Below are 57,671 nucleotides of genomic sequence, written 5' to 3'. Positions count from 1 at the left end.
CGCCTGGACGGCCGGCTCTGGCTCAAAGCCACCCTCCTCAACCCCGCCACCGGGCCCGACGACCTGGCCGCCCTGCTGCACCTCGCGGCAGCGAGCCGAGCCACCCTCGTGGAAGGACACACCCCCCGATGAACCCCGCCCCCGCCCCCGACGCCCCCCGCGACCTCGTCGGCATCGGCATCGGCCCCGCCAACCTCTCCCTCGCCGCGCTCGCTCACCCGCTCGACGGCCTCGACACCGTCTTCTACGACCAGAACCCCGCCTTCGCCTGGCACCCCGGCCTGCTCATCGACGGCGCCACCATCCAGGTCCCCTTCCTCGCCGACCTGGTGTCCCTCGCCGACCCCACCAGCCCCTGGACCTTCCTCAACCACCTCAGGTCCCGCGAGCGGCTCTTCCCCTTCTACTTCGCCGAGCGCTTCCACATCCAGCGCGCCGAGTACGACGCCTACTGCCGCTGGGTCAGCGAGAACCTCCCCGGGCTCCACTTCGGCCACCAGGTCGACGCCGTCCGCTGGAACCCCGAACGCGACCTCTTCGAAGTCGACTTCACCCAGCTCGACGCCGACGGGGAAGCGGAAGCCCTCGGCCGGACCTACACCCGCGACGTCGTCCTCGGCATCGGCACCGAGCCCTACGTCCCCGACCCCCTCAAGCCCCTCGTCGAAGCCCCCGGGGTGCCCGTCCTGCACGCCGCCGACTACCTCGACCACCGCGCCGCGCTCCTCGCCGCCGAACACGTCACCGTCGTGGGCATCGGGCAGTCCGGCGCCGAGATCTTCCTCGACCTGCTGCGCCACCGGCCCGCCGGGCGCGAGAAACTGCACTGGCTGGGCCGCACCGAGGCCTTCGCCCCCATGGAGTACTCCAAGCTCGGCCTGGAGCACTTCACCCCCGACCACACCCGCTACTTCCACGCCCTGCCCGAATCGACCCGCGACCGGCTCGTCGAGGGCCAGTGGCAGCTGCACAAGGGCATCGACGCCGCCACCATCGCCGCCGTCCACGACGAGCTGTACCGCCGCACCCTGCACGGCGGCTGGCCCGACGCCGTCCTCACCCCCGGAGTACGCGTCCGCACCGCCGGCCGGGTCGCGACGACCAAGGTGGAACTCCACGTGGAGCACGGCCCGCAGGACAGCCGCTCCCGTCTCACGACCGACGCCGTCGTCCTCGCCACCGGCTACCGCGAGCGTCCCCTCGACCGGATCCTCGCCGGCCTCGACCCCTATATGCGCCGCGACAACCGGGAACGGCCCCGCATCGACGAGGACCACCGGCTCGTCCTCGACCCGTCCGTCACCGGCACGGTGTACGTCCAGAACGCCGAGACCCACACCCATGGCGTAGGGGCCCCCGACCTCGGCCTCGCCGCCTGGCGCAGCGCGATCATCCTCAACTCCGTGACGGGCGGGGAGGCCTACGCACTCCCCGCCCGCACCGCCTTCACCACCTTCGGCCTCACCCGGCGGACCCACGTCCCGCCGCCCCGCGAGGCACCGGCTCTGACCCCGCTGGTCGACGACCGAAGGTGACGAAGCGCGCGGCTCAGAACACGGGCGTGCCGTTACGGGTGAGCTTCCAGTCCACCGCGGCGAACGCGGCCGGGTCGATCGACCCCTTCGCCTTCACCCAGGCGATCATGGTGTTGCGGATCTCTTCCGAGTTCGACCACAGCACCTGGGCCGCGGCGACGTGCGGGAAGTTGCCCCCGCCGTTGGCCCGGTAGTTGTTCACCGCGAACACGAACTTCGCGTCGTCCGCGAGCGGCTGCCCCTCGAAGCGCACGTTCGTCACCCGTGACCCGGCCGGCTTCGCGATGTCGATCTCGTACGCCAGACCGCTCACGACGTCGTAGTTGTAGTCCGGCGTGCCGTTCGCGTTCGTCAGCTTCGCCGGATCCACCGGGGCGTCCGCGGCGGTCTGCACGTAGTAGTTCGCCGAGAACTCCAGGTACGCCTTCATCTGCGCACCCGTCATCAGACGCGCCTCCAGCGTGTTCTCGAAGACGTACAGACCCGCCACGTCCCGGATCGTCACCTGGCCGGCCGGGATCCGGGCACTGCGCGAGAAGCACGCCGCCTGCGACAGCACCGGCAGCGCGGCGTGCTCCGTGCCCGCCAGCGCCTGCTTCACCGTGTCCGCCTGGATGTGGTTGATCAGGTCGATGATCGGCACGTCCTTGTACGGCGCCTCGGCCGACGTCATCTCCGCCGCGTTCGTGCCGATGACCTGGTTGACGTACGCCACGACCTTCTCGTGCTCGTCGGCCAGCAGCTTCGTGATCCTCGGGTCCTCCTCCACAGTGTTGGAGTTGAGGACCTTCGCACCGACCTTCTCGACCTTCCAGCAGCCCTTCTCCCAGACCAGTTCGAAGTCGAACAGCGTCAGCCGCTGGCCCCACTTCAGCGGCTCCGACAGCACGACCTGCTTGCCGGTCTCCTTGTTGGTGACGAAGTACTCGGGGATCTCCGTGTGCGCGTGCCCGACCAGGATCGCGTCGATGCCCGGCACCTGCTCGGCCACCAGAGCGGCCGCGTTCTCGATGTACGGCAGCTGGTCACCGTAGGACGACTTCCCCGACGAGCCGCTGTGCGCCGACACGATGACGACGTCCGCGCCCATCGAGCGGAGCTTCGGCACCCACTTCGCCGCCTGCTCCTCCAGACCCGGAAACGTCATCTTGCCCTGCACGTTCGCCTTGTCCCAGATCGCGATGCCCGGGTTGGTCAGCCCCAGCACCGCCACCTTCACGTCCCGCCCGTGCGGCGTGCGCAACCGGTGCATGCTGTACGGCGCGAACGCCGGCCGCAGCGTCTTCGCGTCCAGCGCGTTCGCACCCAGCAGCGGGAAATCGCACTGCTGCTCGAACTTCCGCAGCACCGGGATGCCGTAGTTGAACTCGTGGTTGCCGAGCGCCGCCGCGTCGTAGTCCATCGCGTTCATCGCCTGCGCCATCGGGTGCACCGGCCCGCCCTTGGCGGTGATCGGGTCCACCTTGGCGTAGTAGTACGACAGCTGCGTGCCCTGGATGGTGTCGCCCGCGTCGATCAGCAGCGTGTTGCGGCGGCCCTTCTCCGCACGGACCCGGTTCACCAGCGTCGAGACCTTCGCGAGGCCGACGTCGTTGTGGTCCTTGTCGTCGAACTCCTTGTCCGTGAAGTAGTCCCAGTTGAAGACGTTGCCATGCAGGTCCGTCGTACCGAGCACCGTGAACGCGTACCGCTTGGCGCCCCGCTTCGCCTCGGCCGCCTGCGCACCCGGCGCCGAGACCGCACCGGCCAGCGCCACCCCCGCCCCCGTCACGGCGGACTTCTCCAGGAACTTCCGGCGGTTCAACGGCATGTCTGGCTCCCCTTGCGGAATCTCTGAACGACGCGCGTAGATAACGCGCGTAGATTCTGACCCGTGCATGACCTGCCGCAACAGACCCGGCAGGTTGCGATCTGATGACTCGGCCCCCGCATCCCCGGCCGCCAACCAGCCCAGACATGACAGAGTGGGGCGTATGACCGCGGCCACCCCAGACGCCTCCCAGCCCGCCGTCCCCTACGGCACGCCCGAGGCCCCCCGCATCGCCGTCCGCGGCGAGGCCCGCCTCGAAGTCGACCCCGAGATCGCCCGCATCGGCATCACCGTCGCCGCCCGCGGCCGCGACCGCCGCTCCGCCCTCGACGACCTCACCCGCCGCAACGCCGGCATCCTCGACCTCGTCAAGTCCTACGGCGACGCCGTCGAACGCCTGGAGACCGGCGCCTTCTCCATCACCCCCGAACTCACCAAACACGGCCGGGGCGAACGCGTCCGCACCTACCACGGCAGCGTCCGCGTCACCGCCGAACTCACCGACTTCACCGCCCTCGGCGAACTCACCACCCGCCTCGCCGACCTCGAACTCACCCGCGTCGACGGCCCCTGGTGGACCCTGCGCCCCGACTCGCCCGCCCACCGCGAAGCCCGCAAGAAAGCCGTGCACGAAGCGGTCCAGCGTGCCCGCGAGTACGCCGAAGCTCTCGGCACCAGCCTCTCCGCCCTCGTCGAACTCGCCGACATCGGCGCCGAGAGCGCCCCGCCGGTCCACCCCCAGGCCCCCGGCCGCATGCGCTCGGCGGCCTTCGCCGGCGCCGCCGAGGACACCCCGGCCCCCCTCGACCTCGAACCCCAGCGCCAGCGCGTCCACGCCGCGATCAACGCCCGCTTCACGATGGTGCCGCCGCGCCTGTGACCCCCGGCGGAGCAATCCCCGAAAACGCGAACGAATTCCTTCGCGTGCTCATCGGAGCGCTCTGCCGCACAATTCAACACTTGTCAATAACGCTTCACGCAAAGTCTGTTGAGTAGTCATGCCCGGCCAATTCACTACCAGTCGGTAACTCATAGGCTCGTTTCATGCGCCGAGCAAAAATCGTCTGCACCCTGGGACCCGCCACCGACTCGTACGACCAGATCAAAGACCTGGTCGACGCCGGAATGGACGTAGCCCGATTCAACCTCAGCCACGGCGGCCACGCCGAACACGAGGAGCGCTACCACCGGGTGCGCAAAGCAGCCGACGAGACCGGACGCAGCGTCGGCCTCCTCGCCGACCTTCAAGGCCCGAAAATCAGGCTCGGCCACTTCACCGAAGGCCCCGTACTCCTTGACCGCGGCGACACCTTCACCATCACCGTCGAGGACGGCGCCGAAGGCGACGGACGCATGTGCGGCACCACCTACGCCGGCCTCGCCGCCGACGTCACCACCGGCGAACGCATCCTCGTCGACGACGGCAAGGTCTGCCTCAAAGTGACCGCCGTCGACGGCCCCCGCGTCCACACCACCGTCCTCGAAGGCGGCGTGATCAGCGACCACAAGGGTCTCAACCTCCCCGGCGTCGCCGTCTCGGTCCCCGCCCTCTCCAAGAAGGACGAGGACGACCTCCGCTGGGCCCTGCGCACCGGCTTCGACGTCATCGCCCTGTCCTTCGTCCGCTCCGGGCGCGACATCCAGGACGTCCACCGCATCATGGACGAGGAAGGCCGCCGCCTCCCCGTCATCGCCAAGATCGAAAAGCCCCAGGCCGTCGAGAGCATCGACGACATCGTCGCCGCCTTCGACGGCATCATGGTGGCCCGCGGAGACCTCGGCGTCGAAATGCCACTGGAACAGGTCCCGATCGTCCAGAAGCGCGCCATCAAACTCGCCAAGCGCAACGCCAAGCCGGTCATCGTCGCCACCCAGATGCTCGACTCGATGATCGACAACGCCCGCCCGACCCGGGCCGAGGCGTCCGACGTCGCCAACGCGGTCATCGACGGCACCGACGCGGTCATGCTCTCCGGCGAGACCAGCGTCGGCAAGCATGCCGTCGAGACGGTCCGCACGATGGCGCGCATCGTCGAGGCGGCGGAGGAGGACATCCTGGCGAAGGGCCTCCCGCCCCTGACCGAACGCAACAAGCCCCGCACCCAGGGCGGCGCGGTGGCCCGGGCGGCAGCCGAGACGGGCGACTTCCTGGGCGCTCGCTTCCTGGTCGCCTTCACCCAGTCCGGTGACACCGCCCGCCGCCTCTCCCGCTACCGCTCACCGATCCCCCTCCTGGCCTTCACCCCTGACCAGGCGACCCGCTCCCAGCTCAGCCTGACCTGGGGCGTCGAGACCTTCCTCGGCCCCTGCGTCGATTCCACGGACGCGATGGTCGACCAGGTCGACGAACTGCTCCTCCGCTACGGCCGCTGCCGCCGGGGCGACACGGTCGTCATCACCTCCGGCTCCCCGCCCGGCGTCTCCGGCTCGACGAACATGCTCCGCGTCCACCACATCGGCGAGGACGACATCGCGAAGTAGAACACCGTCAGTGCTTGGGCCCGACGTGGGCGTCCATGAGAGCTACTGAGGCTTTGCGGGCGACGGAGATGTTGAACGGGTTGCCGTGACGGGTGCAGTGCGTCCACTCGACGCCGAGTTTGTCCAGGGTGTCGGTGTAGAGCCGCCTGATGTCATCGGAGGCGTTGGTGAAGAAGTACCGCGGGTACTCGTACCGCTTCCGCTCACCGGCAACCGTGCGGATCGTCCAGTTGGTGATCCGACACCCGTCCGAGTGGGTGAGCCCACGAATGAATTCCCAGGGCCAAGCATCGACGATGACTTGCTGCCAGGGCTCGAGGGCGATCCGGCGGTCGTGTTTCCTGCCGGGGCCGTGCTGGGGGAAGAGGCAATACAGGTGCTTCGAATAGACCTTCACGTTGCGGCAGCCGGTCCTGCGGACACGGCAGGTCGCGTTCTCCGGGAAGACCGCCCGCATGGCCGCTTCACAGGCGTCCATGAGACCCGGCCATGACTCCGTGCATGTGATCATGAGATTGGGAACGCGGTGCGCGGAGTAGTGGCTGATGTGTCCGTCCCCGAGATAGAGACCGAGTAAATAGGAATAGGCCGGCTCGTCCAGATCCCGCCCGTCGCACCGGGGGGCACGTCGGATCGTGGCGGCCGGGACACTCGCCGCGTTTCGCGCGGTCCAGGTGTTTCCAGTAGCCGATCGTCCCCAGCGGTACGTTGAGGCTGCGGGCCACCTCCGCGTTTCGCGCGCCCCCGCGCAGAAGGCTGATGGCTTTCTGTCGCACGTCAGTGTCATGGAAGTTCATGCGACCACTGTGTGCGACAGCCGGTGACCGTGGGCAGCAAAAAGCGGAGAACCACGCGAACGTGATCCTCCGCTTCTGATGTTGTGGTGCCCGGTGTGGGATTCGAACCCACATGCCCAAAGGGCACGGCATTTTGAGTGCCGCGAGTCTGACCAGTTCCTCCAACCGGGCAAGTCTGGGGACCGATGAGCAGTGTACCGGTTCACTGTGGGGCCTTGCTGCTAGGTACGCTCTTGGGAGCAGTACCGGCCTGCCCCTACCAAGGAGCCCACGTGAGTGCCCCCGAGTCGCCCCAGCCTGTTGACGTGCCTGAAGAGGACAAGTCGCACGTGCCCCCGATGACGACGCGGGTCGTCATCGCCGAGGACGAGGCGCTGATCCGGCTCGATCTCAAAGAGATGCTGGAGGAGGAGGGGTACACCGTCGTCGGTGAGGCCGGGGACGGTGAGCAGGCGGTGGAGCTGGCGCGGGAGCACCGGCCCGATCTGGTGATCCTGGACGTGAAGATGCCCAAGATGGACGGCATCTCCGCGGCCGAGAAGATCGCGGAGGAGAGCATCGCGCCGGTGCTGATGCTGACCGCGTTCTCGCAGCGCGACCTCGTGGAGCGTGCCCGGGACGCGGGCGCCATGGCGTATCTCGTGAAGCCGTTCAGCAAGACCGACGTCGTGCCGGCGATCGAGATGGCCGTCTCGCGGTTCACGGAGCTGAAGGAGCTGGAGAAGGAGGTCGCCGACCTCACGCTCCGGCTGGAGACGCGCAAGCTGGTGGACCGGGCGAAGTCGATCCTGCAGACGGAGTACGGCCTGTCGGAGCCGGCCGCTTTCCGGTGGATCCAGAAGACGTCGATGGACCGGCGGATGTCGATGCAGCAGGTCGCGGAGGCGGTCATCCAGGACGCCGACGAGAAGAAGGCCAACAAGGGCTGAGGGCCCGGTGCGAGAGGCCCGTTCCCCTTCCGGATGAGAAGGGGAACGGGCCTCTCGGTGTAAACGGGCTCTCGGCGTACGGGCGGGGTCTCAGTCCTCGCCCAGGTACGCCTTGCGCACCGACTCGTCGTGCAGCAGGTCCTGGCCGGTCCCGCTCAGGACGATGTTGCCGACCTCCATGACGTGTCCCTGGTCGGCCAGGGACAGTGCCGCCTGGGCGTTCTGCTCGACGAGGAGGATCGTCGTGCCCTGGGACTTCAGCTCCGAGATCGTCGCCATGATCTTCTGCATCATGATCGGGGAGAGGCCCATGGAGGGCTCGTCGAGCATGAGCAGCTTCGGCTGGGACATCAGCGCGCGGCCCATGGCGAGCATCTGCTGCTCACCGCCCGAGAGGGTTCCGGCGGCCTGCTTGCGGCGTTCCCCGAGGATGGGGAAGAGGTCGTAGGCGCGCTGGATGTCCTTCTCGATGCCGTCCTTGTCCTTGCGGAGGAACGCTCCGAGCTGGAGGTTCTCGGCGATGGTGAGGCGGGGGAAGATGTGCCGGCCCTCGGGGGAGTGGGCGAGGCCGAGGGCGACGATCTTGTGGGCGGCGATGCCGTTGAGCGGCTTGCCGTCGAAGAGGATCTTCCCGGAGGTGGGCTTCAGCAGGCCCGACAGGGTGCGCAGGGTGGTCGTCTTGCCGGCGCCGTTGGTGCCGATGAGGGTGACGACCTGGCCGGCTTCGACGCTGAAGGAGATGCCTTTGACGGCTTCGATCTTGCCGTAGGAGACCCGGAGGTCCTCGACCTCGAGGAGTGCGGTCACTGGGCTTCTCCCTTGGTGCTGCTGGTGGTGCTGGTCGCGTCGGCGGCGGCTTCGGCGGCCTCGACCTCGGCGGCTTCGGCCTCGCCGGGGTCGCCTTCGAAGGGTTCGCCCAGGTAGGCGGCGACGACGCGCTCGTCGGCCTGGACGACTTCGGCGGTTCCCTCGACGAGCTTCTCGCCCTGGACCAGGACGGCGACGCGGTCGGAGAGGTTGAAGACGAAGCGCATGTCGTGCTCGATGAGGAGGACGGCGATGCCCTTGTCGCGGATGGCGAAGACGAGTTCCTCGGTGGCCCTGGTCTCCTGGGGGTTCATGCCGGCGGTGGGCTCGTCGAGGAGCAGCAGGCCGGGCTCGGAGGCCATGGCGCGGGCGATCTCGAGCTTGCGCTGTTCGCCGTAGGGGAGGTTGCGGGCGAGGTGGTCGCGCTTGTGGGCGAGGCCGATGAACTCCAGGAGTTCCATGGCGCGTTCCTCGCTGGCGCGTTCGGCCTTCTTGAAGCCGGGGCCGCGCAGGAGGGCGGACCAGAGGCCTTCCTTGGTGCGGGTGTGGCGGCCGACGAGGACGTTCTCCAGGACCGTCATGTTGGCGAACAGACGGATGTTCTGGAAGGTGCGGGCGATGCCGGCCTGGGTGACCAGGTGGGGCTTCGGGGGGAGGACGGTGCCCTTGTAGGAGACGGTGCCCTCGGTGGGGACGTACAGGCCGGTCAGGCAGTTGAAGAAGGTGGTCTTCCCGGCGCCGTTGGGGCCGATGAGACCGACGATCTCGCCGGCGTTGACCGTGAAGTCGACGGAGCGTACGGCGGTGAGGCCGCCGAAGCGCATCGTGACGTCGCGTGCTTCGAGTACAGGTGTCGTCATGTTCTTACGCCCCCGCCTTGGTGACGGCCGGTTCGTCGGTCAGCGTGGTCTGTTTGGGTACGTCGAGTTGGCCGGTCTCGTGGAATTCGAGCTGGCGCCGGCGGTTGGCGATGATGCCTTCGGGGCGGAAGCGCATCAGGAGGATGAGCGCGATGCCGAAGGCGAGGAGCGACTTGTCCTGGAGGAAGACCAGCTTCTCGGGGAGCAGGTAGAGCAGGGCCGCGCCGAGGAGCGGTCCGGCCACGGTGCCCATGCCGCCGAGGACGACCGCGGCCAGGAGGAACGCGGAGTTGGGCGGGGTGGAGCCGGCGAACTGGTACGGCGTGGGGACGACGCTGTAGGTGACGTGGGCGCTGACGGTGCCGGCGAGGCCGGCGAGCGAGGCGCCGAGGGCGAAGGCGACGAGCTTGACGCGGAAGCCGTTGATGCCCATGGCGGTGGCGGCGGTCTCGTCCTCGCGGATGGCGATCCAGGAGCGGCCGATGCGGGAGTCCGCGGCACGCGTGTAGACCAGGACCACGATGGCCATGATGAGGACCATCAGCAGGTAGTAGTTGGCGAAGCGGCCGAGGGTGAATCCGCCGATGTCGTGGGCCTGGCCGAGGTTGAACCCGAAGAGGTTCAGGTCGGGGATGGAGGGGATGCCGTTCGGGCCGTTGGTGACGTCGGGTCCGGAGTCGCCGTCCATGTTGTTGACGGCGATGCGGAAGATCTCTCCGAAGCCGAGGGTGACGATGGCGAGGTAGTCGCCGCGCAGTCGCAGCGTCGGGGCGCCGATGAGGACGCCGAAGACGAGGGAGGCGGCCGCGCCGGCGAGGGCGGAGGCCCAGAACGGCAGGTGGACGCCGGAGATCGTGGAGAACTCGGAGCCGGAGACGAGGGCGGCGGTGTAGGCGCCGACGCCGAGGAAGGCGACGTATCCGAGGTCGAGGAGTCCGGCGAGGCCGACGACGATGTTGAGGCCGAGGGCCACGGTCCCGAAGATCAGGATGTTGACGCCGATGTTGGCGTAGTGGTCGTCGGTCTGGGTGAAGGGGAAGGCGATGGCCGCGGCGAAGCCCATGGCGAGGGTGAAGCTGCGGTTGGCGGCGACGAGGGCGGAGAAGCGGTCCATGAGGCCGGCGGTGTGCAGTGCCCACATGGCGAAGGTGACGACGAAGAGGTAGCCGATGAAGAGTTCGCCGTACTCGGTGTCGATGCCGTAGGTGAAGACGCCGAGGCCGATGATGGTGACCACGGTGATGGCGGCCCGCTGGATCCAGGGCGCGATGGCCTGGGCGGCGGGGATGTGGTCGGGCTTGGCGATGTAGGCCTTGAGGACGTCCTTGGTGCCGTCGGTGCCGGTGCGCTCCTGGGGGAGGGCGAAGGCGCCGAGGACGGGCAGCAGGGAGGCGACGGCCGCGACCCAGCCACCGGGTTCGAGGTTGACGACACCGCCGAGCTTGGCGCTGATGGCGATGACGGTGAACCAGGTGACGGCGAAGCCGCCGAGCGCGGTGAGGACGAGGGGTGCGTTGTTGCGGGCGGGCAGCAGCCAGCCGAGGCCGCGGATGCCGTAGGAGGCGAGCGCGAACAGGGCGGTGAGGACGCCGGCGGTGAAGGTCAGCCACTGCAGGCCACCGGGGTAGCCGTTGATGGTGAGGTCGCCGGGGAACTCCGCGGTCCAGGTCCAGGCGAGGAACGCGGAGGCGGCGGTGGCGATGCCGCCGGCGAGCAGCAGGCCGCGGGCGGCGGCGGTGGGGAGCGGGATGAGGCCGCGCAGTGCGGGCGTCGGGGTGGGGACGGCGTCCGGCACTTCGGTCTTGGTCGTCTCGGTCATGTGATCACGCCCTGTCCGCGACGCGCTCGCCGAGCAGGCCCTGTGGCCTGAAGAGGAGCACGAGGATGAGGAGGCAGAAGGCCCAGACGTTCGCCCAGCTCTGGCCGCCGAGCTGCTGCATGCCGGGGATCTCGTCGATGTAGGCGGAGGCGAGGGTTTCGGCGATGCCGAGGACGACACCGCCGAGCATGGCGCCGTAGATGTTGCCGATGCCGCCGAGGACGGCCGCGGTGAAGGCCTTGAGGCCCATGAGGAAGCCCATGCGGTAGTCGACGTTGCCGTACTTGAGTCCGTAGGCGACGGCGGCGACGGCCGCGAAGAAACCGCCGATGGCGAAGGCGATGACGATGATGCGGTTGGTGTCGATGCCCATCAGCTGCGCGGTGTCGGGATCCTGCGCGGTGGCCTGCATGGCGCGGCCGGTGCGGCTGCGGCGCACGAAGAAGGCGAGGGCGGCCATGCAGATGACGGCGGCCAGGATGAGGAAGATGTCGGCGTCCTTGATGGTGACGGAGCCGATGTCGTGGGTGGCGTCGAGGCCGGGGAAGGCGCGGGCACGGTCGGCGCCGGGGTAGAAGTTGCGCACGACCTCCTGGAGGGCCAGGGAGAGGCCGATGGCGGTGATGAGCGGTGCCAGGCGTGGTGCTCCGCGCAGTGGCCGGTAGGCGAACCGTTCCGCCCCTACGGCGATGAGGATGGCCACGAGGGCGCCGCCGAGGAGCATGAGGGGTACGGCGAGAGCCATCGAGGTGCCGTCGGGCAGGATGTAGAAGTAGACCGTGAGGGCGCCGAAGGCCCCGGTCATGAAGATCTCGCCGTGCGCGAAGTTGATGAGCTGGACGATGCCGTACACCATCGTGTAACCGATGGCGATCAGCCCGTACATCGAGCCTAGAAGCAGCCCGTTGGCCAGCTGCTGCGGCAGGGTGTTCACCGCATGGCCTCCATGTCGCTGGTGGTCGTGTGCACTGGATGTGTGCGTGGTCGTGTGCTGTGTGGGGGTGTGGAAACGGGCCGCGCGGTCGGGGTCCCCTTCCGCGCGGCCCGTGGTGCGGCGTTGTGGCGGGCCGACTACTTCAGGTCGGCGGTACCGGTCTCCACGTCCTTCCAGGCACCCTTCTCGACCTGGTAGACCGTCAGCTGCTTGTTGGTGGTGTCGCCGTACTGGTCGAAGGAGATCTTGCCGGTGAGGCCTTCGAAGTCGGACTTCTGGACACCGTCGACGACCTTGGAGCGCAGGTCGTTGATGTCGCTGGGAACCTTGCCGCCGTTGGCGTCCGCCGCGGCCTTCACGGCCTTGATGATGGCGGTGGTGGCGTCGTAGGCGTAGGCACCGTACGCGCCGTAGTCGCCCTTGTAACCCTTGTCCTTGTACGTCTGGATGAACGTCTTGGCCGCGGGCAGGGTGTCGGCGGGGACACCGATGGCGGTGGCGAGGTCGCCCTCGGAGGACTTGCCGGCGGCCTCGATGTAGGTGGAGGCGAACATGCCGTCGCCGCCGAACAGCGGGACCTTGGCGCCGGTGTCCTTGAGCTGCTTGGTGATCAGCGCGGACTCGTCGTACTGGCCGCCGTAGTAGACCAGGTCGGCACCGGAGTTCTTGATCTTCGTGGCGAGCGAGCCGAAGTCCTTGTCGCCGGTGTTGACGTGGTCGGTGGCCACGACCTTGCCGCCGAGCTTCTTGAACTGCTCGGCGAAGATCTTCGCGAGGCCGGCGCCGTAGGTCTGCTTGTCGTCGACGACGAAGGCCTTCTTCTTCTTGAGGCCGTTGTACGCGTAGCCGGCGGCGAAGCTGCCCTGCAGTTCGTCGGTGGTGGCGGTGCGGAAGTACGTCTTGTAGGGACGCTTCTTGTCCGTCTGCCAGTTCTTGCCCTGGGTCAGCTCGGGGTTGGTGTTCGCCGGGGAGATCTGGACCATGTTGGCCGAGGCGAAGACCTGCTGCATCGTCTGGGCGACGCCGGAGTTCAGCGGGCCGACGGCGCCGACGGCGGTCTTGTCGCCGACGATGCTGGTGGCGTTGGACTGGCCGGTGGCGGGCTGCGCCTTGTCGTCCAGGGCCTTGAGCTTGAACTTGACGCCGGGGACCCAGTTGTTCTTGTTGGCGTCGTCGATGGCTATCTGGGCGCCGTACTGGATGCCGAGGCCGGTGGTGGAGTTCTCACCGGAGAGGGGGGCGTCCACACCGATGGTCAGTGTGGTGCCGCTCCCGCCGTCTCCGCCCTTGTCACCGCTGTCGTCTCGGGAACCGCAGGCGGTGAGAGTCAGAGCTCCGGTCGTGAGAACGGAGGTAAGAATCACCAAGGAACGCTGTCGCACAATCAGTCCTTTCACAGGCAGGCCCCGCCCTGGTCGGGGGGTGAGTGCCGCGCTGGTACCGAACTCCCGATGGAGCGGTGACTGGCCGTGACTCTAAGCCCGGGGTAAGGGCAGGGTCAGCGGCGCGGGCTCGCTTGTGACTTTCTTGTTATGACGGCGTGGAAGAGCGGTCCGGGCGGCGGGTCGTCTCGACGGGTTTGGTGGATTTTCGCCGAGGTCCGCATTCTGAGAACCCGCACTTCCGGTTGGCCCTGGGTGAGATCGTGTGCCGCTCTGGCCGCATGGGGCCCCGAAAGAGATCGAAAAGGCCGAGGGGCCGGGCGGGGCCGGAGTGGAAACCGTGGTGCTGTATTGCGCGCGCGTTACGGAGCGTTACGCCGAGGAAAGGGGCGGGCGGCGTCCGGGGAATGTCCGAGCAATCGAAAACGGTGATCTCCACGGCGTTGCGGCGGGGTGTTCCAACGCCGTGGCGGGGATGGGGCCGGACAGGGGGAGGGGGTGGGTGCAGGCGGGCGGCGCGGTGCCGGCCGGGCCCGTGGGACACGATGCGGTGGGGCCGAAGGGCGGCGGCAACTACGCTTTCGACCGGGTGAGTTGGCGGACCCGGTGTGTGACATTGCCCCGGTGGTCTGGCACGTTGATGCCGACTGGCACCGAACTCTGTTCTGAGAAAGCAGAGTTGACGTGCTGAGCAGGTGAAAGCGTGATGCCCCGCCGCCTCGCGGGGGAGCGCGGAGCGACGGGGCGGGGGCGCTGCCGTGCCGAGGGCTACGGCAGCTTCACGAACGGCGCGAGGAAGGCGCGGGCGCCGGGGGTGTCCAGGCGGTAGGTGACGTTGGTCGCGTAGCAGGGCGTGTCGCCGGTGATGGTGGTGGCGGCGAGGACGCTACGGCCGTCGATCACGGCGAAGTTTGGGCCGCCCGAGTCGCCGTAGCAGGCGCCACCGTTGCCCTGGGGCGCGGTCATGGCGAGCCGGGCCCAGGAGTCGTTGAGGGCGTTGAAGGTGACGGGTGCCTTCATCCGGACGCCGCCGCCGGGGTGGGTCTGGCCACCGGGGCCGTTGACGGCCTCCTGGGTGCCGTATCCGGCGACGACCCAGTCGGTGTCGTTCAGGCCCTGCGGGCCGAGCCTGCCGAGCTGGTTCGCGGTGGGCAGGGTGGCCGGGGTGAAGCTCCAGCGGGCCTTGACCTGGGCGGCGGGCAGCTGGATCACCGCGATGTCGCGGGTGTCGGAGGCGGGCCCCGGGTACGCGGGGTGCGTGTGCGCGGTGCCGGGGACGGCGACCGCGGCGGCCTGCGCGGCCGGGTCGCCCGGGTACTTCTTCGCCGCCGCGTCGAGGCCGGACTGCACGTCCTGGTCGAGGGAGACGTGGAACCGCACGTTGTCGGGCCAGTCCGAGGTGCAGTGCGCGGCGGTCAGAAAGGTGTCCGAGTCGACCATGGTGCCGGAGCAGACCCAGTCGACACGGTCGGGGGTCGTGGGGTCGCCGTCGTCGTCCCAGGTGGCCACGAGTGCGCCGACCTCGGTGCGCTCGGGGGCGGGCGTGGCGTTGTAGGAGTTGACGGCGGAGGACGGCAGCGCGGTGGCGAGCACGGCGGCGCACGCCGCCGCGGTCACGGTGAGGGCGCGTACGGAGGTCAAGAGAAACCCTTCTACGGGTGGGACGGGTCTTCTCCTGTGGGGGTGGAGCGCCAGTGAAAGGCCCCGGAGGCGGCCGCGGCAAGACCGCGCCCGGCCCTCCAGGGTTTTCCCTACGTCCGTCAGCCCACGGCGCGGATGTGCTCCTCGTCACCCGGCCGCACGTCGCGCAGCATGCAGGTCAGCCGGGCGGTGCACACCCGCTTGCCGCTCTCGTCCGTGATGACGATCTCGTAGGTGGCGGTGGAGCGGCCCCGGTGCACCGGCGTGGCCACACCGGTGACCAGCCCGCTGCGCACCCCGCGGTGGTGGGTGCAGTTCAGGTCGACGCCCACGGCGATCTTGGAGCTGCCGCCGTGCAGCATCGACCCGATCGAGCCCAGGGTCTCGGCCAGGACCGCCGAGGCCCCGCCGTGCAGCAGTCCGTAGGGCTGGGTGTTGCCCTCCACCGGCATGGTTCCGACGACCCGCTCCGCCGACGCCTCGGAGATCTGGACGCCCATCCGGTTCCCGAGGTGACCCGCGGAGAACAGGGCCAGCAGGTCCACGCCGAGCGCGGCGTACTCGTCGATGACCTCTTGCGGGAACTTCACATGCTGCTGCTCACCCATCGGGCCCGGCTCCGTTCGTCCTCGTCACTCGGCTGCTGTGGTACTGAGCAAACGCTCAGTCGGTCGCCGATTGTTCCAGACGCACCACCACGGACTTGCTGGCCGGGGTGTTGCTGGTGTCCGCGGTGGCGTCCAGCGGCACCAGCACGTTGGTCTCCGGGTAGTACGCGGCCGCGCAGCCCCGGGCCGTGGGGTAGTACACGACGCGGAAACCGGGGGCCCGGCGCTCCACGCCGTCCTTCCACTCGCCGACCAGATCGACGTAGGCACCGTCCGCCACCTCCAGGGCGCGGGCGTCCTCGGGGTGGACCAGCACCACCCGGCGGCCGTTGCGGATGCCCCGGTAACGGTCGTCGAGGCCGTAGATCGTGGTGTTGTACTGGTCGTGCGAGCGCAGCGTCTGCAGCAGCAGGCGGCCCTCCGGCAGCCGCGGGTACTCCACGGGCGCGGCCGTGAAGTTGGCCTTGCCGGTGGCCGTGGGGAAGCGGCGCTCGTCGCGCGGGGCGTGGGGCAGCGCGAATCCTCCGGGGCGGGCCACGCGGGCGTTGAAGTCCTCGAAGCCCGGGACCACGCGTGCGATGCGGTCCCGGATCGTCGCGTAGTCCTTCTCGAACTCCTCCCACGGCGTACGGCTGTTCTCGCCCAGCACCCGGCGGGCCAGGCGGCTGACGATGGCCGGCTCCGACAGCAGGTGCCGGCTCGCGGGCTCCAGGCGGCCCCGGGAGGCGTGCACCATGCCCATCGAGTCCTCGACCGTCACGAACTGCTCGCCGCTGCCCTGGAGGTCGCGCTCGGTGCGGCCGAGGGTCGGCAGGATCAGGGCACGCGCGCCCGTGACCGTGTGCGAGCGGTTCAGCTTCGTCGACACGTGCACCGTCAGCCGGGCCCGCCGCATGGCGGCCTCGGTGACGTCCGTGTCGGGGGACGCCGAGACGAAGTTGCCGCCCATCGCGAAGAAGACCTTCGCCTCACCGTCGCGCAGGGCGCGGATGGCGCGCACGACGTCATAGCCGTGCTCGCGCGGAGGCGCGAAGCCGAACTCCTTCTCCAAAGCGTCCAGGAACGCCGGCGCGGGCCGCTCGAAGATGCCCATGGTGCGGTCGCCCTGCACGTTCGAATGCCCGCGCACCGGGCACACGCCGGCGCCCGGGCGGCCGATGTTGCCGCGCAGCAGGAGGAAGTTGACGACCTCCCGGATCGTGGGGACGGAGTGCTTGTGCTGGGTGAGGCCCATCGCCCAGCACACGATGGTGCGTTCGGAGGCCAGGACCATCCGCAGGGCCTTGTCGACGTCCTCCCGGGTCAGGCCGGTCGCCGTGAGCGTCTCGTCCCAGTCGGCGGCGCGGGCGGCCTCGGTGAACTCCTCGTAGCCGTGCGTGTGCTCCCGCACGAACGCCTCGTCGACCGCGCCGTCCGTCTCCAGGATCAGCTTGTTCAGCAGGCGGAACAGGGCCTGGTCGCCGCCGATGCGGATCTGCAGGAACAGGTCCGTGAGCGCGGCGCCCTTGACCATGCCCTGCGGGGTCTGCGGGTTCTTGAAACGCTCCAGGCCCGCCTCCGGCAGCGGGTTGACGCTGATGATCTTCGCGCCGTTGTCCTTCGCCTTCTCCAGCGCGGACAGCATGCGCGGGTGGTTCGTCCCGGGGTTCTGCCCCGCGACGATGATCAGGTCGGCCTGGTGGAGGTCCTCCAGCAGGACGCTGCCCTTGCCGATGCCGATCGTCTCCGACAGGGCCGAACCGGACGACTCGTGGCACATGTTCGAGCAGTCGGGCAGGTTGTTCGTGCCGAGCTCGCGCGCGAACAGCTGGTAGAGGAACGCGGCCTCGTTGCTGGTGCGGCCGGAGGTGTAGAAGACGGCCTCGTCCGGGGAGGAGAGCGCGTCGATCTCCTCGCCGATGATGTCGAAGGCGCGCTCCCAGGTGACCGGCTCGTAGTGCGTGCCCCCCTCGGGGAGGTACATGGGGTGAGTGAGCCGGCCCTGCTGTCCCAGCCAGTAGCCGCTGCGGCCGGCCAGGTCGGCGACCGGGTGCGCGGCGAAGAACTCGGGCGTGACCCGGCGCAGGGTGGCCTCCTCGGCCACGGCCTTCGCGCCGTTCTCGCAGAACTCCGCCTTGTGCCGGTGCTCCGGCTCGGGCCAGGCGCAGCCGGGGCAGTCGAAGCCGTCCTTCTGGTTCACGCTCAGCAGCGTCAGCGCGGTGCGCTTCACGCCCATCTGCCGCTGTGCGATCCGCAGCGTGTGCCCGATCGCCGGGAGCCCCGCGGCCGCGTGCTTCGGCCCGGCGACCTGCGGCGCGTCCTGGACCGGATCGCTCTTGGGCGGCTTCGACGCCATCGCACACTCCCCTTCGACTGCGCTGTGAGGTAGGTCTCCGAATCCTCGCACGCGGGGGTGACGGCGGTGGCGGCCGGGCCGGTGGAGGGCGGGACGGCGCGGGGTGAGCCGGGTCCCGGTGCGGGGGTGTCCGGGGGCGTGGGACCGGCGGGGTGTGCGGTGGGGTCGGCCGGGTGTCCGCAGGGCGTGCGTGGGGCCGGTGGGGGCGTCGGCAGGGCACGCCCCGGGCCCGGCACCCGCCGGGGCCGGGGCCGAGTGTCAGTGGGGCGTGGCAGGATCGGGGGCGTGGCAGAGACAGCATCGAAGACGACCGACCAGACCTCCGGCGGCAGCCGGCCGCGACTGATGCTCATGGACGGGCACTCGCTGGCCTACCGCGCGTTCTTCGCGCTGCCCGCGGAGAACTTCACCACCGCGACGGGCCAGCCGACGAACGCGATCTACGGCTTCGCGTCGATGCTGGCCAACACGCTGCGCGACGAGGCGCCCACGCACTTCGCGGTCGCCTTCGACGTCTCCCGCAAGATTTGGCGGTCCCAGGAGTTCACGGAGTACAAGGCGAACCGCTCCAAGACCCCGGACGAGTTCAAGGGCCAGGTCGAGCTGATCGGCGAGCTCCTGGACGCGATGGGCGCCCAGCGCTTCGCGGTGGACGGCTTCGAGGCCGACGACGTCATCGCCACGCTCGCCACCCAGGCCGAGGCCGAGGGCTTCGAGGTGCTGATCGTCACCGGCGACCGGGACTCCTTCCAGCTGGTCAGCGAGCACACCACGGTGCTGTACCCGACCAAGGGCGTCTCCGAGCTGACCCGCTTCACCCCGGAGAAGGTATTCGAGAAGTACGGGTTGACGCCCGCGCAGTACCCCGACTTCGCGGCCCTGCGCGGCGACCCCTCCGACAACCTCCCCGGCATCCCCGGCGTCGGTGAGAAGACCGCCGCGAAGTGGATCAACCAGTTCGGCTCCTTCGCCGAGCTCGTCGAGCGCGTGGAGGAGGTCAAGGGCAAGGCCGGCCAGAACCTGCGCGACCACCTGGAGTCCGTCAAGCTCAACCGCCGGCTCACCGAGCTGGAGCGCCAGGTGGAGCTGCCCAAGGGCGTCTCCGACCTGGAGCGGGCCGCCTACGACCGCAAGGCCGTCGCGATGATCCTGGACACCCTGGAGATCCGCAATCCGTCGCTGCGCGAGCGGCTCTTCGCCGTCGACCCGGGTGCCGAGGAGGCCGAGACCACCCCGATCAGCGCCGAGGGCGTGGAGCTGGACGGCACGGTGCTCGGCACCGGCGAACTGCCCGCCTGGCTCACCGAGCACGGCACGCAGCCCCTCGGCATCGCCACGGTCGACACCTGGGCCCTCGGCACCGGCTCGGTCGCCGAGGTCGCCCTCGCCGCGGCCGAAGGCCCCGCCGCCTGGTTCGACCCGTCCCAGCTGGACGAGGCCGACGAGCGGGCCTTCGCGGCCTGGCTCGCCGACGCCGGGCGGCCCAAGATCCTCCACAACGCCAAGGGCGCCATGCGCGTCTTCGCCGAGCACGGCTGGAGCGTCGCGGGCGTCACCATGGACACGGCCCTGGCCGCGTACCTGGTCAAGCCGGGCCGCCGCTCCTTCGACCTGGACGCGCTGTCCCTGGAGTACCTGCACCGCGAGCTCAGCCCCGCCGCCGCGGCCGACGGCCAGCTGGCCTTCGGGGCGGACGAGGGCGCCGAGGCCGAGGCCCTGATGATCCAGGCCCGGGCCGTCCTCGACCTGGGTCAGGCCTTCGAGAGCCGCCTGGAGGAGGTCGGCGCCGCCGACCTGCTGCGCGACATGGAGCTGCCCACGTCCGCCCTGCTCGCCCGCATGGAGCGGCACGGCATCGCGGCCGACCGGCCTCACCTGGAGGCCATGGAGCAGATGTTCGCCGGTGCCGTCCAGCAGGCGGTCAAGGAGGCCCACGCGGCGGCCGGGCACGAGTTCAACCTGGGCTCGCCCAAGCAGCTCCAGGAGGTCCTCTTCGGCGAGCTGGCCCTGCCCAAGACCAAGCGCACCAAGACCGGCTACACCACGGACGCCGACGCCCTCGCCTGGCTGGCCACGCAGACGGACAACGAGCTTCCGGTGATCATGCTCCGCCACCGCGAGCAGGCCAAGCTGCGCGTCACCGTCGAGGGCCTGATCAAGACGATCGCCGCGGACGGCCGCATCCACACCACGTTCAACCAGACGGTCGCCGCCACCGGCCGCCTGTCCTCGACGGACCCCAACCTGCAGAACATCCCGGTCCGCACCGACGAGGGCCGCGCCATCCGCCGTGGTTTCGTCGTCGGCGAGGGCTTCGAGTCCCTCATGACGGCCGACTACAGCCAGATCGAGCTGCGCGTGATGGCGCACCTCTCCGAGGACGAGGGCCTCATCGAGGCGTTCACCTCCGGCGAGGACCTGCACACCACGGCCGCCTCCCAGGTCTTCGCCGTCGAGCCGACGGCGGTGGACGCCGAGATGCGCCGCAAGATCAAGGCCATGTCGTACGGCCTGGCCTACGGACTGTCCGCGTTCGGCCTCTCCCAGCAGCTGAACATCGAGGCCGCGGAGGCCCGCGCCCTGATGGACGCGTACTTCGAGCGGTTCGGCGGCGTACGGGACTATCTGCGCCGGGCGGTCGACGAGGCCCGGGCGACGGGTTACACGGCGACGCTCTTCGGCCGCCGCCGCTACCTCCCCGACCTCAACAGCGACAACCGCCAGCGCCGTGAGGCCGCCGAGCGGATGGCCCTCAACGCACCCATCCAGGGCACGGCGGCCGACATCGTCAAGATCGCCATGCTGAAGGTGGACGACGCCCTGAAGGACGCCGGCCTCGCCTCCCGCATGCTCCTGCAGGTCCACGACGAAATCGTGCTGGAGATCGCCCCAGGGGAGCGGTCCGCCGCCGAGGAACTGGTCCGCAGGGAGATGGCGAACGCCGTCGGCCTCCGTGTCCCCCTGGGCGTCTCGGTGGGCTCGGGCCCGGACTGGGAGTCGGCAGCGCACTAGGCCTGCGGCCCGCCAGCGGGTTGAGAGGGACGGGCGCCGGGGGCGGGGCGGGCCGGGGCGTCAGGATCTCCTGGCCACCGGCCCGCCCGGCCGCCGCGGAAACCGTCACTCGCGTGGCCCCCGAGAAAGCGCCCCCGCCCCCGGCGGTCGCAAGGATGCGGGGCATGGGTATACGCACGCTCCTCACCCGCACGGGCCCAGGCGTGGCACCGCAGCCCGTCCCGGCGTTCGAGGCCGCCGCGAGTACGGTTCGCGTCCCTGTCACCTTCGGTACGGCACTGCGCCAGGCGACGGCGGACCTCCGGCGGCGCCTGGCCGCCACCGGGCGACGGCCCACCGGCCCCGTGGGCACCGGCCGCCTGGCCGGCACCGACGCCCCTGCCGTGACGGCGGCTCTGCCCGGGGCGGGCGGCCCGACCCCCGCTACCGCCATCGTCGCCGCCGACGCGCTGGCGGCCCTGACCGGCCTTGCCGGGGCCGACGCTGTGGCTGCCCTCTACGGTCTCGACCGCACCGGGGCGCTGGCCGTCCTGACCGGTCTCTTCGGCACCGACACCGTGGCCGCCCTCGACAGCACCGAGGCGTTGGCCGTTCTGACCGGCCTCTTCGGCACCGACGTCACGCCGACCCGCACCGATCCGGCCGCCGCCCGCAGCGTCGCAGCCGGCCCACCCGGCGGCCGTGACAGGCCGCGCAGAGCCTGTCGTCGCCCTTGGGCCCGGCTCGCCCGTGACTGCCTGGCCCTCGTCCTCACCCTGCTCCCTCGCCCGGCACGCACCACCATCACCGTGTACATCACGACGAGCGACGCCTTCGTCAGCGACCGGCCGGACGACTCGGCTCGGCATCGGCGGCAGGGGCAGGACCGGTGGGGGCCGGAACCGGACGCCGCACCCTGACCACCAGGGCGTAGAGCAGCAGCGCCGGGACGAGACCCGCGCCCGCGCCGAAGCACACCGTCGGAATGATCTCCCACGGTTTCGCCGCCGAGCCCCAGTACGCCCACCACCGCGACGCCCGCTGCACCGCCCCCACCAACGCGAAGCCGCAGATCACGGCAGCGGCCGCCCATCGGTCCCGTACTGCCAGCGCGGGAACCCCCACCGGCTCGCCCCGGGGCGCCCGCCGCAGCGCGTGCGTCACGAACACGGCGATCACGACCGCGGCCACCGCCGAACCGCCGTACTGCAGGTACCAGTACAGCGGTGAGCCCGCCACCTCCCGGCCCAGGACCGGAAACAGCCGCATGCCCCACCGGTCGAGGTGCGTGAACGCGTCCCACACCACATGGGTCGACGCACCGAGCACCGCGGACGCGTACCACCGCGCCACCAGCGCGGGCCCCACCCGCGCACGGGGCGCCCCGCACCGCAGCAGGGCCGCCACCCGTCCCTGCCGGGCCCGCGGCAGCAACGCGACGAGCGGTTCACGCACCAGCAGCCACAACCCCACCAGCGCCCAGGCGATGAGCACGTCGACCGTGAACACACCCGGGAACCCGTGCGTGACGTCACCGAACTCCATCGCCCCAGCAAGGACACTTGCCGCGTAGTAGGTCATGTCGGGTGCGAAGGAACCCGCCACGAGGACGGCGGGGACCAGGGGGCCCCGGCCGGTGCCGTCGGCGCGGACGGCGGGCAGTACTGCTGCCGCATGGCTCAGCGTGAACGGCAACTCGGCTCCTCGCGACGGTCGTTGCACCAGGCCGGAGTGTCCGGCGGTCGGTGGCCCAGTATGCGGGATGAGACCTTGCCGGCCGATGTCACCAGCGCACATGGCCAACTGGTGAAAAACGGTCACGAACGGGTGCCCGGGCAAAAGAAGTTGTCGTAGGGTCGCCAGAGTCGTCGTGCGGGGAGCGCGTCGAACGCGTGACCGCGGTCAAGTGCAGAGCACGTAAGAGAACAGAGTTGTGGCCGTCGGAGGGCAACCCCTCAGGCGGTTGGATCGTCACAACAGGGCGAACACTGCAGACGTAGACCGGACGCTCGGGCGTCCACGGGAGGGGTTCACTCTATGGCGGCGCAATTCGGCAGGAGGCTGCGCAAGGGGGCGGCGACCACCGCCGTGGCCGCGGTAGCGGTCGCGGCCCTGTCCGCCTCCCAGGCTCCGGGCGTGAACGACCACGGCAGACAGACCGCCGCCGACGCCACCCCCTCACCGGAGGCGAGTGCCTCCGACGGCAGCGCCACCGGCAACTCGCCCTATTACACGGACCTGCCCCCGCTCAAGAGCCCGAATCCGTCTCCGTCCACGGGCCCCGGTCCCGGCGGCACGGGCGCCACGGAATCCGGCATCCCCGCGACCGTCCTCGACGCCTACAAGAAGGCCGAGGCCTCACTGCGCGAGGCCAAGCCCGGCTGCAACCTGCCCTGGCAACTCCTCGCGGCCATCGGCCGGGTGGAGTCGGGGCAGGCCCGCGGCGGCCGCGTCGACGCCGACGGCACCACCCTCAAGCCGATCCTGGGTCCGCAGCTCGACGGCAACGGCTTCGCCCTCATCAAGGACACCGACGACGGCGCGTACGACGGCAACAGTTCGTACGACCAGGCCGTCGGCCCCATGCAGTTCATCCCCTCCACCTGGGCCTGGGCCGGCCGCGACGGCAACGACGACGGCAAGAAGGACCCCAACAACGTCTACGACGCCGCGCTCGCCGCCGGCCACTACCTGTGCCGCAACAACTGGGACCTGTCCCAGCAGAGCGAGCTCGACCGGGCGATCCTCAGCTACAACAACTCGCGGGATTACCTGAACCTCGTCATGAGGTGGCTGGACTACTACCGCAAGGGCGCGCACGAGGTCCCGGACGGCACCGGCACGTTGCCCGGCAACCGCAGCGACGACGGCGCGGGCGCGAGCCCGACGCCCACCGTCCCGGGCGCGACGACCCCGGCCGGCTCGACGCCCGGGCCCAAGCCCAGGCCCGACAAGCCCGGGACGCCGCAGAAGCCCGGCGGGGGCGGCACGGCGCCCTCGAAGCCGCCCACGACACCGCCCGGCACACCGTCCACGCCGCCCACCACACCCCCCACCCCCACCGACACGGTGGACCACCTGGAGGACGCCGGAACCGCGAAGCTCACCGCCATGGCCGGCGACGCGTTCGACCGGCGGATCAGCACCCGCGCCGAGACGGAGGCGGGCAAGGCCGTCGCCAAGGTCAGGGTCCGCTTCACCATCGTCGGCGACACCGACACCACCTTCACCGGCGGTGAGGACGTGGCCACGGTCGCCACCAACAGCTCCGGCGTGGCCGTGGCACCCGTGCTGCAGGCGGGGGAGAAGACCGGCACCGTCACCGTCCGCGCCACCGTGGTGGGCCGCGCCGTTCCGGGTCTCGACTACAAGGCCACGGTCACCGAGCGCGCCGCCGACGCCCTCGCCCGCACCGGTGACGCCGCGCTGACCTGCGCCCCGGGCGGCACGTTCGCGAACCAGGTCGAGCTGAAGGCCACGTACAAGGGCGCCGTCGCCGACGGTGTCGCGGCCACCGCCACGCTGATCAAGTCGGCGGACGACCCGACCGTCACCGACAAGGGCCCCTACTTCAAGGACGCCGACGGCAAGACCGTCCGCACCCTCACCGGTCTGAAGACGGACGCCAAGGGCCTGCTGAAGCTGCCCAAGCTGTACGCGGACGACACGACCGGCACCTTCCTGCTCCGGGTCACCACGGCAGGCGGCGCGACACTCACCGTCGAACTGACCGTCGCGGCGGCCGAGACGTCCTCGCCGAGCCCGTCGGACAGCCCGAGCGCGTAGCTCTCAGGTACGACAGGCGACGCCCCTCCTTATAAGGAGGGGCGTCGTTGTGTGTGCAACGTGTTCTCATCTCCGCCGCGCGTTGCTACGGTGCCGATAGAGCTGACGGTGTATCAGTTCCGGCTGTCGCGCCCCCTGGGGAGGCTCCGTATGCGCGCCCTCATCGCCGCCGCCACCGGTCTCGCCGTCGCGTTCGCCGTGGTCCTGGCGCTGACCGCCCTCGGCTCCCCCTCGGGCGGTACGTCCCCGGAACCGCTGCTGACGACCGTGCCCGCACACCCCTGACCGCCCGCCCGGGAGGGAGGCCGCGATGCGCCGCAAGGCCGGCCTGGTCCTGCTCGCCCTCGCCGTGTTCTTCGCGGCCCTGTCCCCGCTCCTGCGCTGGTACGCCTTCCCGCGCCTCGCCAAGGTCCCTGCGAACCAGTACCAGGACATGGTCCTGGAGGCGAAGGACGCCACCCTCCTCGACTACGGCACGATGAAGGCCGAGAAGGTCTCCAAGGTCACCATCGTCCAGACCCTCAAGGGCAACGTGGAGGCCTCCGAGCGGATCGAGGAGTCCGCGGGCCGGGACGTGGTCGTCTGGGACGGCCTGTCCTACGTCGTCGGCCCCGACGGCGCGATGGTCTCCAAGATCCCCGAGCGCTACATCTTCGACGCCCACACCCAGGAGCCCGTCCACGCCACCGGCGAGATGGTCGACGGCGATCCGGTGCGCCGCCGGGGCCTCGAGTTCAAGTGGCCCTTCCTGACCGAGAAACGGGACTACGAGTACTTCGACGCCCAGGCCCGCGTCACCGCGCCCATCACCTACGAGGGCACCCGTGACTTCCGTGGCCTGGAGGTCTACTGCTTCGAGCAGACCATCCCCTGGACCAAGGTGAAGATCCCCAAGACCCTGCCCGTCAAGGGCCTCACCCCCGAGGCGGTGGCGAAGACCGGCACGACCCGCTGGTACACCACGGTCCGCAGGTTCTGGGTCGAACCCCTCACCGGCGCCCCCGTGTACGGGGAGGAGATCCACAGGGAGGAACTGCGCGGCGGCACCCTCCTGGGCGACCGCGACAAGGTGACCGCGTTCGCCGGCCACGTGAAGATGCGCGAGGACTACATCACGCACACGGTCGACCTGGTGAAGTCCCAGCGGCTGCTCGTCCTGCTGATGACGTCCTACCTGCCCTGGGGTTTCCTGGCGCTCGGCGTCCTCCTGCCGGCCCTCGCGCTGTACCTGGAGGCCCGGGCCCGCCGCCCCTCGGGGCCGGCCCGCACGGCGGCCGGGAAACCGTCGTCGGTCAGCGCCTGAGCCGCGCGTTGGTGTGCCGCGTCGGCTCGGCACCCGCCGGGTCCTCGGGCCACGGATGCTTCGGATACCGCCCCCGCAGCTCCGCCCGCACCCCCTTGTAGCCGTCCCGCCAGAACGAGGCCAGGTCGGCGGTGACGGCGGCCGGCCGCCCGGCCGGGGACAGCAGATGCACCAGCAACGGCACCCCGGCGACCCGGGGCGACTCCTGCAGCCCGAACATCTCCTGCAACTTCACCGCCAGCACGGGCTGTTCGGGCCGGGAGTAGTCGATCCGGACCCGCGACCCGCTCGGCACCGTCAACCGCTCCGGGGCCAGTTCGCCGAGCCGCCCCGCCTGACCGGAAGCCCAGGGCAGCAGCCGGGCGAGCGCCTCCCCGGCGTCGATCCGCGCCAGATCGGCCCGCCGTCGTGCCCGGCCGAGCTCCGGCTCCAGCCACTCCTCCACGCGCGCGTGCAGCGCCTCGTCGGACACGTCCGGCCAGGGCTCACCCAGATGCAGGCGCAGGAACGCGAGCCGCTGCCGCAGGACACCGGCCTCCGCCGACCACCGCAGCAGTCCGAACCCCTCCCGCCGCAGCCCGTCGAGCAGCGCGCCGCGCACGAGGCCCGGATCGGCGTCCTTGAGCGCCCGCACCGCGAGCTCCACGGCCCCCAGCCGCTCCACCCGGCGCGCCACGACGTCCCCGCCGTCCCAGCGGACCTCGTCCCGCTCCTCCAGCAGGGCTGCCGCGGCGAGCCGGGCCACGTCCTCGTCCACGACCGCCCCCGACTGCACGCGCGCGTGCCCCCGGCCGACGGGCCGGTCCGCAACGGCGACGGCGACCCACTCCGCATCCCGCAGCGCACTTCCCGCGCCGACCTCCGCCCGTGTTCCGGACACCATCAGGTGCGACCCGCCATCGGCCCTGGCGACCCGCTCGGGAAAGGCGAGAGCGGCGACGAGGCCCGCTCGGCGATCCTCGGAGAGTTTGCCGAGGACTTCTGGCCCGGCCTCCGGACGCCGGTCACCGGCAGGTGGGTGGGACATCTCCCCGACGGCGGCCCGCAGCCGCCGGACCTCACTGCGCCACCGCGAGGAATAGGCGTCACCCCCACGCCGAGCACGACGCAATGCACCCGCCAGATCATCGCCGTAGTCCCGCGGAGCCTCCTCGCTCAACAGGGCGACGACCTCCGCGGCCCGCTCGGCCCCCACGAGCGGCACGGAGTCCACCAGGGCCCGCCCCAGCCGGGGATGCACACCCACCCGCCCCAGTACGACTCCCCGCTCCGTGGCCCGCCCGACGGGGTCGACCGCCCCCACCGCCGCCAGGACCTCCCGTGCCGCCGCCATGGCCCCGCTCGGCGGCCCGTCCAGCAGCGCCAGCCCGGACGCGTCCGGATCCCCCCAGCACGCCACCTGCAGCGCGAACGCCGTCAGGTCGGCCACCTTGATCTCCGGCGACGGATACCGCGGCAGACGCGCGTCCTCGGCCTCCGCCCAGCAGCGGTACACCGCACCCGGAGCCTCACGCCCGGCCCGCCCCGCCCGCTGCCGCCCGGCGGCCTGCGACGCCCGTACCGTCGTCAGCGCGCTCAACCCGCGCGCGTGGTCCACCCGCGGCTCGCGCGCCAGTCCCGAATCCACGACCACCCGCACCCCGGGCACCGTCAGCGACGACTCCGCGACGGACGTGGCCAGCACGACCCGCCGCCGCTCCCCGGGCGCCAGCACCGCGTCCTGCACGGCCGCCGGAGCCCTCCCGTGCACCTGGAGCACCTCGACGTCCCCGAGCTCCCCGAGCTGCCCGGCGACCCGGGCGATCTCGCCCACGCCCGGCAGGAAACACAGCACGTCCCCGTCCCGCTCCGCGAGCGCACGCCGCACCACGGCCGACACGTGCGTCAGCAGCGCCGGATCGACCCGCATCCCGTGCGGCGGGCGCACGGGCCGCGCCGGAGGCGCCCACACGGTCTCCACCGGGTGCGCGCTGCCCCGCGCCTCGACCACCGGCGCCCCGCCCAGCAGCCCCGCCCACCCCTGTGCGTCGGTCGTCGCCGAGGCGGCCACCAGCCGCAGATCCGGCCGCAGCGTCTGCCGTACGTCCCACAGGAACGCCGCCGCCGTGTCCGCGTCCAGGTGCCGCTCATGGCACTCGTCGAGCACCACCACGTCGGCACCGGACAGCTCCTGGTCCCGTTGCAGCCGCTGCACCAGCACGCCGGTCGTGACGACCTCCACGCGCATGTTCCGCCCGACGACCCGTTCCCCGCGCACGGTGTAGCCGACGCTCCCGCCGGGCTTCTCGCCCAGTAGCCACGCCATCCGCCGGGCCGCCGCCCGGGCCGCGATCCGCCGCGGCTCGGCCACGACCACGCGCCGCCCGGGCCCCTCGCCGAGCAGCCCCGCCAGCGCGAGCGGCACCAGGGTCGTCTTGCCGGTGCCGGGCGGCGCCACGAGGACCGCGGTGCCGTGCCCCTCCAGCGCCTCGGTCAGGGCGGGCAGGGCACCGCGGACGGGCAGGGACTCCAGGGCGTCGTAACGGATCACGCCCTCAGTGTCGTACGACAGGCCTCAGTGTCGTACGACAGGGACGAGGTCCCACGCGCGCGTGCTCAGTCGTTCCCCCGGCCTTCGGCCGGGGGTGCCCCCATCTCGCTTCGCTCGCAGACGAAGATCGCCGTACCCGGGATCAGGTTCCCGCGCAGCGGCGACCAGCCGCCCCACTCCGAGGTGTTCCAGGCGGGCCACTCCGGCTCCACCAGGTCGACCAGCCGGAAGCCCGACGCGACGACGTCCCGGACGCGGTCGCCGAGCGTGCGGTGGTGCTCGACGTAGACCGCCCGGCCCTCGTCGTCCTGCTCGACATAAGGAGTGCGGTCGAAGTAGGAGGCCGACACCGACAGGCCCTCCGGCCCCGGCTCGTCCGGGAAGGCCCAGCGGATCGGGTGCGTCACCGAGAAGACGAGACGTCCGCCGGGCCGGAGCACCCGGCGCACCTCGCGCAGGACCTGACGCGGATCGGCGACGAAGGGCAGCGCTCCGTACGCCGAGCAGGCCAGGTCGAACGAGCCGTCGGCGAAGGGGAGGGCGCCCGCGTCGGCGCACACCAGGGGAAAGGAACCGCCGATGCGCAGCGCGTGCTGGAGCTGCCGGTGCGAGATGTCCAGGGCGACCGGGCGCGCGCCCTGGGCGGTCAGCCAGCGCGAGCACTGGGCGGCGCCGGCGCCGATCTCCAGGACGTCCCGGCCCTTCAGCTCCTCCGGCGGACCGAGCAGCTCGGCCTCCACCTCGTCCAGACCCTCGGGGCCCCACACGAAGCGGTCGTCGCCGAGGAACGTGCCGTGCTCGACCTGGTACTCGTCCGCGTTGCGGTCCCACCAGCCACGATTGGCGCGGGAACTCTCCGAGGCACCGGCATCGCGCCGGGTGGCCTCGGGCTCGGACGCTTCGGACTCTTGGATGATCGGCTCCCTCGTATTAGTCTGCGGCTCCTCCGCCCGGCCGGTCCCGGCGGTGTCGCAAAGGGGGCGTCGCGCGCCGCGCGTGGCCTCGGACGACAGGACTTGTGCCGGGTTTGCGGCGTTCGCCCCGCGTGGGCGGCTTCGCGCATTGACCCTGCCCGGCCGTCCCCGTATGCTACAAGTTGCGCTGCGGGCCTGCGCACCTCAGACGTAGCAGGCTGCGCTCGCATCTGTATGTATGTCCCCTCGGTTGTCGAGGCGCCACCGTTTTTCGGAGTGGCGCTTCCTTGGCTGTCCGGCTTCTGCAGAGCGAAACGGGCTCCCGGCGTAGCAGTACCTACGACTTCAATGTCCGTACCGGAGCCCTTTCCCACATGACGAGCAGCACCGAGACCACCGCCACCACCCCGCAGGTAGCGGTCAACGACATCGGTAACGAGGAAGCCTTCCTCGCCGCGATCGACGAGACGATCAAGTACTTCAACGACGGCGACATCGTCGACGGCGTCATCGTGAAGGTCGACCGGGACGAGGTCCTGCTCGACATCGGTTACAAGACCGAAGGTGTGATCCCGAGCCGCGAGCTCTCGATCAAGCACGACGTCGACCCCAACGAGGTCGTCGCCGTCGGTGACGAGATCGAGGCCCTCGTCCTCCAGAAGGAGGACAAGGAAGGCCGCCTGATCCTCTCGAAGAAGCGCGCCCAGTACGAGCGTGCCTGGGGCACCATCGAGAAGATCAAGGAAGAGGACGGGATCGTCACCGGTACCGTCATCGAGGTCGTCAAGGGTGGTCTCATCCTCGACATCGGCCTCCGTGGCTTCCTCCCGGCCTCCCTGGTCGAGATGCGCCGCGTCCGCGACCTCCAGCCCTACGTGGGCAAGGAGCTCGAGGCCAAGATCATCGAGCTGGACAAGAACCGCAACAACGTGGTCCTGTCCCGCCGTGCCTGGCTGGAGCAGACCCAGTCCGAGGTCCGCCAGACGTTCCTCACCACCCTCCAGAAGGGTCAGGTCCGTTCCGGCGTCGTCTCCTCGATCGTCAACTTCGGTGCCTTCGTGGACCTGGGTGGCGTCGACGGTCTGGTCCACGTCTCCGAGCTCTCCTGGAAGCACATCGACCACCCCTCCGAGGTTGTCGAGGTCGGCCAGGAAGTCACCGTCGAGGTCCTCGACGTCGACATGGACCGCGAGCGTGTCTCCCTGTCGCTGAAGGCGACCCAGGAAGACCCGTGGCAGCAGTTCGCCCGCACCCACCAGATCGGCCAGGTCGTGCCCGGCAAGGTCACGAAGCTGGTTCCGTTCGGTGCGTTCGTCCGCGTGGACGAGGGCATCGAGGGTCTGGTCCACATCTCCGAGCTGGCCGAGCGCCACGTGGAGATCCCGGAGCAGGTCGTCCAGGTCAACGACGAGATCTTCGTCAAGGTCATCGACATCGACCTCGAGCGCCGTCGCATCAGCCTCTCGCTGAAGCAGGCCAACGAGTCCTTCGGTGCCGACCCGTCCGCGGTCGAGTTCGACCCGACCCTGTACGGCATGGCCGCGTCCTACGACGACCAGGGCAACTACATCTACCCCGAGGGCTTCGACCCCGAGACCAACGACTGGCTCGAGGGCTACGAGACCCAGCGCGAGGCGTGGGAGACCCAGTACGCCGAGGCGCAGCAGCGCTTCGAGCAGCACCAGGCGCAGGTCATCAAGTCCCGCGAGGCGGACGAGAAGGCCGCTGCCGAGGGTGGCGAGGCCGCCGCTCCGGCCGCGTCCGGTGGCGGTTCGTACTCCTCCGAGGGCCCGGACAACTCCGGCGCGCTGGCCTCGGACGAGGCGCTTGCCGCGCTGCGCGAGAAGCTGGCCGGTGGCCAGAGCTGAACGCTCGCCACTGAGGCATAGCCGATAGCTGAGGGGCCGTACCTTTCGAGGTGCGGCCCTTCGGTGTGCTCGGGCTGCACGGCCGTCGTCCGGCTGCCGGCCGGGGGGCTTCTCGCGCACTTCCCCGCGCCCCTGAAGGGGCGTTGCTCCCGCCGCCAAGATCATGAATCTCCTCCTGCAGGAATGCCCGCGCCCGCAAGGGCGTTGTGGAGTGTGAACACGAGGAGGAGCGGTCACTGTGCTTGATCCGCAGGGTTTGTACGCCTGGGAGCCGAAGGGACTGGCGGTCGTCGACATGGCGCTCGCCCAGGAGTCGGCCGGACTTGTCATGCTCTACCACTTCGACGGATACATCGACGCGGGGGAGACCGGTGACCAGATCGTCGACCGGGTGCTCGACTCCCTGCCCCACCAGGTCGTGGCCCGCTTCGACCACGACCGGCTCGTCGACTACCGCGCCCGCCGCCCGCTGCTGACGTTCAAGCGCGACCGCTGGAGCGACTACGAGGACCCCGCTCTCGAGGTGCGGCTCGTGCAGGACGCCACCGGCGCGCCCTTCCTGCTGCTGTCCGGCCCGGAGCCGGACGTGGAGTGGGAGCGCTTCGCCGCCGCCGTGAAGCAGATCGTGGAGCGGCTCGGTGTCCGCCTCTCCGTGAACTTCCACGGCATCCCCATGGGCGTCCCGCACACCCGGCCCGTCGGCCTCACCCCGCACGGCAACCGCACCGACCTCGTCCCGGGCCACCGCAGCCCGTTCGAAGAGGCACAGGTTCCCGGCAGCGCCGAGTCCCTCATCGAGTACCGCCTGCTCCAGGCCGGGCACGACGTCCTGGGTGTCGCCGCCCACGTGCCGCACTACATCGCCCGTTCTCCCTACCCGGACGCGGCCCTGACGGTTCTGGAGGCCATCACGGCCGCCACCGGACTGGTCCTGCCCGGCATCGCGCACGCCCTGCGCTCGGACGCGCACCGCACACAGACGGAGATCGACCGGCAGATCCGCGAGGGCGACGAGGACCTCACCGCGCTCATCGACGGCCTCGAGCACCAGTACGACGCCGTCGCGGGCGCCGAGACCCGGGGCAACATGCTCGCCGAGCCGGTGGACATCCCGTCGGCGGACGAGATCGGCCAGGAATTCGAGAAGTTCCTGGCTGAGCGAGAAGGCGACAACTGAGCCGGGTGGATTGAGCCGGGCGAAGGGGTGACCTGGGGGTGACCCGGGTCGGGCCAGTGGTCCGGGTCGGCGAGGCGAGGCGATGCGTACCGCGCGAGGGCGTCGGCGCGGGTCGGGTGAGGCGGACCGGGTGCCCGCGAGGGAGATGGCCCGGCCCGGGCGAGAGCCCTGCCGGTGGCAGGGCCTAAGCTGCGGACCATGCTGAAGGTGGGCCTGACCGGCGGGATCGGTGCCGGCAAGAGCGAGGTGTCACGGCTGCTCGTCGCGTGCGGGGCCGTGCTGATCGACGCGGACCGCATCGCGCGGGAGGTCGTCGCACCGGGGACGCCGGGGCTCGCCTCGGTCGTCGAGGCCTTCGGGGAGGAGATCCTCGCCGCCGACGGCAGCCTGGACCGGCCCCGCCTCGGCGCCATCGTCTTCGCCGACGCGGAGAGACTCGCCGTCCTCAACTCGATCGTGCACCCCCTGGTGGGCGCGCGCTCCCGCGAGCTGGAGGAGGCCGCAGCGGAGGACGCGGTCGTCATCCACGACGTCCCGCTCCTCGCGGAGAACGGCCTCGCGCCGCTGTACGACCTGGTGATCGTCGTCGACGTGGCCCCCGAGACCCAGCTCGACCGGCTCGTACGCCTGCGCGGCATGACGGAGGAGGACGCCCGCGCGCGGATGGCCGCCCAGGCGACGCGCGAGCAGCGCCGCGAGATCGCCGACATCGTGATCGACAACGACGTGCCGCTGGAGACGCTCGAGCAGCGCGTGAAGGACGTGTGGTCCGAGCTGGTGCGCAGGTCGCAGGCCTCCCGGCCGGCCTCCACGGAATAGCGGCAGCCCGCGGGGGCGTTGAAGCCGTGCAGTGAGGGAAGGACTCAGCCGTGCCCGAGACCAGCGGTCCGACCGGACGTACCCCGGAAACGCATGTCATCGACTTCCGTGCCGCCGAGCAGCTCCTCGCGGCGCGGGACCCCAGGGGCGCGGTGAAGCTGCTCGACGGCGTCATCGCCACGCACCCGGAGAACACCGCTGCGCGGCTGTTGCGGGCGCGTGCCTTCTTCGCGGCGGCGCAGCTGAGGCCTGCGGAGCTGGAGTTCCAGATCGTCCTGGAGCGGGAGCCGGACAACGCGTTCGCGCACTTCGCGCTCGCCCGTACGTATGAGCGCCAGGGCCGCCCCGACCAGGCGAAACGCCACTTCCGTCTTGCTGCCGCGCTCGACCCGAATCCGGAGTTCCTGAAGGCCGCGCGCTTCGATTCGTGACGCTCGTGAGACTGTGAGGCACTTGGCCGCGTGCGCCTCATGGGCGTGGGTGGTCTGCCGGCTGGCGGGTGGTGCGCCCTATGTGCCGTCCTCGGGCGGCCGGCGGGATGGTGCCTCTCGTGCGTGCTGGTCCGGCGGCAGGCGGGGCGGTACGCCTCGTGGATGTTCGTTCAGTGGCTGGTAGGGCGGGATGTCGGGGCCCGGCTGGTAGTGCGGGCCCTGCCGGATGTGGCGCAGGACCACGACCAGGTCGACGGTCACGATCAGCAGCAGTGTCCCGCAGGCGATCGCCCACCCGCTCCGCCCGGCGAGGGCGAACGCCACCGTCCCGAAGAGCGCCCAGACCAGCCCCCACAGGCTCAGCCAGAAGCGGGCCCGCAGGGCACTGCGCGCGGTCCGCGGTTCACTGCCTGTACGCATCGTCGGTCACCACTCCTGTCTGCAACGTACTCTTCGGGGCGAGGGTCCACCACGGCGGACGGATGCCGCGCATGCTGGCGTACGCCGACACGCTGCCCGTGGCCGTGCCCGTGCCCGTGCCCGGGCAGGTACCGGGGGCCAAGCCGGGGACCCGGGAATCGGGACCCGGGACCCGGGACCCGACGAGCCCCTGAGGCGCCGCTGCTCAGCCGCTGGGCACCCCGCCCGCACAGCTCCTCCCCTCATGTCCTCGACTCCGGCCTCGCCTGCCTCGTTCACTCGGTCGGGTGAAGGTGGCGGCTGCGGGAACGGGTGTGCGGACGCCGCCCGTTGGGCGGGCATGGAGATGAAAATGCGTGAGGGGTACGAGGGGACGGGACCCGGGGCCATCACGCCGGACGGCTGCGCGGTGGAGCTCTACGCCCGGTTGCCCGTCGGGGACGAACCGGAGGTCATCGCGGCGGCGGTCCCCGCCGGCGCCCACATTCTGGAGCTCGGCAGCGGAGTCGGACGCATGACCCACCCCCTGCTGGAGCGCGGATTCACGGTCACGGCGGTGGACGAATCCGCGCCGATGCTGGAGCGCGTGCGCGGCGCACGGACGATATGCGGCCCGATCGAGGAGCTGGATCTGGGCGAGACGTTCGACGTGGTGATGCTGGCGTCCTTCCTCGTGCACGCGGGGGATACCGATGTTCGACGCGGCCTGCTGCGCACCTGCGTCCGCCACGTCGCGGAGGGCGGCTGCGTGCTGATCCAGAGAGAGGGCGAGGGCTACCACGAGAACGTGCCGCGTGAGCGGAAGGACCCCAGCGGCTTCACCGTCCGGATCACGTCGTCGGAGCCGGTCGGCGACGGGGTCAACTCCGTGCGCGCGGAGTACGAGTTCCCGGACGCGGTCTGGACCCAGACGTTCCGATCACGGCCCCTGACCGAGGAGCAGTTCGAGGAGGCACTGAAGGAGGCGGGCCTGAGAGTCGACCGCTACCTGACAGAGGACCGGATATGGGTACGCGCGATTCCGACCACCCCGGCCGTCGGCAGGGAGGAAGCCGTGGCTGATTGATGCGTGGACTCAACTGCGCTGCCTATGCGGGGTGATGGGCCGAAAACCTGGGGGGACTTTTCCACTCAGGGCCTCGGCTTGCCCGTAGCTCCGCCGAAGGGCCTGCCGGGTACCGGGCCGGGGCCGGACACGCTGCCCGGGCCCGTCACTCCGCGCAGGCGTTCCATGTCGCGGCGGTCGCGCTTGGTCGGGCGGCCTGCTCCGCGGTCGCGGATGCCCGCGGGGGCGACGGCCTCGCGGGGCGGGGGCGGCGGGGAGTTGTCGACGTAGCACTGGGTGGCGACGGGGGCGCCGACCCGCTTGCGGATCAACCGCGTGACGACGACGATCCGTTCACGGCCTTCGTGCCGCAGGCGCACCTCGTCGCCGACGCGGACGGCATGTGCGGGCTTCACGCGCTCGCCGTTCACGCGGACGTGGCCGCCCCGGCAGGCAGTGGCTCCCATGGACCGGGTCTTGACGAGGCGTACGGCCCAGATCCAGCTGTCGACGCGGACGGTCGTGCCGGCCTGCGGCCCGGCGGCCTCGGCAGCGGCGATGGCGGCGGCGACCTTCGGGTCCAGGGGCTCCGCCTCGCCCTGCCCACCTGCCTCAGCGCCGGCGCCGACGGCCTCGGCGGGTCCCTCGGGCCCGTCCGTCCTGTCGTACTCCGCTCCTTCAGAAGCCATGCCCCCGACCTTAGTCCTCCCGAAAGCCCCGCCGGGCGGAACTGCGCCCTCGGACCACTCTGCAAAACAAATTCTGCAAAAACTCTTTGGCTAAGTAGGTGCCGGCGCCTAACCTCCCGGCATGGACAGCGATGAGCAGGTGCGTCACCTCGACCCTGAGCACGACACCGCCGCCCTGAAGGCCCTCACGCACCCCCTGCGTATCCAGCTGCTGGGGCTGCTGCGGCAGGACGGCCCGGCCACGGCGAGTGAACTGGCCGCGCGGACGGGGGAGTCGTCGGCGTCGACCAGTTACCACCTGCGGGTGCTGGCGAAGTACGCGTTCATCGGCGAGGCGGAGCATCACGACGGGCGGGAGCGGCGCTGGCGGGCGCTGCACACGGTGACGTCCTGGAGCAACGAGTCGATGGAGTCCTCCGAGGCGGGCCGGGCCTTCGTCGGTCTGGCGCGGCGGCGGCAGGTCGAGCACCTGGATAGGTCCCTCGCCCGGCACGAGGCGGACCTGGCGGCCGGGCGCCTGGGCCAGGAGTGGGTGGAGCCGTCCGGGATCAGCGACCTCATGCCCCGGCTGACGGCTCAGTCGCTCACGGAGCTCTGGGACACCATGGCCCGGAAGCTGGACGAGCTGACGGCCCGGGACGCGGACGACCCACGCGCGGAGAACGTGCTGCTCCTCACCGCCGGGCTGCCCCTCGCCCTGCACGACCGTGAGGACACGGACCGGCAGGGCACCTCATGACCGAGCTGCCGGAGGCACGGGCGGCTCGCCGACGTTACGCCACCGTCTGCGCACTCCTGTGGCTGCCGTCGGGGCTCGGCCTGGCCTCTATGGTCCTGCTGCTCAGTGAGCGTGGCATGTCACTGGCCACGATCGCGGGGCTCTTCGCCGCCCAGTCGCTCACCGTGGCCGCGCTGGAGCTGCCCACGGGAGGGCTCTCCGACGTCCTCGGGCGCCGGCCGGTACTGGCCGTGGCCGGTGTGCTCAACGTGGTCGCCGCCGTCCTGGTCGGCCTCGGCACCACCGCGTGGGTGCTCACCGCGGACCTGGTGTTCATGGGCGTGGGCCGGGCCCTGTCCAGCGGCACGGCCGAGGCCTGGTACGTCGACACCGTCCACGCATGCTCAGGCCCGGACGCCGAGCTGCGCACGGGATTGGCCCGGGGCGGGTCGGCGACCTCGGGCGCGCTCGCGGCCGGCATGCTGCTCGGTGGCGCCCTGCCCTGGCTGCTCTCCCTGGGGCCCGGCCTCGGCGCCCGGCTCAGCGAGGCGACGCACGGCGTGGTGCTGCCCCTGTCCGTTCCGATGCTGCTGGGAGCCGCCGTCAGGGTCGTCTTCGTCTGCTACGTGCTGGCCGTCCTGCGAGAGCCGCCACGGCCACCCGCCACCTTGTGGTCGGTGTTGCGCGGCGTCCCGGGCACCGTCCTGGGCGGACTGCGGCTGGTCGGGACGCACTGCTACGCCGGATCCTGCTCACCGCCGCAGCCGTCGGAGGAGCCCTCGCCACCGTCGAACTGCTCGTCCCGGGCCGTACCGTCGAGCTGACCGGAGCGCCCGGCTCCGGAGCGATGGCGTACGCCGTGCTCTCCTGCGCCGGATTCCTCTGCAGCGGTGTGGGCAGTCACCTCGCGCCGCTCACGGCCCGCGTCGCGGGCGGTGGTGAGCGGGCCGTGCTGGTCTGCCTCGGCACCGGGGCGGCCGGCCTGGTGCTGCTCGCCGTCACCGCCACCCACGTACACCCGCTCGCCACGGCCCTCGCGGTCGTCGGCTTCTGCTTGCTCTACCTCGGCGTCGGCGCCGCCTCGCCGAACCAGAACGCCTCCTGCACCGCCGCGTCACGGGTGCGGGCCGCGCCACCGCCCTGTCCGTCCAGTCCCTCGCCCTGCAACTGGCCGGCGCGCTCACCGGCCTCGTCGTCGGGGCGTTGCGGCCGGGGCCGCTGCCGTGGCTGCTGACCGGTGCGCTGCTGCTGACCGGGGCACTGCTCTGGCTGCGCCGCGTCGGCGCACGGTCCGCGCCGGACACGGCCGTCGCCTCGGGATCGCGCGCCGGGATGCCCTGAGTCTTCTGTCCCCCGGTGAGGGAAATGGTCCGCGTCGCCTCTACGGTGGAGTGATGGACGCCAGCGGCCTTCCCCTCCTCGACCGGCGCATCGCGGACTGCAGGGCCTGCCCGCGGCTGGTCTCCTGGCGCGAGGAGACGGCCCGGGTCAAGCGGGCCGCCTTCGCGGACTGGACGTACTGGGGACGGCCCGTGCCCGGTTTCGGGCCGCCGGACGCCCGGCTGCTGATCGTCGGACTCGCCCCCGCAGCACACGGCGGCAACCGCACCGGCCGGATGTTCACCGGCGACCGCTCCGGCGACGTGCTCTACGAGGCGCTCTACGACGTGGGCCTCGCCACCCAGCCGACCGCCGTGCACGCCCACGACGGCCTGGAGCTGAACGGCGTGCGCGTCACCTCGCCCGTGCACTGCGCCCCGCCCGCCAACAAACCCACCCCCGAGGAGCGGGACACCTGCCGCCCCTGGCTCGTGCAGGAACTGCGGCTGCTGCGCCCGACACTGCGGGCCGTGGTCGTGCTCGGCGGTTTCGGCTGGCAGGCCGCGCTGCCCGCGTTCGCCGAGGCGGGCTGGTCCGTGCCCCGGCCCCGCCCGGCCTTCGCGCACGGGACGCGCGTCCCGCTGGACGGACTGGAACTGTTCGGCTGCTTCCACGTCAGCCAGCGCAACACCTTCACCGGCCGGCTGACCCCCACGATGCTGCGCGAGGTACTGCGCACAGCTGGGAACGCGGCGCAGCTACCCACCCGCGGCGGCTAGAAGGCGGTCTGTTCCCGAGGCGGCCGGTGCCGACGGGCAGGCCTAGGTCGTGTCCGCGAAGGCCCGCCTGCCGCGCGGCGCCTGGCACGCCCCCGGGCTCTTCGAGCAGGGGCCCCGGCCTAGGGAGTGGCCTGCTCGCCGAACAGATGGCGGACCGTGGAGCGGTAGTTGGTCCGTACGTGCGTCAGCGCGTGCGCGCGGGCCCGGTCCGGGTCGCCCGAGGCGATCGCCTCGTAGAGCTCGCGGTGTTCCACGAGGAGCTGGGGCCACTCCTCGTTGCGCCGGGTCATCCAGCGCAGCCGCCCGGCGACCGGTTCCAGTGCCTCGGTCAGCAGGCTGTTGCCGGCCATCGCCACGATGCGGTCGTGCAGCCGGCTGTTGACGTCGGTGATCGTCTCGGCGTCCCCGGCCTCGGTGGCGGCCGCCGCACGGCCGATGAGTTCCCGGACCTCGGCCAGGTCCTCCCGCGTCGCGCGGGACGCGGCGAGCCCGGCGGCGTAGACCTCCAGGGCTTCTCGCAGTTCGAACAGTTCCTTGACGTCGGTCGGAGTGAGACGGCGCACCACCGAGCGGCGGGGTGTCTCGAAGTGGACGAAGCCCTCGGCCACCAAGGCCCGGATCGCCTCCCGGACCGGCACGCGCGAGACGCCGAAGCGTTCCGCCAGCTCGCGTTCGACCAGGCGGTCGCCGGGAAGCAGGCTGCCCGCGATGATCTGCTGCCGCAGCTCGGACGTGACGCGTTCGCGCACCGCTCCCAGGGGTTCGATCTTCGTCATGCAGCCATCCTCGCCGACGCGAGGGGTCTTTTACGGAGCGTTAACAGGAGCGATATCTGTCAGAACGGTTGACGGCGAGACCATGGGCGCAGTTTGGTATACCAAACACGTCGTGCAGCCCCCCGCAGCGCAGTCCTCCGTCGTCCCCTTGCTCTGGAGGCCCCGTGTCCCTCGCCGATCGTGCCGCGCCCACCGGCACCGCAGTGTTCGTCCCCGATCCCCGGCTCACCAACGAAGACCTCGCGCCCGCCGGCAAGCGCAACTGGAAGGTCTTCGACCTCTTCGCCATGTGGATGTCCGACGTCCACAACCTCGGCAACTACACGTTCGCCGCCGGACTGCTCTTCCTGGGCATGAACGTCTGGCAGATCTTCACGTCCCTGCTCGTCGGGTTCGTGATCATCTACATCGGCATGAACTGGATGGGGAAGATCGGCCAGCGCCACGGAGTGCCCTTCCCGGTGGTCAGCCGCATCGCGTTCGGGATCTGGGGCGCCAACATCCCGGCGCTGATCAGGGCCGTGATCGCCATCATGTGGTACGGCATCCAGACCTACCTCGCCTCCGTAGCGGTCAACGTGATGCTGCTGGCGGCCTGGCCCGGCCTGGAGTCCTGGACGCACCACTCCTTCCTCGGCCTGGACGCGCTCGGCTGGGTCTCCTTCGTCGCCCTGTGGCTCGTGCAGGCGGCGATCATCAGCCGCGGCATGGAATCGGTCCGCAAGTTCCAGGACTTCTGCGGCCCGGCGATCTGGCTCGTGATGATCGCACTGGCCGTCTGGATCCTCGCCAAGGCCGGCTGGACGATCTCGCTGACCTCCACCCCGCACCCGGTGTCCGTCGGCGAACAGTGGCGCCAGTGGTTCGGCGCGATCGGCCTGGTCCTCGCCACGTACGGCACCCTGATGCTCAACTTCTGCGACTTCTCCCGCTTCGCGCCCGACCACAAGTCCGTCAAGCGCGGCAACTTCTGGGGCCTGCCCGTCAACTCCACGGCCTTCGTGATCGTGTCGGTCATCGTCACCGCGGGCGCCTTCGAGGTCTTCGGCAAGGAGATCACCGACCCCGCCTACCTCGTCGCCGAGATCGGCAACACCTGGGTGCTGGTCGTGGGGGCGCTGACCTTCGCCATCGCCACCATGGGCGTCAACATCGTCGCCAACTTCGTCTCACCGGCGTACGACCTGGCCAACGTGTGGCCGCAGAAGATCACCTTCAAGGTCGGCGGCATGATCAGCACCGTCGCGGCGCTGCTCGTCACCCCCTGGAACCTCTTCTCCAACCCGACCGTCGTGAACTACTTCCTCGGCGGACTCGGCGCCTTCCTGGGCCCGCTGTTCGGAGTGATCATGGTCGACTACTACTGGGTCAAGCGCGGCCGCGTGAACGTCGACGAGCTGTTCGACGCCTCCCCGGACGCCCGCTACCACTACCGCAAGGGCTTCAACCCCAAGGCGCTGTGGGCGTTCCTGCCGGCGGCCGGTGTCGCGGCGGTGCTCGCCCTGGTGACGACCTTCAGCGACGTCGCCCCGTACTCCTGGTTCATCGGCACGGCGCTCGCCGCCGGGCTGTACGCGGCCCTGTGCCGTCCCGAGCGTGCGACTGCGGAGGTCTGACAACGTGCGGATCGTCGTCACCAACTGCAACACCACGCAGGAGATGACCGAGGAGATCGTACGAGGTGCCCGGGCCGCCGCAGGCCCGGGCACCACCGTGACCGGACTGACCCCCGCCTGGGGGCCGGCGTCCGCGGAGGGCTGGCTCGACAGCTACCTGTCCGCCGCGGCCGTCCTGGACACGCTGCGGACCTACGACGGACCGCAGTACGACGCCGTGGTCATGGCCGGGTTCGGGGAGCACGGGAGGGAGGGCGCACGGGAACTGGTCGACGCACCGGTCGTCGACATCACCGAGGCCGCGGCCCATCTCGCCTGCCTGCTGGGACGCCGCTACGGCGTCGTGACCACCCTGGAGCGCTCGTGCGGCCAGATCGAGGACAGCCTGGAGACGGCCGGGGTCGCGCGCAACTGCGCGGCGATCGTCGGCACCGGCCTGAACGTGCTCGACCTCGGCGACCACGAGCGGACCGAGACGGCGTTCCTCGCCGCCGCCGAACGGGCCTGCGCGGCCGGGGCCGAGGTGCTCGTCCTGGGCTGCGCCGGCATGACGGGGCTGCAAAGGACCGTCGGGGAGAAACTGGGCCTGCCGGTCGTCGACGGGGTCGCCGCGGCGGTCCGACTCGCGGAGTCACTGGTGGCACTGGGCCTGACCACGAGCCGGGCGGGGAGCTACGCCGGGCCACTGCCGAAACGACGGGTGTGGGAGAGGCCCCAGGGACGGTCGTTCATGCGGGGCCGTCCAGGATGACGTCGTCGTGATGAGCCCCGTACAAGGCCACCTGCCGGGCCATCACCTCCCGCATCGGCGTGCCGCGCGGGATGCCGTACACCGTGCCGGGGAAGTCCAGTGCCTCCTGGAGCTGCCAGAGCTCGTCGTGCTCCCCGGGTGCGAAGAGCCGGGCCCGGGGAGCTCCCGCCGCGATCCAGCCGATGGGCAGGACCGTGCCGGGCGGCAGCACGGAGTTCACGTGCAGCACGCTGTGGATCCGCAGCTCCGAGCCGGTACCGGCGACGGCCCCCGGGAAGACACAGGCGCCCGTGGCCACGAAGACCTCGTCCTCCAGGGTCGCCCCGTTGACATGGGCGTGCGGGCCGACGAGCACCGCGTCACCGATCACGGCGGGGTGCCGGGCCCGTCCCCGCACCAGCGCGCTCTCCATGACGACGACGTCCGAACCGACCCGTACCTCCCCGTCCTCGGCGGTGAGCACGGCACCGTGCAGCACCCGGCTGCGCTCACCGAGGACGACCGCCCCGCACAGCACGGCCGTCGGGGCGACGTACGCGGACTCGGGGACGACGGGACGCCGCCCGCGGTGCTCGATCAACATGGCGGTCCTCGTCTGCTCGGGAACGACGGCCGACCGTCGGCTCGCGGGGCTACGGCTGCCGGTCTTCTCGTGACGGCGGCTGCCGGCCTACCCAGGAACGACGGCTGTCGCCGTAATCTCCACCAGCTGTCCCGTGTACCCGAGGCACGCCACGCCGATCAGCGTCGACGAGTGCGGGCCCGTGCTGAGCCCGGACGCCTCGACCACGCTCCAGACGGCGGACAGCACGGCCGGTTCGCTGCTCACCACGTACACGTCGGTCGCCACGACATGAGCCAGATCGCTCCCGACGGCGCCCAGTTGCTCCCGCAGGTTGTCGATGACCTGCCCGGCCTGCCGCACGGGATCTCCGGGCCCGACGAGCGCGCCGTCGGGGCCCAGCGGTACGGACCCGGCGAGGAACGCCAGCCGCGTGCCGGCTTCCACCACGGACGCGTGGGAGTAGGAGGGCGGCGGGAAGAGGCTCGGGACGGTGACGCGGCGGATCACGTGAGGTCTCCGATCTGCGGGTGGCGGCAGGACAACCCACTGATCATGCGGGCCGTCGGCCGTACCCGCACGCGTATTTCGGTACCCGGTGACCGGGCCGCCCTCCTACGCTGCCCGGGGCCCGTCCCACCCGGGAATCGTCCGACCCGGGACGGGACCCGTCCGCCCCGGAGCCGTCTGTTCGAAGACCCGCCCGACCAGGAGCCCGCCGTGCCCACCCTCCCCGACCACACCTTCCTCGCCGCCACCGCCGACCGTCTGGCCGCCCTGCCCGCCGTCGAGGCCGTCACGCTCGGCGGCTCCCGGGCCCAGGGGACCGAACGGCCCGACAGCGACTGGGACCTGGCGCTCTATTACCGGGGCGCCTTCGACCCGGCCGACCTTCGGGCGGTGGGCTGGGAGGGCGAGGTCTGCGAGATCGGCGCCTGGGGCGGCGGCGTCTTCAACGGAGGGGCCTGGCTGACGATCGAGGGCCGCCGCGTGGACGTCCACTACCGCGATCTGGACGTCGTCGAGCACGAGGTGGCGGAAGCGGAGGCGGGCCGCATCCGTGTGGAGCCCCTCATGTTCCACCTGGCGGGCATCCCGACGTACCTGCTCGTCGCCGAGCTGGCGATCAACCGGGTGCTGCGGGGCGAACTGCCGCGCCCGGACGGCTATCCGCGGGCCCTGCGCGAGAGCGCCCCGGCGCACTGGCACGGCATGGCCGCGGCCACCCTCGCCTACGCCGGGGCCGGCCACGCCCCGAAGAACGCCGTCACCCAGGTCGCGGGCGCGATCGCCCTCGCCGCGACCCAGACCGCGCACGCGGTGCTGGCGGCGCGCGGGGAGTGGGTCACCAACGAGAAGGGGCTGGTGGCGCGGGCGGGGCTGGGCGAGGTGGACGCGGTGCTGCGCGGCCTGACGGACGGCCCGGACGCGCTCGCCCGGGCCGTCGCCGGCACGAAGACGCTTCTGGCCCGGGCCGTGGAAGCCGTCACCGCCGGGTGAACTGCACGCGGGTCGGCTGGACGGTGTCCGGGCGGATCGCGATGCCGTCCACGGTGAGCTGTTCGCCGTAGATGTCGGTGAGCCTGAGGGAGCCGCCGCAGCCTGTGCCGCCGGGGGAGAGGAAGTAGTTGTACTCGGTACGCGTCAGCCGGGTCCAGCCGCCGCCCGTCCTGACCTCCAGCCGGGCGAGCGGATTGCGGTGGCCCAGCGCCTGGATGCCGCACCAGTGGCTGCTCGAGCCGGTCTTGTAGCGGATCGAGAGGTTCTGGGACGTGCCGGGGCTCTGCAGGCTCCAGGTGATCGGTATCCGGCCCGCGGAGAGCCCGGCCAGCTTCGCGAAGGCTTCTTTGCTGAGGTCGAGTTGACCGGGGGCGCACGGCAGGGGGCACTCGTTGGTGATCCGGACCGTGACGGAGGCGCCGTTGGCCGCGCGGACGAGGATGTACGCCCCGCACGCCTGGGACGTCTCGTAGTCGGCGTGGTTCATCGCCGCGACCATGAGGTCGGGACTCGGGCCGTACAGGCAGGCGCCGTCACCGTCCTTGGCGTCGTAGTGCGTGGCGACGCCGTTGTAGGTGGTTCCGGGCTTGATCCGTCCCGCCAGGGGAGCCGTGCCGGACACCGGACGCGGTGCGGACGACCGGGTGGCGGCGGGCGAGGGCCGCGCCGAACGGGTGGTCGCGGCGGGCGCCGGAACCCGGGGGGCCTTGGATGCTTTGGAGGACTTGGAGGACTTCGGGGCCGATGGCGTCGGGTGGGTCGCCGGCGGGGCGGCCGGCCAGGCGCCGGTGGCGGCCTGGGCGGCGGTGCGCACCGTGTCCGGCTCGCCGCCGGGGCGCAGGGCGATCACGAGGGAGACGAGGAGGCCCACGGCCGCCGCGGCGACCGTGAGGACGAGGGCCGTGCGCCGCTTGCGGAGGGGCCGGCGGTGGGATCGGGATGCCACGGATGAGTCCTTCGGGTCCGTGCGTGGTTCGGGAGAACGCGCGCTCACGCCCCTCAGTGGCCGCCGGGTTCGAAAAGGTTGCCGCGGCTCGTCTCCCGGTGCCCGGCTCTGATTGCGTACATAAAGAACACCGGGTCCGAGGCGCCCGACACGTTCCGGAAACCTGTCCGCCAGGAACCCCGCCTACCGTGGACGACCACACCACGCCCCGGCCGCCGTCGCCCGAAGGCCCACCCCTGCCCTCGCCGAGACGACAGGAGCACCGTGCCCCGCCGCATCGCCCCGACGCTTCCGCCCTGGCTCGCGCACGCCCTGCGTGCCCAGCGGGGGCCGGTGCCCTGGAGCGCGGTGACGCGGGGCGCCCTGTCAGCCGGCCCCCTCCTGCTGGTGGCCGTGCAGACCGGTCTCACCTCCCTCGGTGTCGTCGCCGCCATCGCCGCCATGCTCGCCGGGATCAACGACCGGCCCGGGAGCCGGCGCCGGTCGGTCGAGCGGATCGGCGTGCCCGCCCTGGGCGGTGCGGCGGGGCTGGTGATCGGGACGTACACCGGGCAGGAGACCGGGGCGGTCGTGCTCACCGTGGTGCTCACGGTCGTCGGGCTCGTCGCCGGGGGGATGAGCGCCGTCGGGCCCGTCGCGTCCGCCGCCGGAACGCAGGTGCTGGTCGGCGCGGCGATCGGCGCCGGGATGCCCCTGCCGGAGCCCGGATGGGAACGGGCGCTCGCCTTCCTCACCGGCGCGGGGTGGCTGCTCGCGCTGCGCCTCGTCCTGCCCACGCCCGGCTCGCTCGCCGGTGACTTCCGGTTCGACGGGGAGCGCACGGCAGTCGCCGGGGTGTACGAGGCCGTCGCCGAACTGCTCGACGCCGTCGGCGGTCCGGACGCCGTACGCCGCCGGGCCGCGCTCACCGCCGCCCTCGACCACGCCCAGGACGCCCTCGCCGGGCCCCGGCTGCGGAAGTACGCCTCCTCCTCCGCCGAGCGGCGGCTGCACGCGCAGTACGCCGCGGCCCTGCCCCTCGCGGAGGCCGCCACCGCCCTCGCCTGGGCCGAGGAGCCCGTCGCCGAGCGGGCCTCCGAAGGCCCCCGGCGGCTCGCCGCCGCCGTGCGCGGCAACACCCACACCGGGCCGCTTCCGGCCCCCGCCCGTTCGGCGCCCGCCCTGCGTGCCCTCGACGACGCCCTCCTGCACGCCGCCGAGGCGTTCGACCAGGGCCGGGGCGGCGATCTGCACACCCGGCCCCGCAGCGTCCGGGACCGGCTGCGCGCCGTCCTCGGCAGTGCCGGACGCGAGTACGGGCTGCGCGTCGCCCTCTGCTTCGGCGCCGGCTCGGCGGTCGCCCAGGCGCTGCACCGGAGCCAGTGGCACGGGCAGCACGAGCACTGGTACTGGCTGCCCGCCACGGTCGTCTTCCTGGTCAAGCCCGACCTCGGGCCGCTCGCCTCGCGCGTGCTGAACCGGGCCGCAGGGACCGTCCTCGGGGCGCTGCTCTTCGCCGGGCTCGCCGCCGTGCTGCCCCGCCCGGAAGGGCTGATCGCGCTGGTCGCCCTCAGCGGAGCGCTCATACCCGTGGCCACGCGGCACTTCGCCGCACAGACCGCCGTCGTCACCGTCCTCGTCCTCGCGCTCGTCATGGTCGGCGGCGAGCCCCAGGCCTCCGCCGGCCGGATCGGCGAGACGCTGCTGGCCTGTGCGATCGTGCTGGTCGTCGGACACCTGCCGATGCCCGGCCAGCGCGGCGGGGGAGTGCGCGCCCGGCTCGCGGCGGCGGACCAGGCCGCGTACGCCTACCTCACACACGTGCTCGACGAGGCCGGCGCCCCACGCATCGGGACCTCCGGCACCCCCTCCGGCCACCGCACCACCCGCTGGACCCTGCGCCGCGAGGCCTACCGCACGCTGGCCGAGGCCCGTTCGGCCATCTCCCTGGCCGCCCACGAACTGCCCGCCCTCGCCCGGCACACCGAGGGCGCCGACGAGGTGGCCCACCTCCTCGAACGCCTCGTCGACACCACGACCGCCTGCGCCGTGCACCTCGACGACACCGGCCGGATCGGGCCCCGCCACGAGGAGCGCCTCACGGCCGTCCTCACCGAACTCGCCGGACGGGCAACCCGGGTGGGCCTTCGACCCCACCGGGCACCCCTCGCCGGCTAGGGGGTTTCCGTCGGACCTCCGCGACCGTCGCGACGCCCGGTACGGTCATCGCGCTCACCCGCCGACCCGTACCCACACCGGAGCGTGGTCCGACCCGGGCTCGCCCCGCCGTTCCACCGGGTCGGGGCCGACCGAGGGCAGGCCGGGCGGGCCCTCGCCGGGCAGACCCGTGCCCGCCGCCGTCGCCCGGTGCACCAGGCGGTGGCTCAGCAGCACGTGGTCGATCAGCTCGTGCCGCCCGGAGTTCACCCGGGACCAGCGTTGCCCGGGCGGGATGAGCGGAGCCACGTCCCACAGCCGCGTGGCGTCACCCCGGTCCGGACGACCGTAGCCCGGTGTGCCGATCTCCGAGCCCGGCGGGCCGAGCAGGAGCTGGGTGGTCGCCGCCTGCACCTCGTCGTTCAGATCGCCCAGGACCGCCACGTCCCGCCCCTGCCCGTCCCGGGCCAGCAGCTCGTCGGCCAGGGCGCGCAGAGCCGTCGCCTCGGCGGCCCGCCGATAGAGGGCGTAGGCGCCGTAGCGGGCGCGTTCACCCTCGTCGCGTGGCTGGAAGCGGCCGTTCGGATACGACAGCAGCTTCGACTTCAGATGACAGACGGCCACCCGCAACGGGCCGTCCCCGCCCTCGGTCTCGACCGCCAGGACGCCCCGCCCCGCCTGCCCCGCCGTCAGGCCCGAGTCGTCCGCCTGGACGGGACGCAGCTCCGCCGGGAACGCCCGGGTGTCGGCCACCACCGTCATCGCCGTGCGGCTGAGGAACCCGACCCGTATGCCCCGGCTGTCCGGGTGCTCGGACAGGGCGATGTGCCAGTCGTCGCCGAGCATCCCGGCCAGGTCCTTGAAGGCCTCCGGGTCCCCGACCTCCTGCACGCCGAGCACGGTCGGATCGAGTTCCGTGATCACGGCGGCGAGGGCGGCGAGCTTCGCCTCGTACCCGGCCTCGTCCCGCGGGCCGTACGGGCCGCCGGGCCGGTAGAGGTTCTCCAGGTTCCACGTGCCGAGGAGCATGCCGGGCTCCCTTCAGAAGCCGACAGTCGCGGTGGTGAGGCCAGGGTGCGCGCCCGGGCCGCCCCGCGACAGAGCCGTGACGGGATATGCGGTTCGGCTCATGCCGTCCTACGACACCGTCGTACGTTGGCGTGGTGACGCCTTCCGCCGCGGACAGTCCCGCCGAGCTCATCATCAGCGCATGTACGGTCCTCGTGCACGACGATCAAGAGCGGATCGGATTCGCGGAGGACGCCGCGATCGTCGTACGCAACGGCCTCGTCGAGGCGGTCACGACCACCGCCGAGGCAGCGGACCTGCCCGCCGCCGAGCGCATCGACGCCCCCGGCCAGGTCGCCCTGCCCGGCCTGATCAACTGCCACACGCACGCGTCGATGGTCGCCCTGCGCGGCCTCGCCGAGGACCTGCCGACCGAGGCGTGGTTCAACGACGTCGTCTGGCCCGTCGAGTCCAACCTCACGGCCACGGACGTGGAGTGGGGAGCACGGCTCGCCTGCGCCGAGATGATCCGCGCGGGCGTCACCTGCTTCGCCGACCACTACTTCGCCATGGACGCCGTCGCCCGAGTGGTCGCGGAATCCGGCATGCGCGCGATGCTCGGGGAGGCGTTCTTCTCCTCGCAGGGCCCCGAAGGCCGAGAGCGGTCACTGGAGTTCGCGCTGCGCCACCGCGGCACGGCCGACGGCCGGATCACCACCGCGCTCGCGCCCCACGCCCCCTACACCGTCGACGAGACCGACCTCGCCGCCACCGCCGGGCTCGCCCGTACGCACGACCTGCCCGTGCACCTCCACGCCGCCGAGAACCGCGACCAGACCGAGACCAGCCTGGCCCGTCACGGCGTCACGCCGATCGAGGTCCTGGAACGCACCGGCATCCTGTCCGCGGACGTACTCCTCGCCCACGGCACCGGCATCACCGACCGCGATCTGCCCGTCCTGGAGCGGGCGGGCGGTCGTACGGCCGTCGCCAGTGCGCCCCGCGGCTACCTCAAGTTCGCCTGGCCCGACACCACACCCGTGCGCGCCCTGCGCGACATCGGCGTCGACGTCGGACTCGCCACCGACGGCGCCGCCTCCAACAACAACCTCGACGTATGGGAGTCCATGACCCTCACCGCCCTGGTGCAGAAGGCGGCCGAGGGCGACCCCCGCCGGCTGACGTCCCGCCAGGCCCTGCACCATGCCACCCTGCAGAGCGCCCGGGCCGTGGGGCTCGGGGACGACATCGGCAGCATCGCGCCGGGCCGGAAGGCGGACATCGTCCTGGTCGACCTCACGGGACCCCACACCCGTCCGGTCCACGATCTCGCCGCCACCCTCGTGCACAGCGCCCGTTCCGCCGACGTCCGCACCACGATCGTCGACGGGCGGATCCTCATGCGCGACCGGGAACTGCTCACGATCGACGTGCCGGCGGTGGTCCGGGAACTGGAGGAGCGGCTGCCCGCGCTCGTCGACCGCGGCCACGGCCGGCGCATCCAGCGGTACGACATCTGACGGCACACGGAGCACCCGAGGGACGCGCGTCGGCTGTGATGCGCCTGTGGGACCTGAGCACTTTCGGTATCACGACCCGTGCGATGACTGATACGGAAAGTGAACACATGCGCCAAGAGGCTGAGAAGTTGGTCACACTAAGCGGTGAACGCGTGTCGAGTACGTCTCAGAACCGTCACTTCGCGAGCCGTTCACCCCATGGTTGGCGTTTAACTCTACGAGTACAGCGCTACATGGAGGTGCAGGGTGAACGGGCGAACGGTGCTCGAGCGCTTTCCCGCAGGTGGGCCGAGAGGCTCCTGGCCTGCGGAGGAGTTCGCGCAGGCACGGCGCAGCGAGGGCCTGCCCGCCGAGGTCGTCATGGACCTCGCCTCGGACATGTTCCTGGTGATCGTGCGCAGCGGGGACGCGGCCGACGCCACGGCCTGACGCGCGACGTCAGCCCGCCTTCGGCGCCGGCACCTTCCCGGCCGGCGCGGGCGACGAGGCGAACTGCTCCGCCTGGAGCGCGTACAGCTCGGCGTAGAGCCCGCCGGTCGCCAGCAGCTCTTCCGGCGTTCCCGACTCCACGAGCCGGCCCTGGTCCAGGACGTGCACCAGATCCGCGTGCCGTACGGACGCCAGCCGGTGCGTGATCAGTACGACCGTCTGGCCGCTGTCGGCCAGGGCGCGGATCCGCTCGAAGACCTCCAGCTCGGCCCGGGCGTCCAGGGCCGCCGTCGGCTCGTCCACGATCAGGATGCGGCCCCTGCGGTAGGCCGCCCGGGCGATGCCGAGCCGCTGCCACTGGCCGCCCGACAGCTCGTGCCCACCGCTGAAGTTGCGGGCGAGCAGGGTGTCCAGTCCGCGCGGCAGGTCCGCGATCACCGTCTCCGCCCCGGCCTCGGCGACCGAGGCGGCCAGCCGGTCCTCGCACACGGGCACCGAGGGACGCCCCAGGGCGACGTTCACGCGGGCCGTGAACGGCCACCGCTTGAAGTCCTGGGCCACCATCGCGATCCGTTCGGCCAGCAGGTGCCGGTCGGCGGTCGCCGCGTCCACGTCGTCCCACAGGATCCGTCCCCGTTCCGGGGTGTAGAGCCCGGCGAGCAGCTTGACCAGGGTCGTCTTGCCCGAGCCGTTCTCGCCGACCAGTGCCACGATGCGGCCCAGCGGCAGGGTGAGCGTCACATCGTCGAGGGCGGGGCGGGTGGACTCGCCCGGGTAGCGGAAGGTGACGTTCTCGAAGCGGATCTCGCGCGGATCCTCCGGCAGCGGCGCGCCGCCCGCCGGAATCGCCCACTGATCCGCCTCGGTGTACAGCCGGTGCAGGTCGCCGACGAAGAGCGCCTCCTCGTGCAGCGCGTTGACCTCCACCACGAGCGTGTCGAGGCTCTGCGACCCGGTCCGGATCGCGATCACGGCCGTACCCGCCACCGAGAGGGCCATCGCGCCCGCCAGCAGCAGTCCGCCCAGCGTCGCGTACGTCGCCACCGTGGCCAGGCCCGTCCACGCCGCGGCGATCAGGCCGGTGCGCGCGGCGAGCCTCGCCAGCCGGGCCTGCTCCGCCTCGGCCGTCTCCGACATCGCGCGGAAGTGCCGCAGCAGGAAGGACCCCACCCCGTGCACCCGGATCTCGGGGGCCGCCTCGGGCTCGATCAGCAGGCTGCCGAGCAGCCGGCCCGCACGCGCGTGCTGCACCCAGGCGTGGAAGGACTCGTAGCGCCGCCGGGCGACGGTCAGCGCGCTCCAGGCACTCGGCAGGGTCATCGTCACCAGCAACGGCAGCAGGGCGGGGTGCAGAACGGTCAGCACGCCCGCCGCCGCGATCAGCGAGATCATCGCGTTGATCACGCGCGTGCCGTAGGAGATCATCCGGCGCGCGGAGGCGGCGCCGTACTGCGCGGTGTCCAGCAGCTTGTGGAAGGCGTGGTCCTCGATCGCGGCCAGCTCCACGGCCGCGGCCCGCTCCAGGTACCGCTCGGTCGCCACACGTTCGACCTTGGGCTCCAGCCGGCCGGTGGCGTAGGTGCTCGCGGCGCGCAGCAGGGCGGCGAGGAACATCACGGCCGCGACCGTGACCAGGGCGGGGACGGCTCCGCGCAGGCGGTCGTCGATCGGGCCGCCGCCCATCAGCCGGGCCAGCACGCTGTTCACCGCGAGCAGACTCACCGCCTGTGCGACCCCCCGTCCGGCCTCGGCGGCCAGCACGATCCGCGCGGCGCTCCGGTCCGCCTGCCGGGCGAGCCGGAAGCTGGCCGCGAGCAGGGACGGCAGCCGGGTGATCATGGCGCGGAAGCTCAGCTCGAGGAACGCGTCGGCGTGGCTGTTCCATCCCATGTCGTAGCGCAGCGGCCCGCCGAAGAGCAGCCGCTCCGACTCGGACACCTCCGGCGCGGTCCGCTTCTTCCCCACGGTCGACCGACCTCCCCCGCTCGGGCCTGCTGCTGAACGAACGGCCACTATCGCGGGGCGGACACCGGCCCGGGCAGGGCGCAGCCCGGGGCGCCGGAGGCGCGCGGGCGCACGACCGGGCCGGGAGAGATGCGGGGGTGGCGCGGGGGTGCGGGGTGGCGTGGGGGTGGTGGGCTGCGGTGTGGGATACGACGGGGCGGGGGTGCGCGGGTCAGTCGTGGTGGGGGTGCGCCCGTGGCTGTGGGTGGGGCGCGGCGGGCTGGTCGGGTGCGCGCCGGTGTGCGGAGATCAGTCGCGCTCCCCGCGGTCCGGGCGGAGGCCGGCCTGCCCGAACAGGTCGGCTACGCCTACGCGCTGACCGGACGCGACCAGGACGGTGCCGTCCCCGTCGCACGGCACAGGGCCAGATAGAGGGGGATCGGCGGGGTGTACGGAAGGGTGCCGTCCGGGCGGTGGATCAGGTCCGGGAGCTCCAGCAGGTCCGGGACGACCGCGCCCGTGACGTAGCGCGCCGGGGAAGGCCACTCCAGGGCGTGGTCGGAGTCGGACGGCACCAGCCACCACCAGTGCGTCTCGTCGGCGTAGACGCAGCCCACACGGGGCAGCCGCGGCATGACCGGCGGGCCCAGGCGGGCGGGGACGGCGATCGCGTCGCAGCCGAGCGGGGCCGTCATGCCGTCGGGTACGGGCAGCCGCAGGGCCGGGCCGGGTGTCCGCATCCCGCGGCGGACGCGCAGCAGCGTGTCCAGGTTCAGCACGCTGCCTCCCGGTGCGGGGCTCACGCGTGCCCCCGCTCTCGGCGGCGCTCCTGCCGGGGCACCTCCGGGGTTGCGGGCGTGTGGCGTGCCTGGTGGGTGCCGTCGTCGGAGCCGTCGGACGGGTCCCGCTTGGGACGGGTGCCCCAGCCCAGGTCGTCCCGGGGCTCGGGCTGATCGTGCGGAATCTCCGCCGTGCGCGGCAGCTCGGCCCAGACCAGCAGTCCGGGGCCGTCCTCCTGGGCACCCCAGGACCGGCAGAGGGCGTCGACGAGGAGCAGTCCCCTCCCGTGCTCCTCCTCGGGCTGTGTCCGGCTGGCGGCGTGGGGCTGGCCGGGGGCGCAGCCTTCGTCGCGCACGGCTATCCGCACCAGGTCGTCGCCGTCGTGCAGCTCGCACACTATGTGGGTGCTCGCCGTGTGCACGATGGCGTTGGTGACCAGCTCGGACACCACCAGGGCCGCGCTGTCGCACGTGTCCTCGCACACCGACCAGCCCGTCAGCCGGGCCCTCGTCAGGCGTCTGGCCTGTGCGGGAGAACCCGGATGTGCGGCCAGCTCGAAACGGAACCGGCGCTCGGCAGCAGCCCCGAGGGGGACCTCTCCCGTGGCGGCGCCGAGCCCGAGAGGGGCTCGCGCGGCGTCTGTTCCTAAGGGCGCGGACGGAATCACGCTTGCCACTATCGCGGCGCCGTGAACACTTGGCAAGTGTCACTCTGAAAATTGCAGAGTGCTGTGTGACGGTCTGGAAGGCCATGGCACACTGCTCGCAACAGCACCCCACGCGGCGCCAGTTGAGATCGCCGAAGACCAGTTCCAAACGTTTGTTCGGATCAGCTCTTCGAAAAGGTCCTCGAATGGCGCCGCCGGGCTGTCGGCGTTCTTTTGTGACCGGCTCGTCAGAACTCTTCCTGGAGGTGGAGCGTGAGTGAACCGCGGTCCGCACCGACGGTCGGTCAGGTCGTCCTCGGCCGCCGCCTGTTGGAACTGAGGGAACGCGCCGGGATGAAGCGTGAGGAGGCCGCGCGCATCCTTCGCGTCGCCCCCGCCACGGTCCGCCGCATGGAGATGGCCGAGGTCGCGCTCAAAATCCCCTACCTGCAACTGCTCCTCAAGGCCTACGGAATATCCGACGAGGAGGCGGAGGCCTTCGTCCGGCTGGCCGAGGAGGCCAACAGACCCGGCTGGTGGCAGCGTTTCCATGACATCCTGCCGGGCTGGTTCTCGATGTACGTGAGCCTCGAGGGTGCGGCCAGTGTCATCCGTAGTTACGAGCCCCATTTCGTCCCCGGGCTGCTGCAGACCGAGGAGTACGCGCGCGCGGTGCTCCGCTCGGGCGCCATCGGCCAGACCCGGCCGGACGACATCGAGCGCCACGTCGCCCTGCGCATGCAGCGCCAGGACCTGCTCACCCGCGAGGACGCGCCCCGGCTGTGGGTCGTGATGGAGGAGACCGCGCTGCGGCGCCCGGCCGGCGGTCCGGAGGTGATGCGGACCCAGATCGACAAGCTGCTCGACGCCACGCAACTGCACAACGTGACACTCCAGGTCGCCCCGTTCGCCAACGGGCCGCACCCCGGTACCTACGGGCCGTTCGTGCTGTTCCGGTTCGCCGTGCCCGAACTGCCGGACATGGTCTACAGCGAGTACCTGACCGGCGCGGTCTATCTCGACGCGCGCGCCGAAGTGGCGACCCACCTCGAGGTCATGGACCGCATGGCGGCGCAGGCCGCTACGGCACATCGCACGAAGGAGATCCTCCGGGATCTCCGCAAGGAGCTGTGAATGGATCGCATCAAGCCGCGCAAACACGTCTACAACGGCATGCCCGCGCGTGACTTGGGCAGCGAGGGCTGGCACAAGCCGTGGAGCGGCGGAAACGGAGGCAACTGCCTGGAGGCGATGAAACTCGCCGACGGCCGGATCGCCCTCCGTCAGTCCACCGACCCGGACGGTCCGGCGCTGATCTACACCACCGACGAGATGACGGCCTTCATCGAGGGGGCGAAGTCGGGGCAGGCGGACTTCCTGCTGTCCTGAGCGACTGCCGCTGTTCTTACGGTCGTGTTGTCCCCGTCCTGCCGTTGTCCTCCTCAACTTTCCTACAGTGGTGCTGAATTGACCGCCCCCTGTGCCTTACGGAGTGCCTCATGACCGGGCAGAACCCCACACCGGCCGTCCAGATCGACACGACCAGACCCCATCCCGCGCGGATGTACGACTGGTACCTCGGCGGCAAGGACAACTACCCGGTCGACGAGGAGATGGGCCGGCAGATGCTCACCCTCGACCCCAGGGTGCCGGTGATGGCGCGGGTCAACCGCGCGTTCATGCACCGGGCCACGCGCTGGCTGGCCCGCAACGGCGTACGGCAGTTCCTGGACATCGGCACCGGCATCCCGACCGAGCCCAACCTCCACCAGGTCGCCCAGGAGACCGCCCCCGGCGCCCGGGTCGTCTACTGCGACAACGACCCCATCGTCCTCGCCCACGCGGCGGCCCTGCTGCGCGGCGCGGACGAGGGCGTGACCGAGTACCTCCAGGCCGACGTGCGCGACCCGGATGCCATCCTGGAGGGCGCGAGGAAGGTCCTCGACTTCACCCGCCCCGTCGCGCTGTCGCTCGTCGCGCTGCTGCACTTCGTCTCCGACGAGGACGGCGCCCACGACCTGGTCCGCCGGCTGCTCGCCGAACTGCCCTCCGGAAGCTATCTGGTGATGACCCACGCGACCGCCGACTTCACTCCGGAGGAGTCCAGGGCGGCCACCGAGAAGCTGCGCGCAGCGGGCGTCACGCTGGCCCTGCGCTCCCGCGAGGAGTTCACCCGCTTCTTCGACGGCCTCGACCTCGTCGAGCCCGGTGTCGAGGTACCCCACCGCTGGCACCCCGAGCTGGGCGAGCCCGTGCCCGGACAGGATGACGGGGTGATCCCCGGCTACGGGGCGATCGGGCGCAAGGCGTAGGTCGCGTCCGCACAGTCCCGTCGTCCACCCGGAGGGCGGGCCGCGCGGCGTCTGGTGCGTGCTCTCGGGGTGCCGGGCGGAGACCCTCGTACGGGACGTACTCGGGGCTTTTCCCGCTGCGGCGAGTGGGGCCCCTGCTCGAAGAGCTTGGGGGAGTGCCAGGCGTCGCGCGGCAAACGGGACCGTGCGGGCACGATCTGGCCGCTTCGGGGTCCTCCGGGGTTCCGCTTCGGGCCGGTCACGGCGGCGGCAGAGCTCCGCACAGCGCATCCAGGGCCGGCCCGTAGGCATGTTCGGAGGGGGTCGCGTAGCCCACGACCAGCCCGTCGTGCACCGGCATGTCCGTCTCCGGATGCCGGAACGCGGCGAGACCGTCGAGGGCGACGCCCTGCCAGGCGGCGGCCTTGACCGCCGACGCCTCGGTGCCGGGCGGCAGCCGCAGCACCGCGTGCAGTCCGGCCGCGACGCCGGTGGCCACGATGTGCGGCGCGTGCTCGGCGAGCGCCGCGACCAGCCGGTCCCGGCGGCCGCGGTACCGCTGCCGCATCCGTCGCACGTGCCGGTCGTACGCCCCCGAGCCGATGAAGTCCGCCAGGCCCAACTGGTCGAGGACGCTCGCCCACGCCTCGCGCTCGCCCTTGGCGTCCAGCACGGCGCCGACGTACCGCTCCGGAAGCACCATCCACCCCAGCCGCACCGCCGGTGACAGGCTCTTGCTCACCGAGCCGATGTGGATCACGTGCTCCGGGTCGAGCCCCTGGACGGCGCCGACCGGCCTGCGGTCGTAGCGGAACTCGCCGTCGTAGTCGTCCTCCAGGACCAGCCCGCCCTGTGCGCGTGCCCAGTCGATCACGGCGGCGCGGCGCGCGGGGTGCAGCGGACCGCCGGTCGGGAACTGGTGCGCCGGCGTGAGCAGCACGGCCCGCTCGCGCTCCAACCGGTCCACCCGGGCGCCGTGTTCGTCGAGGGGGAGCGGCACGGTCCGCACTCCGGCCGCGGCCAGGACCTCCCGGTGGAACCCGAGCCCGTACGCCTCCACCGCCAGGGGCCCGCGCAGGACGCCACCGCCGAACAGCAGCCGCAGCGCGTGCGCGAAACCGGAACAGATCACGATCCGGTCCGGCGCGGTCCGCACGCCCCGCGCGCGTGCCAGGTACTCCGTGAGCGCCTCCCGCAGTTCCAGCCGCCCTGCGGGGTCGCCTGGCCCGAACACCTCGTTGGGCGCCTGCTGCAGGGCCCGCCGGTAGGAGGCCAGCCAGGCGGTGCGTGGGAACGCCGAGGCGTCCGGGGTGCCCTGCTTGAGGTCGTGCCGGGGGCCGCGCGCACGTGGAGGTGCCTTCACGGGCACGCGAGCGGCCGGCCGCAACGGCTCCGCACGCTCCGCGACCCGCGTTCCCGAGCCCTGCCGTGAGGTGAGCCAGCCCTCGGCGACGAGCTCCGCGTAGGCGTCCGCCACCGTGTTGCGGGCGACACCGAGGTCCGCCGCGAGCGAGCGGTACGGCGGCAGCCGGGTGCCCGGAGCGAGCCGCCCACTGCGGACGGCCTCGCGCAGGGCCCGGATCAGCGCCGCCCGGCGACCGCCCGGCCCGGTCAGCTCCAGATGCAGGTCGGACCCGATCCGCTCCGCCGCATTGACCCACGAATCCACCATGGAAATGCACCCTACAGCGGGTCTTTCCGGCCCGTAGGTTGAAGGACATGACGACGCACACGAGCACGACAGGGACCCAAGTGGCCGCGAACCGGCTGAACTTCGGCACCTCGGCCCCGAAGGCCTTCCGGGCCCTCATCGCCTTCGACGCCGCCGCGCGCGAGGGCCTCGACCCGGCCCTCGTCGAACTGATCCAGATCCGCTCCTCGCACCTCAACCACTGCGCGTACTGCCTCCACATGCACACCAACGACGCCCGCAAGGCCGGCGAGAGCGAGGACCGGCTGCACATGGTCGCCGTGTGGCGCGAGGCCCGCCACTTCTTCACCGAGCGGGAGCAGGCGGCCCTCGCCCTCACGGACGCGC

The 57,671-nt window shown here is 71.5% G+C and carries 50 protein-coding genes, 1 tRNA gene and 2 pseudogenes (2 of these 53 running past the window's edge); 28 read left to right on the top strand and 25 right to left on the bottom strand.

The genetic code is table 11. The annotated features are described in order from the left end of the window. A protein-coding gene (locus tag AB0937_RS05190; protein WP_366709555.1) for an aminotransferase class V-fold PLP-dependent enzyme crosses the window boundary here: on the top strand, window positions 1–132 show its 3' portion. It extends 1,251 nt beyond the left edge of the window; the window shows 132 of its 1,383 coding nt (coding positions 1,252–1,383); its start codon lies beyond the left edge, outside the window; it ends in the stop codon at window positions 130–132. Then, window positions 129–1,535 carry a SidA/IucD/PvdA family monooxygenase gene (locus tag AB0937_RS05185; protein WP_366709554.1) on the top strand — a complete coding sequence of 469 codons (1,407 nt, stop codon included), beginning with the start codon at window positions 129–131 and terminating at the stop codon, window positions 1,533–1,535. The genes AB0937_RS05190 and AB0937_RS05185 overlap by 4 nt, the downstream gene beginning before the upstream one ends. Before the next feature lie 13 nt (window positions 1,536–1,548). Here the strand turns inward: AB0937_RS05185 and AB0937_RS05180 are convergent, their stop codons facing one another. After that, on the bottom strand, window positions 1,549–3,345 hold the full coding sequence (locus AB0937_RS05180; protein ID WP_366709553.1) for a 5'-nucleotidase C-terminal domain-containing protein: 1,797 nt from the start codon (window positions 3,343–3,345) through the stop codon (window positions 1,549–1,551). A gap of 163 nt (window positions 3,346–3,508) precedes the next feature. Between AB0937_RS05180 and AB0937_RS05175 the strand changes: the two genes are divergently transcribed. Further along, window positions 3,509–4,225, top strand: coding sequence for an SIMPL domain-containing protein (locus AB0937_RS05175; RefSeq protein WP_366709552.1), 717 nt, complete (start codon window positions 3,509–3,511; stop codon window positions 4,223–4,225). Window positions 4,226–4,389: 164 nt separating this feature from the next. Continuing rightward, window positions 4,390–5,826, top strand: coding sequence for a pyruvate kinase (gene pyk, locus AB0937_RS05170; RefSeq protein WP_366709551.1), 1,437 nt, complete (start codon window positions 4,390–4,392; stop codon window positions 5,824–5,826). A 7-nt stretch (window positions 5,827–5,833) separates the two neighbouring features. On the opposite strand, the pseudogene AB0937_RS05165 reads toward pyk, so the two are convergent. Both AB0937_RS05165 and AB0937_RS05160 read right to left on the bottom strand, forming a co-directional pair. Next, window positions 5,834–6,623 (bottom strand): annotated as a pseudogene (locus AB0937_RS05165) (helix-turn-helix domain-containing protein). An 84-nt stretch (window positions 6,624–6,707) separates the two neighbouring features. Continuing rightward, a tRNA-Leu gene (locus tag AB0937_RS05160) sits at window positions 6,708–6,794 on the bottom strand. A gap of 101 nt (window positions 6,795–6,895) precedes the next feature. Here AB0937_RS05160 and AB0937_RS05155 point away from each other — a divergent pair. Next, complete coding sequence (locus AB0937_RS05155) at window positions 6,896–7,552, top strand: response regulator (protein ID WP_184845222.1); 657 nt, start codon at window positions 6,896–6,898, stop codon at window positions 7,550–7,552. Window positions 7,553–7,642: 90 nt separating this feature from the next. On the opposite strand, the gene AB0937_RS05150 is transcribed toward AB0937_RS05155, so the two are convergent. From AB0937_RS05150 to AB0937_RS05115, 8 genes are all read right to left on the bottom strand, one after another. Further along, window positions 7,643–8,359, bottom strand: coding sequence for an ABC transporter ATP-binding protein (locus AB0937_RS05150; RefSeq protein ID WP_361116199.1), 717 nt, complete (start codon window positions 8,357–8,359; stop codon window positions 7,643–7,645). Then, the gene (locus AB0937_RS05145) at window positions 8,356–9,219 is read right to left on the bottom strand and encodes an ABC transporter ATP-binding protein (protein ID WP_189589765.1); all 864 of its coding nucleotides are present in this window, start codon (window positions 9,217–9,219) and stop codon (window positions 8,356–8,358) included. Before AB0937_RS05145 ends, AB0937_RS05150 begins: the two co-directional genes overlap by 4 nt. Window positions 9,220–9,223: 4 nt before the next feature. Then, entirely contained in the window at window positions 9,224–11,038 is a 1,815-nt protein-coding gene (locus AB0937_RS05140; protein ID WP_366709550.1) for a branched-chain amino acid ABC transporter permease, read from the bottom strand. Between the two features lie 4 nt (window positions 11,039–11,042). Further along, window positions 11,043–11,972, bottom strand: a complete 930-nt coding sequence (locus tag AB0937_RS05135) for a branched-chain amino acid ABC transporter permease (RefSeq protein ID WP_234850180.1) — start codon at window positions 11,970–11,972, stop codon at window positions 11,043–11,045. A gap of 137 nt (window positions 11,973–12,109) precedes the next feature. Further along, window positions 12,110–13,339, bottom strand: a complete 1,230-nt coding sequence (locus AB0937_RS05130; RefSeq protein ID WP_366709728.1) for a branched-chain amino acid ABC transporter substrate-binding protein — start codon at window positions 13,337–13,339, stop codon at window positions 12,110–12,112. Between the two features lie 783 nt (window positions 13,340–14,122). After that, a complete protein-coding gene (locus AB0937_RS05125; RefSeq protein ID WP_366709549.1) occupies window positions 14,123–14,995 on the bottom strand; it encodes a trypsin-like serine protease in 873 nt (290 codons plus the stop codon). 119 nt (window positions 14,996–15,114) lie between these two features. Next, a complete protein-coding gene (locus AB0937_RS05120) occupies window positions 15,115–15,603 on the bottom strand; it encodes a hotdog fold thioesterase (protein ID WP_366709548.1) in 489 nt (162 codons plus the stop codon). 55 nt (window positions 15,604–15,658) lie between these two features. Continuing rightward, complete coding sequence (locus AB0937_RS05115; protein ID WP_366709547.1) at window positions 15,659–17,938, bottom strand: FdhF/YdeP family oxidoreductase; 2,280 nt, start codon at window positions 17,936–17,938, stop codon at window positions 15,659–15,661. A 285-nt stretch (window positions 17,939–18,223) separates the two neighbouring features. On the opposite strand from AB0937_RS05115, the gene polA reads away from it, so the two are divergent. Both polA and AB0937_RS05105 read left to right on the top strand, forming a co-directional pair. Next, the gene (gene polA / locus AB0937_RS05110; RefSeq protein WP_366709546.1) at window positions 18,224–20,950 is read left to right on the top strand and encodes a DNA polymerase I; all 2,727 of its coding nucleotides are present in this window, start codon (window positions 18,224–18,226) and stop codon (window positions 20,948–20,950) included. 164 nt (window positions 20,951–21,114) lie between these two features. Continuing rightward, complete coding sequence (locus tag AB0937_RS05105) at window positions 21,115–21,849, top strand: hypothetical protein (protein WP_366709545.1); 735 nt, start codon at window positions 21,115–21,117, stop codon at window positions 21,847–21,849. Here AB0937_RS05105 and AB0937_RS05100 read toward each other — a convergent pair. Next, complete coding sequence (locus tag AB0937_RS05100; RefSeq protein ID WP_366709544.1) at window positions 21,767–22,624, bottom strand: DUF4184 family protein; 858 nt, start codon at window positions 22,622–22,624, stop codon at window positions 21,767–21,769. The genes AB0937_RS05105 and AB0937_RS05100 overlap by 83 nt on opposite strands. Window positions 22,625–22,966: 342 nt before the next feature. On the opposite strand from AB0937_RS05100, the gene AB0937_RS05095 reads away from it, so the two are divergent. From AB0937_RS05095 to AB0937_RS05085, 3 genes are all read left to right on the top strand, one after another. Then, entirely contained in the window at window positions 22,967–24,715 is a 1,749-nt protein-coding gene (locus AB0937_RS05095) for a lytic murein transglycosylase (RefSeq protein ID WP_366709543.1), read from the top strand. 150 nt (window positions 24,716–24,865) lie between these two features. Next, entirely contained in the window at window positions 24,866–25,000 is a 135-nt protein-coding gene (locus AB0937_RS05090; RefSeq protein WP_366709542.1) for an SPW_0924 family protein, read from the top strand. Between the two features lie 25 nt (window positions 25,001–25,025). Beyond that, on the top strand, window positions 25,026–26,018 hold the full coding sequence (locus AB0937_RS05085) for a DUF3068 domain-containing protein (protein ID WP_366709541.1): 993 nt from the start codon (window positions 25,026–25,028) through the stop codon (window positions 26,016–26,018). On the opposite strand, the gene hrpB is transcribed toward AB0937_RS05085, so the two are convergent. Together hrpB and AB0937_RS05075 are read right to left on the bottom strand one after the other, a co-directional pair. Then, window positions 26,008–28,548 (bottom strand): ATP-dependent helicase HrpB, encoded by a 2,541-nt coding sequence (hrpB, locus tag AB0937_RS05080; RefSeq protein ID WP_366709540.1) that lies wholly within the window; start codon window positions 28,546–28,548, stop codon window positions 26,008–26,010. The genes AB0937_RS05085 and hrpB overlap by 11 nt on opposite strands. Before the next feature lie 65 nt (window positions 28,549–28,613). Further along, window positions 28,614–29,465 carry a class I SAM-dependent methyltransferase gene (locus tag AB0937_RS05075; protein ID WP_366709727.1) on the bottom strand — a complete coding sequence of 284 codons (852 nt, stop codon included), beginning with the start codon at window positions 29,463–29,465 and terminating at the stop codon, window positions 28,614–28,616. A gap of 371 nt (window positions 29,466–29,836) precedes the next feature. Between AB0937_RS05075 and rpsA the strand changes: the two genes are divergently transcribed. From rpsA to AB0937_RS05055, 4 genes are all read left to right on the top strand, one after another. Continuing rightward, on the top strand, window positions 29,837–31,330 hold the full coding sequence (gene rpsA / locus AB0937_RS05070) for a 30S ribosomal protein S1 (RefSeq protein WP_366709539.1): 1,494 nt from the start codon (window positions 29,837–29,839) through the stop codon (window positions 31,328–31,330). 238 nt (window positions 31,331–31,568) lie between these two features. Beyond that, window positions 31,569–32,507, top strand: coding sequence for a PAC2 family protein (locus AB0937_RS05065; protein ID WP_366709538.1), 939 nt, complete (start codon window positions 31,569–31,571; stop codon window positions 32,505–32,507). A gap of 198 nt (window positions 32,508–32,705) precedes the next feature. Continuing rightward, window positions 32,706–33,326: a dephospho-CoA kinase gene (gene coaE, locus AB0937_RS05060; protein ID WP_366709537.1), complete on the top strand. Its 621-nt coding sequence runs from the start codon at window positions 32,706–32,708 to the stop codon at window positions 33,324–33,326. Window positions 33,327–33,376: 50 nt separating this feature from the next. Further along, a complete protein-coding gene (locus AB0937_RS05055; RefSeq protein WP_104779441.1) occupies window positions 33,377–33,757 on the top strand; it encodes a tetratricopeptide repeat protein in 381 nt (126 codons plus the stop codon). A gap of 78 nt (window positions 33,758–33,835) precedes the next feature. Here AB0937_RS05055 and AB0937_RS05050 read toward each other — a convergent pair whose 3' ends face one another. Further along, entirely contained in the window at window positions 33,836–34,177 is a 342-nt protein-coding gene (locus AB0937_RS05050) for a DUF6343 family protein (RefSeq protein ID WP_366709536.1), read from the bottom strand. 340 nt (window positions 34,178–34,517) lie between these two features. Between AB0937_RS05050 and AB0937_RS05045 the strand changes: the two genes are divergently transcribed. Next, window positions 34,518–35,243, top strand: a complete 726-nt coding sequence (locus AB0937_RS05045) for a class I SAM-dependent methyltransferase (RefSeq protein WP_366709535.1) — start codon at window positions 34,518–34,520, stop codon at window positions 35,241–35,243. Window positions 35,244–35,308: 65 nt separating this feature from the next. Here the strand turns inward: AB0937_RS05045 and AB0937_RS05040 are convergent, their stop codons facing one another. After that, window positions 35,309–35,911 (bottom strand): RNA-binding S4 domain-containing protein, encoded by a 603-nt coding sequence (locus tag AB0937_RS05040; protein ID WP_366709534.1) that lies wholly within the window; start codon window positions 35,909–35,911, stop codon window positions 35,309–35,311. A 121-nt stretch (window positions 35,912–36,032) separates the two neighbouring features. Here AB0937_RS05040 and AB0937_RS05035 point away from each other — a divergent pair, with 121 nt between their 5' ends. The 3 genes and pseudogenes from AB0937_RS05035 (at window position 36,033) to AB0937_RS05025 (ending at window position 38,728) form a co-directional block, all read left to right on the top strand. Further along, window positions 36,033–36,650 carry a helix-turn-helix domain-containing protein gene (locus AB0937_RS05035; RefSeq protein ID WP_366709533.1) on the top strand — a complete coding sequence of 206 codons (618 nt, stop codon included), beginning with the start codon at window positions 36,033–36,035 and terminating at the stop codon, window positions 36,648–36,650. Further along, window positions 36,647–37,970, top strand: a pseudogene (locus AB0937_RS05030) (MFS transporter). Before AB0937_RS05035 ends, AB0937_RS05030 begins: the two are co-directional and overlap by 4 nt. A gap of 53 nt (window positions 37,971–38,023) precedes the next feature. Beyond that, the gene (locus AB0937_RS05025; protein ID WP_366709532.1) at window positions 38,024–38,728 is read left to right on the top strand and encodes a uracil-DNA glycosylase; all 705 of its coding nucleotides are present in this window, start codon (window positions 38,024–38,026) and stop codon (window positions 38,726–38,728) included. A gap of 119 nt (window positions 38,729–38,847) precedes the next feature. Here AB0937_RS05025 and AB0937_RS05020 read toward each other — a convergent pair whose 3' ends face one another. After that, window positions 38,848–39,504, bottom strand: a complete 657-nt coding sequence (locus tag AB0937_RS05020; RefSeq protein ID WP_366709531.1) for a GntR family transcriptional regulator — start codon at window positions 39,502–39,504, stop codon at window positions 38,848–38,850. 164 nt (window positions 39,505–39,668) lie between these two features. On the opposite strand from AB0937_RS05020, the gene AB0937_RS05015 reads away from it, so the two are divergent. Together AB0937_RS05015 and AB0937_RS05010 are read left to right on the top strand one after the other, a co-directional pair. Beyond that, window positions 39,669–41,120 (top strand): NCS1 family nucleobase:cation symporter-1, encoded by a 1,452-nt coding sequence (locus AB0937_RS05015; RefSeq protein WP_366709530.1) that lies wholly within the window; start codon window positions 39,669–39,671, stop codon window positions 41,118–41,120. Between the two features lie 4 nt (window positions 41,121–41,124). After that, window positions 41,125–41,871, top strand: coding sequence for an aspartate/glutamate racemase family protein (locus AB0937_RS05010; RefSeq protein ID WP_366709529.1), 747 nt, complete (start codon window positions 41,125–41,127; stop codon window positions 41,869–41,871). Here AB0937_RS05010 and AB0937_RS05005 read toward each other — a convergent pair. Then, window positions 41,849–42,454 carry a gamma carbonic anhydrase family protein gene (locus tag AB0937_RS05005; RefSeq protein WP_366709528.1) on the bottom strand — a complete coding sequence of 202 codons (606 nt, stop codon included), beginning with the start codon at window positions 42,452–42,454 and terminating at the stop codon, window positions 41,849–41,851. The genes AB0937_RS05010 and AB0937_RS05005 overlap by 23 nt on opposite strands. An 87-nt stretch (window positions 42,455–42,541) precedes the next feature. Beyond that, on the bottom strand, window positions 42,542–42,943 hold the full coding sequence (locus AB0937_RS05000; RefSeq protein WP_366709527.1) for a RidA family protein: 402 nt from the start codon (window positions 42,941–42,943) through the stop codon (window positions 42,542–42,544). Between the two features lie 210 nt (window positions 42,944–43,153). On the opposite strand from AB0937_RS05000, the gene AB0937_RS04995 reads away from it, so the two are divergent. Beyond that, complete coding sequence (locus tag AB0937_RS04995) at window positions 43,154–43,933, top strand: nucleotidyltransferase domain-containing protein (protein WP_366709526.1); 780 nt, start codon at window positions 43,154–43,156, stop codon at window positions 43,931–43,933. Here the strand turns inward: AB0937_RS04995 and AB0937_RS04990 are convergent. After that, complete coding sequence (locus AB0937_RS04990; RefSeq protein ID WP_366709525.1) at window positions 43,920–44,879, bottom strand: expansin EXLX1 family cellulose-binding protein; 960 nt, start codon at window positions 44,877–44,879, stop codon at window positions 43,920–43,922. The genes AB0937_RS04995 and AB0937_RS04990 overlap by 14 nt on opposite strands. Before the next feature lie 264 nt (window positions 44,880–45,143). On the opposite strand from AB0937_RS04990, the gene AB0937_RS04985 reads away from it, so the two are divergent. Next, window positions 45,144–47,036, top strand: coding sequence for an FUSC family protein (locus tag AB0937_RS04985; protein ID WP_366709524.1), 1,893 nt, complete (start codon window positions 45,144–45,146; stop codon window positions 47,034–47,036). 54 nt (window positions 47,037–47,090) lie between these two features. Here AB0937_RS04985 and AB0937_RS04980 read toward each other — a convergent pair whose 3' ends face one another. Next, a complete protein-coding gene (locus AB0937_RS04980; protein WP_366709523.1) occupies window positions 47,091–48,044 on the bottom strand; it encodes an endonuclease/exonuclease/phosphatase family protein in 954 nt (317 codons plus the stop codon). A 134-nt stretch (window positions 48,045–48,178) separates the two neighbouring features. Between AB0937_RS04980 and AB0937_RS04975 the strand changes: the two genes are divergently transcribed. Both AB0937_RS04975 and AB0937_RS04970 read left to right on the top strand, forming a co-directional pair. Continuing rightward, on the top strand, window positions 48,179–49,543 hold the full coding sequence (locus tag AB0937_RS04975; RefSeq protein ID WP_366709522.1) for an amidohydrolase: 1,365 nt from the start codon (window positions 48,179–48,181) through the stop codon (window positions 49,541–49,543). 246 nt (window positions 49,544–49,789) lie between these two features. Beyond that, on the top strand, window positions 49,790–49,972 hold the full coding sequence (locus tag AB0937_RS04970; protein WP_361116131.1) for a hypothetical protein: 183 nt from the start codon (window positions 49,790–49,792) through the stop codon (window positions 49,970–49,972). Between the two features lie 9 nt (window positions 49,973–49,981). On the opposite strand, the gene AB0937_RS04965 is transcribed toward AB0937_RS04970, so the two are convergent. From AB0937_RS04965 to AB0937_RS04955, 3 genes are all read right to left on the bottom strand, one after another. After that, a complete protein-coding gene (locus AB0937_RS04965) occupies window positions 49,982–51,937 on the bottom strand; it encodes an ABC transporter ATP-binding protein (protein ID WP_366709521.1) in 1,956 nt (651 codons plus the stop codon). 347 nt (window positions 51,938–52,284) lie between these two features. Next, a complete protein-coding gene (locus tag AB0937_RS04960) occupies window positions 52,285–52,719 on the bottom strand; it encodes a hypothetical protein (RefSeq protein ID WP_366709520.1) in 435 nt (144 codons plus the stop codon). Then, window positions 52,716–53,372, bottom strand: a complete 657-nt coding sequence (locus AB0937_RS04955; RefSeq protein WP_366709519.1) for an ATP-binding protein — start codon at window positions 53,370–53,372, stop codon at window positions 52,716–52,718. Before AB0937_RS04955 ends, AB0937_RS04960 begins: the two co-directional genes overlap by 4 nt. A 243-nt stretch (window positions 53,373–53,615) precedes the next feature. On the opposite strand from AB0937_RS04955, the gene AB0937_RS04950 reads away from it, so the two are divergent. The 3 genes from AB0937_RS04950 (at window position 53,616) to AB0937_RS04940 (ending at window position 55,654) form a co-directional block, all read left to right on the top strand. Next, window positions 53,616–54,476 (top strand): helix-turn-helix transcriptional regulator, encoded by an 861-nt coding sequence (locus tag AB0937_RS04950; protein WP_366709518.1) that lies wholly within the window; start codon window positions 53,616–53,618, stop codon window positions 54,474–54,476. After that, a complete protein-coding gene (locus AB0937_RS04945; protein WP_234849799.1) occupies window positions 54,477–54,731 on the top strand; it encodes a DUF397 domain-containing protein in 255 nt (84 codons plus the stop codon). A gap of 110 nt (window positions 54,732–54,841) precedes the next feature. Then, window positions 54,842–55,654 (top strand): SAM-dependent methyltransferase, encoded by an 813-nt coding sequence (locus tag AB0937_RS04940; RefSeq protein WP_366709517.1) that lies wholly within the window; start codon window positions 54,842–54,844, stop codon window positions 55,652–55,654. A 238-nt stretch (window positions 55,655–55,892) separates the two neighbouring features. Here the strand turns inward: AB0937_RS04940 and AB0937_RS04935 are convergent, their stop codons facing one another. Beyond that, the gene (locus AB0937_RS04935; RefSeq protein ID WP_366709516.1) at window positions 55,893–57,305 is read right to left on the bottom strand and encodes a PLP-dependent aminotransferase family protein; all 1,413 of its coding nucleotides are present in this window, start codon (window positions 57,303–57,305) and stop codon (window positions 55,893–55,895) included. A gap of 47 nt (window positions 57,306–57,352) precedes the next feature. Between AB0937_RS04935 and AB0937_RS04930 the strand changes: the two genes are divergently transcribed. After that, window positions 57,353–57,671: the 5' portion of a carboxymuconolactone decarboxylase family protein gene (locus AB0937_RS04930; protein WP_366709515.1), read on the top strand. The gene runs 167 nt beyond the window's last position; the window shows 319 of its 486 coding nt (coding positions 1–319); its start codon is at window positions 57,353–57,355; its stop codon lies off the right edge, out of view.

Origin of the sequence: Streptomyces sp. NPDC047880 (assembly GCF_040706515.1) — a bacterium.
Taxonomy (GTDB): Bacteria; Actinomycetota; Actinomycetes; order Streptomycetales; family Streptomycetaceae; genus Streptomyces.
The sequence above is the reverse complement of the archived record's forward strand: the minus strand, read 5'-3'. Positions and strand labels throughout refer to the sequence as shown.

Bases quoted from the DNA above. Each gene is read 5' to 3' on its own strand.
- rpsA (WP_366709539.1), top strand. From the start codon at position 29,837: ATGACGAGCAGCACCGAGACCACCGCCACCACCCCGCAGGTAGCGGTC.
- AB0937_RS05115 (WP_366709547.1), bottom strand. From the start codon at position 17,938: ATGGCGTCGAAGCCGCCCAAGAGCGATCCGGTCCAGGACGCGCCGCAG.
- AB0937_RS05025 (WP_366709532.1), top strand. From the start codon at position 38,024: ATGGACGCCAGCGGCCTTCCCCTCCTCGACCGGCGCATCGCGGACTGC.
- AB0937_RS04945 (WP_234849799.1), top strand. From the start codon at position 54,477: ATGGATCGCATCAAGCCGCGCAAACACGTCTACAACGGCATGCCCGCG.
- AB0937_RS05105 (WP_366709545.1), top strand. From the start codon at position 21,115: ATGGGTATACGCACGCTCCTCACCCGCACGGGCCCAGGCGTGGCACCG.
- pyk (WP_366709551.1), top strand. From the start codon at position 4,390: ATGCGCCGAGCAAAAATCGTCTGCACCCTGGGACCCGCCACCGACTCG.
- AB0937_RS05145 (WP_189589765.1), bottom strand. From the start codon at position 9,219: ATGACGACACCTGTACTCGAAGCACGCGACGTCACGATGCGCTTCGGC.
- coaE (WP_366709537.1), top strand. From the start codon at position 32,706: ATGCTGAAGGTGGGCCTGACCGGCGGGATCGGTGCCGGCAAGAGCGAG.
- AB0937_RS05085 (WP_366709541.1), top strand. From the start codon at position 25,026: ATGCGCCGCAAGGCCGGCCTGGTCCTGCTCGCCCTCGCCGTGTTCTTC.
- AB0937_RS05020 (WP_366709531.1), bottom strand. From the start codon at position 39,504: ATGACGAAGATCGAACCCCTGGGAGCGGTGCGCGAACGCGTCACGTCC.
- AB0937_RS05090 (WP_366709542.1), top strand. From the start codon at position 24,866: ATGCGCGCCCTCATCGCCGCCGCCACCGGTCTCGCCGTCGCGTTCGCC.
- AB0937_RS04980 (WP_366709523.1), bottom strand. From the start codon at position 48,044: ATGCTCCTCGGCACGTGGAACCTGGAGAACCTCTACCGGCCCGGCGGC.
- AB0937_RS05005 (WP_366709528.1), bottom strand. From the start codon at position 42,454: ATGTTGATCGAGCACCGCGGGCGGCGTCCCGTCGTCCCCGAGTCCGCG.
- AB0937_RS04940 (WP_366709517.1), top strand. From the start codon at position 54,842: ATGACCGGGCAGAACCCCACACCGGCCGTCCAGATCGACACGACCAGA.
- AB0937_RS04935 (WP_366709516.1), bottom strand. From the start codon at position 57,305: ATGGTGGATTCGTGGGTCAATGCGGCGGAGCGGATCGGGTCCGACCTG.
- AB0937_RS05050 (WP_366709536.1), bottom strand. From the start codon at position 34,177: ATGCGTACAGGCAGTGAACCGCGGACCGCGCGCAGTGCCCTGCGGGCC.
- AB0937_RS05185 (WP_366709554.1), top strand. From the start codon at position 129: ATGAACCCCGCCCCCGCCCCCGACGCCCCCCGCGACCTCGTCGGCATC.
- AB0937_RS05095 (WP_366709543.1), top strand. From the start codon at position 22,967: ATGGCGGCGCAATTCGGCAGGAGGCTGCGCAAGGGGGCGGCGACCACC.
- AB0937_RS05140 (WP_366709550.1), bottom strand. From the start codon at position 11,038: ATGACCGAGACGACCAAGACCGAAGTGCCGGACGCCGTCCCCACCCCG.
- AB0937_RS05175 (WP_366709552.1), top strand. From the start codon at position 3,509: ATGACCGCGGCCACCCCAGACGCCTCCCAGCCCGCCGTCCCCTACGGC.
- AB0937_RS05045 (WP_366709535.1), top strand. From the start codon at position 34,518: ATGGAGATGAAAATGCGTGAGGGGTACGAGGGGACGGGACCCGGGGCC.
- AB0937_RS05120 (WP_366709548.1), bottom strand. From the start codon at position 15,603: ATGGGTGAGCAGCAGCATGTGAAGTTCCCGCAAGAGGTCATCGACGAG.
- AB0937_RS05180 (WP_366709553.1), bottom strand. From the start codon at position 3,345: ATGCCGTTGAACCGCCGGAAGTTCCTGGAGAAGTCCGCCGTGACGGGG.
- AB0937_RS05040 (WP_366709534.1), bottom strand. From the start codon at position 35,911: ATGGCTTCTGAAGGAGCGGAGTACGACAGGACGGACGGGCCCGAGGGA.
- AB0937_RS05035 (WP_366709533.1), top strand. From the start codon at position 36,033: ATGGACAGCGATGAGCAGGTGCGTCACCTCGACCCTGAGCACGACACC.